The following is a 47,730-nucleotide window of genomic DNA, read 5'->3' as shown; positions in this document are numbered from 1 at the left end:
CAGGGCCAGCCGCGGCTCGTCGCCCGTGCGCTGCACGTACAGGGTGGCGTCGAAGGGCGCGCCGTGGCAGTGGCCTTCGTGCGGGTAGAGGGTGATGTCGCCGCGTCGTACGCGGTGCGGTATCAGCTCGTCGTGGGCGGCGAGGACGAACTGGACGAGCGGGTTGCGCCGCCGGTCGTGCCGGACACCGACGGCCGGTACGAGGTCCTCCACCGGGATGTCGGAGGCGGCCACCGCCTCGCCGAGCGCGCGGGAGACGGCCACGACGTACTCGGTGACGGTGGCGGTGTCGTCCAGGACGCAGTGGACGGGCACGAGTTGGGAGCAGGGGGCGAGGACGTCGCGGACGGCGGGGTCCTGGCGGCCGGCGACGGGCACGCCGACGAGCAGTTCGGTGGCACCGCTGCGGCGGCCCAGGGCCAGCGCGTAGGCGGCGAGCAGGACGACGGTACCGGTGGTGCCGGTCGTGCGGCCGAGGTTGCGCCAGGCCCGGGTCGCGGCCGGGCCGAGCGCCGCGGTCAGCCGGCCGCCGGCCGCCTCCCACCGGGCCGGGCGCCGTGCGTCGGTCGGCAGTTCGAGCACGTGGGGGGCGCTCCGCAGCCGGTCGGCCCGGCTGCGGAGGGTCCCACGCCGGTCCGCGGCGGTGGTCCGCGCCCGGTGTGCCGCGAGTACGCTCTCCGGGCTGGGCGCGGGGGCCGGCAGGTCCTGGCCGGCGAGGAGGGTGGCCAGTTCGTCGAAGAGCACGCCGAACGACCAGGCGTCCAGCAGCACGTGGTGGGCCAGGACGGACACGAGGACGCGCTCGGAGGCGTCGGGCCGGGTGACGGTGGTGACCGTGAAGTGAACCGGAGGGCGCTCGTAGGGGCGCAGGAGTGTCTCGCTCGCGCCGGCCAGTTGGGTGTGCACGACGGTGACCGGGTCCGTGCCGTGGGCCGCCCGCAGGGTCTGGTGCCGGACGGTGGGCCGGGCGTGTGCGAGGACCCGGCGGCCGATCCTGCCGGTGTCGGCGTCGGCCGGGACGAAGGCGGTGCGCAGCCCCTCGTGCCGCTCGGTCAGGGCGGTGAGCGCCGGAGCCACCGCGGCGGCGGGGGCGCCGTCGATCTCGGCGGTGAACAGCAGGTGGTAGGCGGGGCCGTGGGCGATGGTCTCGACGCTCAGCATGCCGTTCTGTCCAGGCAGCACCGGGCGCACGGCCGCGGGTTCGGTCACCGGGGGCAGGGGCGCGGGGGGCGGCAGCGGGGTGGCGGCGCGCAGCACGGTGCCGACGGGTTCCCGGCCGAGTATTCGATGCAGGGGCAGGTCGGAGCCCGCCCTGGCGGCCTCGCCCGCCAGCCGTACGGCCTGCAGGGAGGAGCCGCCGAGCGCGGCGAAGGACATCCGCTCGCAGCGCTCTCGCAGCTCGGCGGCGGACAGCCCCAGGACGTCCGCGGCGAGTGGCAGCAGGACGTCGAGTCCGGCGGATGCGGGCCGGGCGGTCACCGGGGAGCACTTCCGCCGGCGGCCAGTTCGGGCAGGAGTGTGATCGCCCGGTCCAGCAACCGTCGTACCGTCTCCTCGGCGTAGTGGTCGGTGCTGAAGCGGATGGTCAGCAGCAGCCGGTCGTCGACGACGTCGCCCTCGACGTTCAGCACCCACGGCTCCCGCTGCCGTGCCGACCGGCGGCTGCCGCCCGCCACGTCGGCGGGGCGCAGCCAGCGGCCCACCCGGTCGTTCACCTGGTTCATACGGCTGCGGAAGTTCAGCCGGATCCCGCTGCCCGGCCCGGCGGTGGCCAGCAGCGGGTGCCCGGAGTACCGCAGGGCGTCGAAGCCGAACTTGGCCCGGGGCACGGCGGCCAGGTCGTCGAGGGCGTCCTGCGGCCAGGAACCGGGAGCACCGGTGTGGATCACCACGGGGTAGGTCGACTGGAGGTAGCCGAGCGCGCTGGTGGTGTCGTGTCCGCCGGGGACGGTGTCCCGGCCGTGGTGGTAGGTGTCCACGCTGACCGCCGGCAGGCCGAACCGCTCGGCCACGGATCGGGCGACGGCGGCCAGCACCAGGAGGCCGACGGGGTGGCCGAGCCGCCCGGCGGCGGTGTGCAGGGCAGTGGTGTGCTCCTCGTCGAGACCGGCCGTGGCGGCGGTGGCGGTGGACAGCGGGCCTGCGCCCGTGGAGTCGGTGGGCACCGGGGGGACGTCGGACAGGCCGAGGGCGCTCCAGCGCGCCGCGTCCTCCTCGGCCCGGGGGGAGGCCAGCCATGCGGCGAGGTCGGTGGCGAGGTCGCGGGGTTGGGCGGCGGGTGCACCGGGGGCCCGGCCGGTCAGCGCGTCCTCCAGTTCGTCGGCCAGCATGGTCAGGGAGTAGCCGTCGAGGGTGAGGTGGTGCACGGCGATCTGGAGGTAGTGCCGGCGCGGCAGCCAGAGGGCGTTGAACACCCGGCCCTCCGTGAGCCGGTGGCCGCGCACCGCCCGTTCGAACGCCTCGGCGAGCGCGGCGGCGTCGGTGTCGACGGTGAGCAGGCCGTCCGGCGCCTGGGGAAGGACCTCCGCGACCGGGCCGTCGGGCCCGTCCGGCAGGTAGCGGGTGCGCAGCGCCTCGTGCCGGTCGGTGAGCCGGCGGAGGGCCGCCTCGATCCAGGCGGCGTCGACCTTGTCGCCGTCCGGGGTCGTCTCGGGTATCTCGAACACCCAGACGAACCCGAAGTGGTCGGGGTCGGTGAAGGCCTGCGAGATCCAGCGCGTCTGGCAGGGCAGCAGCGGTATACGGCCGGCGGCCGGCCGGGGGGACGGCCGCCGCACCTCGGCGTTGTCGGTGTGCAGGCGGGCGAGGATGCCCGCGAAGGTGCGGCCGTGCAGGAAGTCGGCCGGTCCGGCGCTGACGCCTGCTGTACGCAGCTGGGTCACGCTGCGCACCATCAGCAGCGAGTCTCCCCCGGCGGCGAAGAAGTCGGCGTCCCGGCCCGAGGGCGGCTTGCCCAGGGCCGCTTCCCACACGTCGGCGAGCAGTGCGGCGAGGGCGCCCTGGCCGAGGTCGATGGATTCCGTCACGTTGACTGGGTCCTTTCATCACGGTCTCGGTTCCTGCCCGGAATCGGCGGTGTACTCAACTCGTGGACGGAGCTGCGCTCTTGGCGTCGGTGGGTGCTTCGGCGGGGTCGTCCGGTGCGTCCGGCCCGACAGCCGTGCGCACCAGCCATGCCGACAGCAGGCAGCCGAGCGCGAGCAGCGCGGCCAGGGCGAACCAGGCCAGGTCCGCGTCGGCGGCGATCAGGGCGGTGACCAGGGCCGGGCCGATCGCCTCCTGGGCGGACAGGCTCAGCCCGAACAGTGAGAGATAGCGGCCGCGCAGCCGCTCCGGCGCGAGCGTCATGGACACCGTCCATTCGCCGACCGCGCCGAGGAGTTCGGTCAGGGTGTGGGCGAGGACCGCCAGCACCAGCAGGCCGATCGCCACGGCGGTGGCGCCGCCGGAGCGGTGGGCCGCCCAGTAGCCCAGCGCGGCCAGGACGAACAGCGCGGCGGCGACGCGGTAGACGCGCGGTGCCTGGGCGAGGGAGGTGCAGCTCTTGGCCGCGCGTATCTGGAGGAGCACGACCAGCACGGTGTTGAAGGTGAACAGCAGGCCGACGAGGCCCGCCGGAGCACTGGTGTACTCGTACACCCACAGCGGCATGCCGATGGTGAAGGCGGTCGAGTACACCAGCACGAGGATGTTGAGCACGGCGAGGCTCACGTAACGCCGGTCGGCCAGCACCTGCCGGTAGCCGGCCCGGGGGCGGCCCTCCTCCGGGGGCCGGTCCGGCCGGAGCGGGCGGATGACGGGGACGGTGAGCACGAGGGCGATGGCCCCGGCGTAGGAGACGGCGTTGGCGACGAGCACCGCGTGGTAGCCGGTGTCCGAACCGATGGCCAGGACTGCCGCGGTGATCAGGCCGCCGAGCCCGAAGCCGACGTTGAGGACGGCCCGTTGGAAGGCCATCAGGGACACCCGATCCTCGGCGTCGGCGATGCTGGTGAGGAACACCTTGCGGGCCGGATTGACCATACGGTCGGCCACGTGCGCGACGCTCGCCACGGCGACGAGACCGCCCCAGTCGCGCACACCGAGATAGCCGACGTAGGCCACGGCACCGGCCGCCCAGCAGCAGACCACCACCTTGCGGGCGCCGAACCGGTCGATGAGTGTGCCGGACAGCGGGGTGGCGACGCTTCCGACGAGACCGGCGATGCCGAGGCCCGCGCCGACGGCGCCGGCGCTCAGGCCGACCACGACGGTGAAGTAGAGAACGGAGATCGGCAGGAACATGCCCGTACCGATGGCGTCGACGACCGCGACCAGGGCCCAGCGCCCTGCCGCGGGTGCCTCGGGCACGCCCAGGCGGCGCAGGGCGGTACGGCGCAGAGCCGGACTTCTGCTCATCGAGTCCTCCCCTGCGGCATGGGTTGGGGGGTGCGCAGGTCCAGCAGCGTCCGCCACAGCCGGTCGATGTGTGCGGGCAGCGGTTCGTCGTCCAGTGCGCCGGTGCGTTCGGCGAGCTGCCCGGCGTGCGGGAGCAGGTCCAGGCCGATCGCCTCGGACAGCCGGTGCAGGTCCTCGCCGGCGCACACCCGGGTGTACTCCAGGACGGTGCGCCGGGCGGGATCGCGCGTGGTGGGATGCGCGAGCCACGGCCGGTGCCAGGCGGCCCACTTCTCCAGGGCGTCCCGCCGGGTGCCGGGCCGCCAGGGGCGGTCGCCGGTCCAGCGCAGCATGGAGCGGGCGACGGCGGCCGGGTGGCGGATGAGCAGCACCCAGTGGGCTTCTGGCAGGGTGTCGGCGAGCTGGTCGAGTTCCAGCAGGTACTCGTTGTACTTGTCGCCGTAGCGGGTGGTCCCCGCGTACGCCTGTCGCACCAGCCGTCCGCGCAGCGCGGACGCGTCGGTGACGCGTCCCGCGGCCACCTCGGCGGCGGCGGCGCGCAGGACCTTCTCGACGGTCCCCAGCCACTGTTCGCTGTGCCGGCCGTAGGGCGGCCTGCGGTGCAGGGCGTGCAGGATCTCATCCGTGCGCAGATGCCGACCCTGCACGTCCGCCTGGGTGCACCAGCGGTGCAGGAGGTAGGGCAGCTTGCCGTTGACGGTGAAGACGCCGCCGGCGGCGGCGAAGGCCTGGTCGAGCACGTCGGCGAGCGCGGTGGTGCCCGAGCGCTGCGCGCCGAGCAGTACGACCGGTGCGGGCGAGGCAGTCACGAGGTCTCCCGCACGAGCGCGGGAAGCCTGTCGCACCAGTCGCGTAGCCGTTGCATGCACTCGACGCTGGCCGCGAAGCCGTCCCGGGAGAAGTCCTCGCCCCAGGGCCGGTCGCGGTTGGCGGGCGACAGGACCCGCCCGTGACGCCAGTGGGTCTCCAGGCTCAGGTAGCCGGTGTAGCCGTCCTCGGCCAGCCGGGTGAGCATCGTCGGCCAGTCCAGGTCCCCGTCGCCCAGCCTGACGTACCCGTTGGTACCGTCCGGGTCCTTGACGTGTACGTGTTGGATGAGATGGCGGCCCATCAGGTAGTCGGAGGGGTAGCGCACCTGTCCCCAGCCGCCGCGTACGGCGTTGGCGGGGTCCCAGAGCACGCCGACGTCGTCGCGGCCCAGTGCGTCGAGGAAATCGAGGACGTCCCGCATGTGAGGGGTGTTGCTGCGCGACTCGGTCTCCAGGATCAGCGGCACCCCGGGGACCACGCCCTCCAGCAGGGCGGCGACGACCCGTGCCGCGCGCAGCGGTTCGGGGGCGTGATCGGTTTCGGCGAAGAAGCTGAAGATTCGCGCGTGGGGCGTGCCGAGGCGCACCGCACGCCGGCAGGACTCCACGAGCACCTCGCGGGCCTCGGCGAGCTGCTCGTCGGTGGTGGACACCGGCCCCTTGAAGACGGGCGGTGCGAAGCCGGCGACGGCCAGTCCGCGCTCGTCCAGGAGGCCGCGCATGCGGGAGATCTGGTTGTCCGTCAGCTCGTGCGGGGGTGTTTCGTCGTACGACCGCACTTCGACCCCGGCGAATCCGAGCTGGGCTGCGGTGTCGGCGACCAGTTCGGGGTCCTGCGAGAGCTCGTCACCGATGACGGCGAGTTTCATGGATTGCTGCTCCTGGCTTGGCGGATGCGGCGGGATGGAGACGGAGGAGACGGCATCGTGGGTGTCCCGGCCCGGACGGCGCGCAGGTCCGTGCTGCCGGTCGGGGTGCCGGCCGCCCCTCAGGGGGCGGGTGAGGCCAGTGCCGTGGCGAGCACGGCCAGATCGGCGTCGGGTGTGCCGGCGCGTGATTCGACGGTCACCGCTCTCAGCCGGCCGAGCTCCAGGAGGTACGACAGGTCGGCTAGGTCGTGCGGGGAGAGCGGGCGGTGCCGGGTGCCCTGCGCGGTGCGGTGGACGCCCTTGACCTGCGCGGCGCGTACGAACGGGGCCAGTGCGCGCAGTTGGGCCCGGTCGGCGCCGCCGATCTCGGCCAGCCCGAGCAGGTCGACCAGGACGCCGACGCCGGCGCGTTCGGCGAGGTCGATCAGTCCGGCCGTGTCGGGGCCGCCGGCGTGGGTCTCGACCCAGGGTTCGACGCCGGCCTCGGCGGCGGCGGCGAGCTGGTCGGTCACCACGGCGGGGTCCGGGCGTTCCGCGCAGAACACCTTGACGGGGTACGGCTCCGGCACCGGTTCGGTGGCGACGGGCCAGTGCGCGGGGTCGCCCAGGCGCCAGCCGACGCCGACGAAGAAGACCTCGGCGCCGGTGCGCCGTATCCGGTCGATGCCGGCTCCCGCGCCGTCCCGTTCCCAGCCGTGCCCCTTGCCGATGCGCAGGTCGACGCCTGTGCCACCGGCGTGCAGCACGGCCCGGGCGAGCTCCTCGGGACCGGCCTGCGGCAGTGTGCCGGAGGAGTAGCCGAGCGGCGGGGCGGGTACGGAGCGGGGTGCGGTCATGCGGCTCTGCTCTCCTCCTGGTTCCCCCCGGGCTCGTTCGGGGTGACTCGGCCTCAGCACGGGGCGGCCACGGGGGCGGTGGTGCCCACGGGGGTGCCGAGCAGGCCGTCGAGGATCGCGACGACACCGGTGCTGCGGGCCAGAGCGGACAGGTCGGGAGCAGGACCGCCGCGAAGCGCCTCCGTGAGTTCGCGGTAGACGTCCTGGCGCAGCTCGCCCGCCGGGCGGGCGGCCGAGGCGAGTGGCCTGCCGTCGAGTTCGCCGACGGTGGCGCCGGCCCGCACCTCCACCCAGTCCCGGCGACCGAGCACGGTGAGCTGTTCGAAGCGGGCGGCGGCCCGGCAGGTCACGGTGACGGTGAGCCGGGCGCCCGAGCGGAACGTGACATGGCCGAGCAGTTCGGTGTCGATGCCCGCGACGGCTTCGGTCCTGGACAGCGCGGTCACCTCGACGGGTTCGCCGAGCAACTGGCAGGCCAGGTCGATGTAGTGGGCGCCGAGGTGGACGCTCACCCCGCCGACGGCCGCCTCCGGTTCGGCGCGCCAGCCCTCCCGGTAGTGGCTGTCGGAGCGGGGGCGGGAGATGAGCAGGTGGCCGATCCCGTCCGCGAACCGCTCCGGTGCCTTGACCCGCAGCTGCCCGGGCAGCGCGAAACGGTGCTGGAACATCACGGTGCTGAACAGCCCCGCGCCGGCGGCGGCGTCGAGGATCTCCCGTAGTTCCGCGGGCGACCGGGCCGGCAGCTTCTCCACCACCAGGTGCTTGCCCGCCGCGATGGCCGCCGCGAGGACCGGTGGGCGGTGCCCCGGCGGCAGGCACACGGCCAGCGCCGCGACGGCCGGGTCGGCCAGCACCTCCGGCAGCGGGCGCACGGTCAGGCCCGCCTCGACAGCCCGTCGGGCGGCCTCCGGGTCGGTCTCCACCACGGCGGCCGGCCGTAGGGCGACCAGGACACCGATGGCGGCGGCGTGCTGTCGGCCGGCGTTGCCGAAGCCGACGACGGCGATCTGGGCGCGGCGCGGCTGTACGGGGGGCCGCGCGCCCTGGTGCGGCGCGTCCGGTCCACCGGGCCTCGTGCCCATGTCAGCGGCCGGCCGGGATCACGTCGGAGGGACACCATAGCCGCGCGGCGGTCCGGCCGAGGTAGTCCGCCGCGCCGTCGTCCGGGAACACCCGGGCCACATCGCGGGCGTAGTCGACGAGTTGGGCGTAGCCGCGGTCGTGGGTGTGGGGGAAGTCGGAGCCCCAGACCAGGTGATCCGTACCGAAGCAGCGGCCCAGCTCGGAGAGGAGGGCGCCGGGGACGCCGGCCTCGCGAAGGGCGATGAGGAGATCGCCGACGGCCCGTGGCGCCGGGGACCGGCCATCGGTCAGGACGGCGGGCCGCGTCACTAGGAACTTCGCCAGGTTCCGTGACTTCGCACGGCCGCCCGCGACCGCCGTGACCACGGCCTGGATGGCCTCGGCGGCGAGGTCCTTCTCGACGTCGGCAACGTGGTCCGTGATCAGGCCGATCGGGTCCGCGACGGAGCGGTCGAGAGAGCCGGAAGTGATCACGACCGTTCAACACCCTTGATCCGGGCCCGCTTTGGCCGCAGGCCGGCGAGTCCTTCCGTGTCGGGGGCCGTGCCGCCGACGGCTGCCCTCTTCGGCTTCTTCACGGCCCCGGCCACCGCGATGGGCTCGATGAGGTCGCCCATGGTGCAGTCCAGGATGTCGAGCAGGGCCATGAGGATCTTCAGCGCGGGCAGCAGACCAGGGTCGCGGTAGGCCTCGGCGAGACCAGCCGACCCGGCCACCCCGGGCCCTCGGCGGGTGGTGCCCCCAGCCAAAGCCGGGTGGAGCGGGAGACGACGCCCGCGTTCCGCTGCCCAGCGGCATGTCCCGCGGCATCATGTGCCGCGGGCCTCATGCATGGGCACCGTTGGTGTGCTGGATGCCGACCGCGGGGGTCCAGCCGAGTCTTCGGGACCCCGCGAGTCCGGCGGCGATGACGGCGGGCCGCACCGTGTGCAGGCCGACGGAGCCCGTGCTGACGATCACGGACAGGGCCGCGACCACGTGACCGTCGGCGTCGATGACGCGGGTGGCCACGGAGTCCGTGCCGAGCGTCATTTCCTCACGGACCATCGCCACACCGGTGCGACGGCACTCGTCGAGAGCGTGCCGCAGCCGGACCGGATCGGTGATGGTGCGTGGGGTGTGTGCCGTGAGGCCCTGTGCGATCACCTGGTCCTGGAGGCCTGGGCCGGCATGTGCGAGCAGTACCTTGCCGACACCGGAACTGTGCAGCGGCAGCCGACCACCGACGCGGGAGATCAGATCGACCGCGCCTGCGGCTGAGATGCGTTCCACGAGGACGGCCTCCGTGCCTTCGAGCACGGCGAGCTGCACGTGCTGGCGCAGGGCGGTGTGCAGATCGTCCATGAAGGGCAGGACGGCGGTGCGCAAGGGCACGCTGAGCGGGGCGAGCGTGCCCAGCTGCCACATCCGGATGCCGATGCTGAAGTTGCCGTCCGGCGCCCGGTCGAGCGCTCCGGCCTCGACGAGTTCCAGGGCCAGCCTGCGCACGGTGGCGTGTGGGAGCCCGGTTGCACGGGTGAGGCCGGCAAGAGACAGCCGGGACCGGCCGGGGCGGAAGGCGAAGAGTACTTCGAGCAGGCGGGAACTCACGCTGCGACCAGGTTGGCTCGTCCGGGCCATGCAGTCCTCCTCGGTCCCCGCGTCACCTGCGACCGGGCGGCGTCACTCTCGGATCCAGTCGATGGCGCTCCACGTCGATGTTCGTCCAATGAACATAGCCGTTTCCCTGGCTCAGGGACATGACGAGCATCGGAGCCATCACAGAACCTCACGACGCGTCCGCGAACGCGTTGCTCAGAAGGACGGAGTCCGCAGATGCACACAGAGGCACCGCGTCAATCCCCAGGCCGGCCCCGGATCGCCGTCGTCGGTGGCGGTATCGGTGGGCTCGCCGCCGCCGCTTTCCTGCGCCGTGCCGGGGTCATGGCGACGGTCTACGAGCAGGCCCCCGCGCTCAAGGAGATCGGCGCGGGAATCCTGGTGTCACCCAATGCCGTCCGGTTGCTGCGGCAGCTGGGTGTGATGGACCGGTTCCTGCGCGACGCCGTACCGGTGGAGCTGGCGTGGGAGTTCCGCCGCTGGGAGAACGGGAGGGTGCTCTCGGTGGAGCGCCTCGACGGAGTCTGCGAGCGGCTCTACGGTGAGCGCACCTACACCGTCCATCGCGCGGATCTCCTTGACACGGTGAAGGCCGCGGTGCCCGAGGAATGGGTACGTCTCGGCGCGCGCTGTACGGCGGTGGAGGAACAGCCGGATGGTGTGCTGCTGCACTTCGCCGACGGCAGCAAGGCCGAGGCCGACGTCGTGATCGGTGCCGACGGGGTGCATTCGGTGGTGCGCGCGACGGTCGCCGAGCCGTCCACGCCGGAGTACTCCGGCATCTGCGCCTTCCGCACCCTCGTGCCCGCCGAGCGGGCGCCTGCCTTCGCCCTCCGCCGGGCGCACACGCTGTGGCTCGGCCCCGGCCGGCACCTGGTGCACTACCCCGTCAACGGGGGGAGGGCCGTCAACGTCGTGGCCTTCGCCCCGGCAGGGGACTTCACCGAGGAGTCCTGGAGCACGACCGCCTCGGTGGAGGAGTTCCTGGCCGAGTTCACGGGCTGGGATCCGCGTGTGACCGACCTGATCAGGTCAGGGGGAACCCCCGGCAGGTGGGCGCTGCTGGACCGGGCGCCACTGCGGCGGTGGAGTACGCCGAGGACCACTCTCCTCGGTGATGCGGCCCACCCGATGTTCCCCTTCTTCGGCCAGGGAGCCGCTCAGGCCATGGAGGACGGCGCCGTCCTCGCCGCGGCCCTCGCCGACGGTGCGGACGACATCGCAGGCGCCCTCCAACGCTACGAGGAGGCGCGGATCGAACGCGCCACCCGGCTGCAGGCGGTCAGTCATGGCCGCGCTCATGCCAACCACCTGCCGGACGGCCCCGAACAGCAGGCCCGCGACATCGCGCTGGCCGACTCCGACCCCCTGATGGCCAACGGCTGGATCTACGCCTACGAGGCCGCACTCTGAGCAGAGGACCCAATCATGCGTCCGCGGTGCGCTGGGCGGTGGCCTGGCCTGGCCTGCGGGCATGTGCGCCCCAGGCGTCCATCACGACTACGAGCCCCGGCGGCAGCCGATGAGCATGCGACGAGCCGGGGGTGCGCCGAGGGCAGCCCCCGGCGAGGTTGTCGGTGGGCATGGGCCGGAAACGGAGGACGGGCGACGAGGCGGGAGCGGACGTCAGGCAGTGGGCCAGGAATGCTGCAGCTCGGAAGTCGCCTCGACCAGGCGTTGAGCAGTCGCGAGCAGGGTGTGTTCCCGGCCCCATGACGCGGTGAGTTGCACTCCCACGGGAAGACCCTCGGAGTCGAATCCGGCGCGTACCACGCAGGTCGGCACCCCTGTCAGACTCTGCAGTGCGGTGAAGGCCATCACCCGTTCCCGGAAGCTCAGTGCCTGTGGCGCGCCGGGGACCTCGTCGTGGCCGATGCGCGCGGGTGAGACCCCGGACACAGGGGAGAGCACGATGTCCACATCGTGCAGTACCCGAGCGGTCATCGCCGTGATCAGCGCTCGGTCCTGCTGCGTCCGGGCGTACTGCTCCACGGTGACCCGGGATGCCTTCTCCAGCCTGGCGCGGACCTGGCCGCCGTACTCGGACCGCCGTGCGGGCCACAGTCCCGCACCGCGGTGCCCGGCGGCCCCCTCGACAGCGACCGTCGTACCCAGAGCCGGGTACAGAGGAGGCAGTCCGGGTGCTGACAGGCGTACGACCCGCACTCCGGCATCCTCCAGCGCACGGACCGTCTCGTGGAACACACGGGCGATGTCGGGGGCCAACTCGGCTTGTTCGAGCTCGGACCAGATCCCGACGACGACCTCTGCGTCGGCTGCCGGGTCCGGAGCCTGCGCGCCGTCCGGTGCGAGGACCGAGAGCAACAGCCGCAGGTCCTCGACAGTTCGTGCCATCGGCCCGACGTGGTCCAGTGAGGGAGCCAAGGGGAAGACGCCCGTTGTGTCGATGAGACCGAATGTGGGCTTGAGGCCCATGACGCCGCAGAAGGCGGCCGGAATCCGTATGGACCCCGCGGTGTCCGTGCCGATGGCCAAAGGTGCCAGGCCGGCGGCGAGTGCCGCGGCGGAACCCCCGCTCGAGCCTCCTGGTACCACCGTCGGATCCCACGGATTGCGGGTGGGCCCCACCGCGCTGCCGTCGGTGGTGATACCCCATGCGAACTCGTGCGTCGCGCTCTTGGCCACAACGATGCCGCCGGCCGCACGGATACGCTCCACCACAGCCGCGTCGCGCGGCGGAACGTGCCCGGAGAACATCCTTGAGCCGTAGGAGGTGCGCAGTCCTTCGGTGTCGATGAGGTCCTTGACGATCACGGGGATGCCTTCGAGCGGCCTCGCCCGGCCCTCGCGGTAGCGTCGCACCGCCTCCTGCGCCTCAAGGTGGTTCCGCCTGGCGTCGGCAGCCACAAGGGCGTTGAGACCCTGATGTTCGTCGGCTCGTTCGGACAGGGCGCGCAGGACCTCGACGGGCGAAAGCTCGCCCCGGCCGAAACGCGCGGCCAGGCCGACGGCTGACATGTAGGCAAGTTCGCTGTCCGTAGCCACGCTGCTCAGTTTTTTCGCTTTCTATGGACAAAACGCCTGGCCATACGCCTATGCGTTGATCCGGTACTGGTACTGGTTGAGGAACATGTCCACACCCGATTCGATCAGCCGTTCCGTCAGTTCGCTGTCGAGGGGCTTTCCGAAGGCGCTGTACACCAGCGCTGGAGACACCACCAATCCGGCGAGTTGGAGCACGGCCAGGTCGATGTCCTTGATACTGAGCCGACCCAGCTCCACCAGGTGCCGCAGCGTCTTGGCGATCACCGGATGGAACCGCTCGGGACCGTGTTGCTTCCATGCCTCGCCGAGTTCGGGGAACCTCCTGAGTTCACCGGCGACCAGGTTCCTCAAGGCGATCGTGTCCGGTGCGGCAAGTCCCGTCCCCCACGCCTTGCAGGCGTCGACGAGGTCCTCCCGGACATTTGTGGAATGGGCAAGCCGGGAGGCGACCAGGCGGAGCGGTTCCTCGTGAGCACGGTCGAGTTCTTCAGTGATCACGGCAATGAACAGCGTTTGCTTGTTCCCGAAGTACTTGTAAACGGTGGCCTTGGTGGTGCCTGCGGCTGCTGCGACGACGTCCATGCTGACGTCGAACCCCTCGGCGAGGAACGCGGCCCGGGCCGCGTCCACGATCCGCAGCCTCAGTGCCTGTGCTTTGGGTCGAAGGGGCCTCTTCAGGGCATTGTCGACCGGGCTGGACATCAGATTCCTCGCTGATAGTGGTGGGCCTGCATAGGCCCCATCGGACTACTGGCGCGCTCACTATGGCATCCGCGAGTCGGGACCGGACTGCGGAGGATCGAGGGTGATCGAACCAGTGACGGGGACAAAAAATATACTTGCAAGTATAGCAAAGTGGGTGCGGAACCGGACGTCTCTCCTGGGTGGTCCTGGCTCGGGTGGCACAACATCGGAGTAAATCGGGACGAAGTAGGGGGCGGCGAAACTCTGTCGGCGGCTGCCGAGCCCGCTCCTGTAGGGCCTCCCAGCAGGTATCCAGTACCCGCAACCCGCACGGCCCTGCGTATCGGTGCAGGCTGGGGCATCGTGAACGCCGCGCGGGGCATGCCCCCGGGGGAGGGCCCCCCGCGAAACGATGGAGAGCGCCAAGGCCCCTTGCTATACTGGACCGTATAGTATATGAATACGGAAGTCCGGTCTGGCGGAGGCATCGGCAGGACCGTCAGGCTCTCGTTTCGGAGGGTTCACAGTGACATTCCACGGCTATCACCACATCACTTCCATCGTCACGAGTGCACGCGAGGACATGCGATTCCACGCGGGCGTGCTCGGTCTGCGGAACGTGAAGCGCACCGTGCTGCTGGACGGTGACCGCCCCTTCTACCACCTGTACTACGGCAACGAGTACGGCGAACCCGGCACGCTGCTGACCTCGTTCGCCTTCGGCCCGGACCGGCCCGAAGGTCGGCGGGGGTCGGGCCAGGTGAGTTCCATCTCCCTCTCGGTTCCCCGCGGGAGCCTGAATTTCTGGTTGGACCGTCTCAACTCGCACGGTCTGCCGGCAACCAGGTTCGAGCTGTTGGGAGACCAGCGGATCCGGTTCGCCCACCCGGACGGGATCGAGCACCAACTGGTGGAGGTGGACGTCGACGACCGGCTGCCTTGGACCGGCGCGGATGTACCGGCCGCAGCCGCGATCCGCGGAGTGCACAGTGTGACTGTCTGCACCCGCGAGGTGGATGAGCTCGACATGTTCCTGCACGAGGGCATGGGGCTGCGCTCACGTGACGCGGATGGTGCCGTCAAGGCTTACACGATGGCTCGCGGGAGCGCCGGGCAGGTGGTGGAAGTCGATCACCGGCCGGACATTCCTCAGGGCACATGGGGCTACATGCGGAACACCATCGATCACGTCGCCTTCGATGTGCGTGAGGCCGACGCCCAGCTCCAGTTCAAGGATCGTCTTGAGACCATGGGCTTCATCGACGTGACTGAGCCGCGGGATCGCAACTACTTCTACTCGGTGTACTTCCGCACCCCCGCAGGAGCCATGTTCGAGGCCACCCGCAGCCACCCGCAGGGTTTCCTCAAGGACGAGACCCTGGACAGTCTGGGCAGCTGCCTGCAGCTGCCGAACTGGCTCGAGGAGAAGCAGGACGAGATGCTTGCCGAACTCGCGCGCACCCAGCCGCTCGACTGACCCCCGCAGCGATCCGCCCGCCGGGGGCTGATCGAATGCCTGACAGGGAGCCATGGCATGACGCCCCACTGCATCGACATCCACCACCATGTCATCCCGACGCCTACCTCAGCGCCATGGCTCGGGCCGGCGTAGGTCATCCCATTCCCGGCGTGGCATACCCGCGCTGGGACGTGGAGGCCGATCTCGACCTGATGGATCGCCACGGCATTCGGACCGCGGTGGCGTCCATCACCGCCCCGGCGCGGTATAGCACGACGCGCTCATCGGCGTTACCCGGCGGCGCCCGTCCCCACCGGCCAGCCGGTCTTCGGGCTGCCGCCCTCCCTGTACGAGGCACGGACCGCATCCTGTTCGGCACCGACCACCCGTTCATGCCGGAGTCGACGACTGCTGAGACGATCGCGGGGATCGGCGACTTCTTCGACGGGTCCGATCTCGTCGACGTGGAGCAGAACAACGCGGTGGCGCTTCTGCCGAGACCGGCCGAGATCCATACCTGACCCAGGCGCGGGGAACGCTCCAGGCCGGACCGGCGAACAGTCCCAGATCGGGGTCGGCCTATTACTCGCGGCCACGAGATCGTCCGGCGGTGGCAGCCGAAGCACTTCCCGCCGAAAGCCCTTGGAGAGTGCCTCAGCGTGCCGGAGTGCCTGCGCAGTAGTTCATCTCGGTCTCGCCATGCCGGGCCACCGCCCGGCGACCGGGCGGACCGGGCGGACCGGGCGGACCGGGCGGACCGGCTCAGCCAGTCGCCCTACCCTCATACGTTCCAGGCCCGCGTCTGCGCCACCGTGCCAGGTGTGGCCCTGCTTCTCGACCGGAGCATCCTGTGGACAGCGCCTCATCTCTCCGCACACCGACGGCGGGCGCCTTGGACTTCCTGCCGACCCGCCGCGTTGAATGGGGTCTCGGTTCGATCGGCCGTCTGGGCGATCTACTGGACTCGTACTCCGTCTCCCGGGTCCTTCTCATGACCACGAGATCGCTGTCGGAGCAAGGCTCCCTGCTCCGAACAGTAGAGGACAACTGCGGCGGCCGCTGCGCAGGCCGGGTGGAACACCTGCCGGCACACGTTCCCAGCGACGCGGTCGAACGCGCTGCGGCCACCGCGCGTGAGCTGGGCGCCGACGCGCTCGTCAGCTTCGGCGGCGGCTCGGTCATCGACGCCACCAAGGCCGTCGCCGCCCGCCTGGCGGACGACGACGGCCGGCAACTGCCGCACTTCGCGGTGCCGACCACGCTGTCCGGTGCGGAATTCGCCGATCACTATGGCGTGACCGAATTCCACGACGGGGCGGCGACGAAGCGTACGCATACCCGTGAGGATGTCACGCCCGTGGCGGTCGTCCTCGACGGCGCGCTCACCGCGGCCACGCCCGGCCCCCTGTGGGCAGGATCGGGCGCCAAGGCACTGGACCACGCGGTCGAAGGACTGATCTGCAACCCTCCCCGGCCGGTGCTGGACGACCTGGCCCAGTTGGGAATCCGAGAGCTCGCCGGAGTCCTGCGACAGTCCATGGATCCGGGCGAGCCGACAATACGACAGGCGTGCCAGCTCGCGGCCTGGTACTGCTACTTCGCCCCGGCCAGCCTCACATTGGGGCTGAGCCACCGCATCGGCCACGTGCTGGGCGGCACCTACGGGGTCCCGCACTCACTGACGTCGGGGATCACGCTGCCGGCAGTCGTCCGGGCCATGACTCAAACGTCCCCCCAGCGTCTGAAGCTGGTGGCACGCGCACTCGACACCGGCGGTCCACTCGATCTGCCGGCGATGGCAACCGACGAACCCGCCGAGGCCGCGGTCCGGCTGTCCTCCCTCGTCACGAGCGTCGGCCTGCCGACCAGGATGCGGGAGATCGGCATCGACCGAAACGAGCTCCCCGCGATCGCTCTCCGTGTCCAGCAGCTCTACCCCGAAGCAATCGCCCGACTTGGTACCGACAGCACCGAAAGCCTGCGTCGCCTCCTGGAAGAGGCTTGGTGATGAAGGGCCTCGAAGATCCGGGACCAAGCCCCACGGCCCGGTGGAGGACCCGTCACATGACCCCTCGGACGGGCCCTGGAGCGAGGGCGGTCTGTCCATCGGTGTCATCGAGACCGTGGCGCCTGATCGCCATTATCGGTGGTTCCGCTGTCGCATTCCCTGCGAGTGGCCGCATCCTGCAGGCGCCCGCAGTCTGCTCTTCGCAAGATTACCAACGCTGTGCACGGCCGGGATGTCGGCCCGTGATGCCTGGATGGACGGGAGTTATCTGATGAACGGTGGGACAGCGGATCTGGTGGTGCGCGCGGGCAGCGTGCACACCCTCGACGCGGCGGCAGCCCCCACGACGGCACTGGCAGCGCGCGACGGACAGATCGTGGCCGTGGCCGGTCCCGGGCAGGAGAAGGGACTGCTGCGGGAGTGGACGGGGCGTGACACCGTGGTGGTCGATGACCCCGGGCTCGTGGTGTTGCCGGCCTTCGTCGACACCCACAATCATCTGATGCTGGCAGGGCGTAACGTGCTGGGTGCGCCCGTGTCCCGGGCGAGGGACATTCACGGCTTCGTGGACCTGGTCCGTGAGCGAGCCGCGCAGACTCCCGCCGGGCAGTGGATCGTCACCGGCGCCGACTGGCACGAACTGCAGCTGGCCGAGCGCCGGATGCCGACCGCCCGTGAACTGGACCTGGCCACTACCGATCACCCGGTCCTGGCCCTGCGCGGCGGGCACAACGGGGTACTCAACTCCGCCGGGCTGCGCCTGGCCGGCATCAGTCCCGACACGCCGAATATTCTGGGCGGCTTCATCTCCCGCGACGCGGCCGGCCGCCCGACCGGCTGGCTGCAGGACGCCGCCCTGGACATGGCCCTGAAGGTCCTGCCGCCGATGCCTGCCGAGATCCTCGCCCATGGCCTGGCCCAGGCGTCCTCCGACTTCGCGGCCTGCGGGGTCGGAACCGTGCGCGACCCCGCCGTCACACCGCAGGAGTGGCACACCTACCTCCAGGCCGAGGCGGCCGGGCAGCTGTCCGTGCGTAGCCACGCCATGATCCTCTCGACCCGGTCCGTCATCGCCGCCGCCGGATCGATCACCGCCCACCTCGACGCCCTCGAGGCCCAGGGCATCAAGCCAGGGGCCGGACAGGGACGGCTGCGGCTGTGGGGGCTGAAGTTCATCCTCGACGGTGGTGTCGAAGCCGCCGCGCTGTCCGAGCCGTACGCCGACCGGCCCGGCTTCGACGGCGAACTGCTCTGGGAACGAGCCGAGCTGGCCGAGGCCCTGACCGTCTGTGTGCAACGCGGCTGGCCCGTGGGCACCCACGCCTTCGGCGACCGCGCGGTCGGCGTGCTCCTGGACGCAGTCCGCGAGGTGATGGACCGGGTAGGGCCCGTACCACCGGGCATGCTGGTCGTGGAACACGGCGGCCTGATCACCCCCGACCGGATCGCCGATGCCACCGCGCTGGGCGTCCACATCACCGTCCAGCAGGCCCTGCTCAGCTCACTCGCCCACCCCCTGATCGCCGCCTGGGGCACACAGCGGACCGCCGAGCTGTTTCCCCTGCGGGAACTGGTCGATGCCGGGGCCTGGATCAGCGCGGGCACCGACCACCCCATCGGACCGCTCAACCCCCTCCGGGGCCTGCACGACATGACCACCCGCTCTACCCCCGCGGGAGTACTCGGCCCCGAGCACGCCGTCACCCGCGCCGAAGCGCTCCGCCTGTACACCACCGCCGGCGCCCGGTTCCTGGACTGTCCGTTCAACGGCAACCTCGTGCCGGGGGCACCGGCCGACCTCGTGGCCTACCCGGCAGACCCCCTCACCTGCCCCGCGGACCAGCTGCTCACCCTCGCCCCCACACTCACGGCGGTCGGCGGCCGGATCGTCCACCGCACCGGCTGACCGACCGCGAACGGCGAACGGCGAGAATGTACGTCGCCCTTGCTGCCGTGCTGGTCGAACGCCTCGGGAGCGATTCCGGATCCGCTGGCCCCGGCCGCGGCACCTGTCCTGGTTCTCTTCACTCTTCAGCTCCGCGCCAAGAGCCTCACGACGACTTGCCTACCGCAGGGACCTACGACACCACGACACGAGGAGTTCACCATGCCATACCTGGAGCGCCCCGATGCTCGCATCTTCTTCACCGACGAGGGATCCGGGCCCGTCACCCTCCTGCTGATACACGGCCTGGTCTCCGACTCGAACGACTGGAACTGGCTGACGCCGCTGCTCCGCGACAGATACCGCATCGTGAGCATGGACATGCGTGGCCACGGTCGGTCCAGCGCATCCGGGGGTTATGCGCTCGCCGACCTCGCCCAGGACGCCCTGGCGATCGCCGACAGCATCGGCTGCCGGCGTTTCGTGCCGATGGGCCACTCGCTGGGCGGCACGGTCGCCGCGTGTCTCGCCGTCGAGCATCCCGACCGGGTCGAGGCGGTCATCGAGGTCGACCCGGCATACGCCTTGCCGTCGCCGATGGTCGATGGGTGGGAGGCGGTACGCGCCCAGTGGAAGGGTAAGAAGGCCGTGTTCCCGGATGCTCTTCTCGTCTCGGACGTCATGGCGCCCTTCCTGGCGACCTGGCTCGCCCGGCGTCTGGAAGCGATCGACCCCGCAGCGTTTTGGGGTGCCTACGATGGTCAGGCACGCGGACCGGAAGGGTTGTCCGTCTCGTCGCCCGAGGCGGACGAGTACCTGCGCCGCCGCGCCTGCCCCGTACTGTCGTTCCATGCGATACCGGGCCGCGCACAGTGGGAGAGCGCCCTGTTCACGCATCCCGCTTCGCGCACGATCGAGTGGGAAGGCTCGTCGCACTACCTGCACATCGAGCGCCCCCGCGAAATGGCTGTGGTGGTGTCCGGCTGGCTCGGCGCCCTGGCCTCGCCGGCCGTGGCCGCGACCGGCGAAGCCTAGACGGCCGGCGCACGCCGCCGTGCCGACCCACGGCGTCTGACGCGTCTTCGGATCTGGTCGGGGGGAATGGCTCTCCTGGCAGGCTTGCCCCGAAACGCCCACCGAGGCAGCGCTGGGACTGGGCAAAGCCACCAGCGAACGCCGCCTGAAGGCTCCTCCAGCAGACCTGCACCTGCGGCGAGAGCGTAGCCGTCCATCGCAGCCTTCCCGCCTAAGCAGGCGGCACCCAAGGCTGGGTCCTCCGAGACGAACGCCTTCATGCCCCGATCCGCACCCCGAGCCGGGTTTGCCGACCCCGGACGACACAGATCCTCCGGAGTGACGATGAGCCCTTCATCTTCGGCGCACCTTTGTCCACTCTCCGACAGGGTCCTCGGACCTAGGTTTCGTGGCCCGCGGGCACCCGGGCCATTCCTCCCTGTCGGGTTCACACGCTCCCCCATCGCTTTAACGGGATCCGCACCCTCGACGGCGGATCTTCGAACCGGAAACAGCACCTGACGGCCACGGCAATCCATGCCGTGGAGAACCTGACCGCAGTCGGCGCGCCACATGTTCTGCGCAACCAGGTGGTCAGCCGCCCTTGGGCCAAGAAGGCCCGTCCCAGAGGACGCATCGCAGCCAGGCCCACTCGGCGTGCTGTCCCAGAGCCAACATCTGCACGACGATCCCCTTCCCCGCACACCGCTCGCTTCCCCGAAAGGCAGGGCAACTGTGTCCGCTAGCGTGTTCCCCGCTCCCCCCCCGCCTCGACGCCGAGCCCTGGTGCTCCTCGTTCTGTTCCTCGCGTTGGTCGCCGACGGCCATGACTCCATCGCACTGAGCCTGGTCGTACCGACCATCGCCAAGGAATGGTCCGTCGCCCCGACCGATCTCGCCCTAGCCCTGACCGCGGCCAACGCCGGAGCGGTCATCGGCTACGTCGCCGCCGGACGCCTGGTGCGCCGGTGGGGCTCGCGCCTGGTGGTGGCCGGGTCCGTGGCTCTGTTCTCCGTCGGCTCCATCGCGACCGTGGCCGCCGATTCCACCCCCGGTCTCACCGCGCTGCGCTTCGTCACCGGGCTGGGATTCGGAATGGTCCTGCCTGCGGCCGTCTCGATTGCCGCTGGATGTGTCTCCGAGCGGCGACGCAGCTCCGCCGGTGTCGCACTGGCCCTCGCTGTGGGTGTGGGTTCATCTCTCGCCGGCGCCACAGGCGGAGGTCTGTTGAAGAACCTCGGATGGCACGGTCTGTTCTGGATTCCCGGTCTCGTCGCCCTGGCGCTGACCCCCGTCCTGCTCGCGGTTCTTCCAGCGGACCATCGTGCGAAGAACACGCCGGCCGCGAGCACTGACCCGGCCGGCGAGCGCGAAGAGCCGTCCGTACGAGCCCTGTTCGCTGCACCGTTGCGCGCCGGCACGATCTTGGTGTGGGGATTCGCGTTCCTCATCTTCCTGTCCACCTACGCTCTGACGGCCTGGTTCCCCACCGTGCTGGTCGAGCTGGGCTTCGCGCCGACCGAGGCGCCCGCGGGCAGCGCACTCATCGGGCTGGGCGGGATCGTCGGCGGCCTGGTCGTCGTGCTGCTGGCGCCTCGCTTCGATACCCCACCCGTGCTGTTCGTAACCTCGGTGGTGGCAGTGATCACCCTAGCCATCGCCGGACTCCTTCCCCTCGCCGGCGGACTTCTGCTAGGCCTGGCCGGCCTGGCCGGAGTCGGCCTCATCGCCGGGGTGACGGGTCAGACCGGGCTCGCACTCAGCAGATACCCCATGAAGCTGCGCACCACCGGCGTCGGCTGGGCGGCCGCCGTCGGGCGCATCGGCTCCATCCTGGGCCCGCTGCTCGGCGGTGCCGTGCTCGCCGGCGGAATTTCGCCCCGCGGTTTCATCGCCGCGGTCGCATTGCCCGCAATCATCGCAGCCATCCTGGCGCTCATCCTCTCCGGTCGTCGGACGAACGGGGCGCCGGCCACACCGTCGGAGGGCGACTCCGGGAGCAGCCGGCATGCCGATGAGACCTCTGCGGCCTCCGAGACGTCTTGAGACGTGGTGTCTGACGGCAGGTCACGCTCGTCGGTGAGTGCGTGGCTGTCCTGCCGCCGGTCCGCGAAGGGCGCTCCCTTCGCAGGTGCTGCTTGATCAGGCTGTGGCGGTGCGGCTCGTCCTGGTAGGGGTGCGATGCACGTGTGCGTACTCCTGCTTCTGGTGCCCTGCCCAGCAGGCGACTTCGACGCCTCCGAGCAGTGCTGCCGACTCACGGGCCAGGGATCCGAAGACCGGCGCCCGGCGCGCGAACGGCAACATCGGCCGACCGGCGCGCAGAGCGCCCGGAGCAGGCACGACGATCGTCTCGACGCGTACCGGTTCAGCCTTGGCACGGGCGACGACGCCGCGTACTTGCTGGGACATGCGAATCCTCTCTGTATAGCTGGGAAGCGGCAGGACTGAGCGGCGCAGTCACCGCGCCGTGCGCACGCGAACGGGTATCGAGGCCCAGGAGCGCAGGGTGTTGTTGAGATGGCGGCGCGGTTCGCCGGTGAGTTCGATGCGTTCGACGCGGCGGGCGAGGGCGGTCAGCAGCGCCTCGGCTTCCAGACGGGCGACGTGCTGGCCGACGCACTGGTGGATGCCCATGCCGAAGCCGACGTGGCCGGAGGGGTCGCGGGTGAGGTCGAAGCTGTCGGGGTCGGACCAGCGGGCCGGGTCACAGTTGGCGGAGCCGAGGAACATGAGGATCTTCGTGCCCTCTGGAATGCGGACGCCGGCGATCTCGACGTCGGTGGTGGCGGTGCGGAAGAAGGTCTGCACCGGCGACTGCCAGCGCACCGCCTCGTCGAACGCGACCCGGGCCAGCTCCGGTCGTTCGCGTAGCCGCTGCCACTCGCCGGGGTGGGTGGCGAAAGCGTAGAGGGCGGCGGCCAGGCCGTGGACGGTGGTGTCGACGCCGGCGGTGAGCAGGGAGCGCACCACCAGCGGTGCCTGCTGCTGGGTGAGTTCACCGCGGTCGGCGGCTGCCCAGATGCGTGCCCCGAAGCCGTCTTCACTTAGTGCCTCGCGGGCGCACTGGGCGTTCACCCAGGCCGACAAGTCGGCCACCCGGGGCGCGTCGGACTTGACGAGGTCGTTGACCGGTCCGAAGGCGTTGAAGGCCATGTTGCCGTAGGGCAGGAGGTTCGCCCGTCCATCAGGTCCCAGGCCGACCGCGTCGGGGAAGACCCGCAGCGGGAAGGCCTTGGCCAGGGCGTCGAAGGCGTCGAAATCCTCTCCTCGCTCGGCCAGTACGTTGTCCAGGAGGTCCTCGGCTGCCTCTTGCCATACATCCCGCAGGCGGCGCAGCGCGGGTGGGGCGAGGGCCTCGCGCAGCACTCGTCGTGGGGCGTCGTGATGCGGGGGGTCGGCCTCCAGCAGCAGGCTCGGCGCGCGCCATGGCTTTTCGTGGCGGAAGTTGGCCAGGCCCACCCCGGCGCCCGACTGGAAGGTCTGCCAGTCGACCAGGGAGGCGTGCACCTCCTGGTAGCGGGCCAAGGCATGCACGTCGTAACGGGAAAGACGGACGACAGGGCCGGCTTCGCGAAGCTGTTGGTGCAGTGGCTCGGGGTGCTCAAGATGTTCGGCCGCGAACGGGTCGGCGTCATGGACGGGCGGCAGGACAGTGGTGGCCTGTACTCGGGACATCACGGCTCCAGCGACATCGGCTCGGATGGATGAAGGATGAGGAGGGGCACAGCTCAGAGGTCCAGGACCAGGCGCGCTGAGCGGGAGCGGGAAACACACGGCAGCATGCAGTCGTTGGCCGCGCGTTCGTGATCGGCCAGAACCGAGTCCCGATGATCTGGCGTGCCCTCCAGCACCGGCGTGAGGCAGGTCCCGCAGGATCCCTGCTCGCAGGAGGACAGCACCTCGACTCCCGCCTGTCGCACCGTCTGGAGGACGGAGGTCTCCCGGGTCACGGTCACCGTTTGGCCGCTGCGCCGCAGTTCCACCTGGAACGGCGCACGGCGCGCGGGGTCCGCCGCGGCCGCGGTGAAGCGTTCGGTGCGCAGGCTGTACGGCGGCCAGCCGGCGCACGCCCGCTCGACGGCGGCGAGCAAAGGGGCCGGCCCACAGCAGTACACCTTGGTGCCCGGCGCAGGCTCGCTCAGCCAGGCGGCCAGGTCCAGCAGACCGCATTCGTCCTGAGGAGCGACCTGTACGCGCCGGCCGTGGCCGTCCGTGAGCTCCTCACGGAATGCCATCGAAGCACGGCTGCGGCCTCCGTAGAGCAACTGCCAATCGGCGCCCGTCATTTGTGCCTGACGGAGCATCGAAAGCAGCGGTGTGATCCCGATGCCGCCCGCGATGAAGAGATACCGCTCCGCCGGCACCAGCGGGAAGTGGTTCCGCGGCCCGCCCACGCCTACCCGGGCCCCCAGTGCCAGCTGATCATGCACGTACGCCGATCCCCCGCGCCCCTCAGGTACCCGCAACACGGCGATGCGGTAGCTGTAGGGATCCCAGCGGTCGCCGCACAGCGAGTACTGCCGGGCACCCCCGTCCGGCAGGACCACATCAATGTGAGCGCCTGGTGTCCAGTCCGGCAGCCGCACGCCGTCCGGGTGGGCCAGGGTGAGGGACACGACGCCGTCGGCGACGACGTGCTTGGAACGGACCTCCAGCGTCACGGTGGAGGGAGAGGGCTGTGAGGCTGTCGGAAGCAGGCTCTGCACGACCACTGGCATGCAGGAAGAATGAGGGTGGCCGCCATCGCACCGCGACGGAATTCTCACTCAGTGAGAGACATCTTTCTTGCGATTGTCATGTGGCTGACTCATTGCCGTCAGGACGGCTTTCCCCCGTGGGGGGCGCGCTCAGGGCACGGGAGATACCCCGAGCAGCCGTCCGGACCACGGGAACGACGGCATGGGCGCTCGACTCGTTGGGCACGATGACCGACAGCGCCGCGACCACCGCACCCTCGGCTCCGCGTACCGGAGCGGCGATTCCGAGAGCCTCTTGATGGACGTATCCGGGGCAATAGGCGTATCCCTGCTGCCGGACCTCGGCCAGGAGCGCACGCAACCGGGCGGGCACGGCCGGAGTGGCCGACGTGTAGGCGATCAACGGGCCCGAAAGGACAGCTTCCTTCAGGGATGTGGGGCCGTAGGCCAGCAGCACCAGTCCGCTGGAGGATGCGTGCAGGGACAGACGCCCAGCGATGCGGGTGTAGTTGATCACCGCGTTGGGGGCCGAGAGCCGTTCCAGGAACAGGACATCCTCCCCGTCGAGAACACCGAACTGTACATGATGGCCCACGACGTCGTGCACGCCTTCCATGAACGGCATCGCCGTGTCACGCAACGACAAAGTGGGCGAGGCCCGTGTCACCAACTCCCACAGCCGCACACCGATCCGCACCCGACGGTCGACGTCCCGGCTGAGAAAGCCGTGTCCTACCATCTCCGCCACCAATCGCGAGGCGGTCGCCACATGCAGTCCGGCGCGGCGCGCGATCTCGGAGACGGTCAGCGCCGGCTCCTCCTGGCTGAACGCCTCCAGGATGCGAGCGGACCGAGACAAGACCGACTCTCGGTGTGGTGTCTTCATGGTCGCTACTTGAGGAGCCGGCGGAGGATCTTCCCCGCGGCCGAACGCGGGACCTCCGACACGAACTCCACCGCCCGCACCTTCTTGTACGGCGCCACCCGTTCCGCGACCCACTTCATCAGGTCGTCCGGGTCCAGGGGTGCCGAGGAGACCACGAAGGCCTTCGGAGCTTCGCCGCCTTCCGCATGTGGCATGCCGACCACAGCAGCGTCTCGCACCTCGGGGTGCGTGAGCAACAACGACTCCAGCTCCGCGGGCGCGACCTGGTAGCCCTTGTACTTGATCAGTTCCTTCAAGCGGTCAACGACCCAGAAGTTGCCGGACTCGTCCACCTTGACGATGTCGCCCGTCCGCAGCCAACCGTCCGCGACGAGTGTCTCGGCGGTCGCCGCGGGATTGTCCAGATAACCGGCCATCACCTGTGGGCCGCGGATCCACAGCTCGCCGGGCTGCCCAGGATCGCAGTCGTCGCCGGTGACCGGGTCGACCAGACGGGCCTCAGTGGAAGGCATCAGGCGCCCAACCGACCCCGCCGGGGTCGTCGCGAACTCGGCATCAGGCACCGAGTTCGTGCCGGGACTGGCCTCGGTCATGCCGTACCCCTGACGGATCAGGCAGCCCAACCGTCGTTCAGCGCGTTCGGTCACGTCCACGTCCAAGGGCGCCGCCCCACAGATGGCCAACCGCAGTGAGGACAGGTCGTAGCCGCCGACCTCATCGTCCGTGGCCAGACCCAGCACCATCGGAGGTGCCAGGAACGCCCGGGTCACGCGGTGTTCCTGCACCATCCTCAGGTACGCCGGAAGGCTGTAGCGGGCCAGCGTCACGACCGTCGCACCGGCTTTGAGCGCGGAGTTGAGGATGATCGTAAACCCGTAGATGTGAAAGAACGGCAACGCAGCCGCGAGGACCTCGTCCTGGGTAACCGGCCACCCGGCGGCGATCTGCTCGAGGTTGGCGACCAGGTTGCGGTGGGTCAGCATCACCCCCTTCGACAGGCCGGTCGTGCCACTGGAGAACGGCAGGGCCGCGATCGCGGTGGCGGGATCGAGGGCCACCCGGGGACGGGAGGCGCCGGAGCCGGTCAGTTCGCTGAACGGCCGGAAGCCCTCCGCCTCGCCGAGGACGAACCGGAGCTCAATGCCCGCTGCGTCAGCGGCCTCGGCCGCTTTCCCCGCCGTTTCCTCCGACGTGATCAGGACGCTTGCCTGCGAGCCGACGAGCTGCTTGATCAGTTCGCCGGTGGTGAGCACCGGATTGATCGGAGTGACGGCGGCGCCGATCGCGAGCGCCGCGTATACCGCGAGCGGATAACGGGGTTGATTGTGACTCATCACGGCGACGACCTGCCCGGGTCGCACGCCGAGCCGAGCCAGCGCCCCGGACGCGGCGTCGACACCCTCCACGAGTTCGCGGTAGGTCAGCCGTTCACTCGAGGTCGCGTCGACCAGGGCGACCTTGTCGCCGAACTCCCGGGCTCGCGCCAGGACATGATCCGCGAGCGAGACGTCGGGAACTTCAATGGTTGGCTCGGGACTGCGGTAGATCATGAGGACTCCCTTGTCGTACGGTGCTCAGCGGTGGAACCGGAACACGGGCTGCGCTACGCACGCCGGCTTGGCGCCATCTCGGATGTCGACCCCGACGTCGGCGGTGATCTGCACACCGCCGACGGCCACTTCCTCGACCTTCGCGATCGAACCGGCCAGCCGGATCGGCGCTCCGGCTGGCACGGGCGCGGGAAAGCACCTTGTCGAGCCCGTAGTTGACCTTCGTTGTGTCGTCGCTTACACCAGGAGCTGGGTCCACAGCGGAATGAGCAGCGACAGGGTGAGGTAGCCGTGCGCCACAGTGGTTCGGAACGGCCCATCCTTGGCGCGTTCGGAATCAGCGCCGATCGCTCGGGGGACCGAGCGATCGGCGGCTACCTCATTTTTCAGTCAGGACCAGCCGTGCTCATAGTCCGCTGACGAGGGCACGCATGGCCTCGAGGATGTCGGCAGGCTTGGCGCGCTGCCGGGCTACCTTGGACAGGCCCGAGCGCGTCGCCCCCACCAACAGTTCGCTGATCGCCTCCGGTGTGGCCTTCGTCGTGACCGAACCGGCCTTGCGTGCGGCAGCGAGATCCGCGGCGATCAGTTCAGCGCAGACATGGGAGGCGTGGCCTCGCACGGGCGTCAGCGCAACGTCCAATGCCGGGTCGTCGATGGAGTAGAAGCGGCCGATCAGAGGCCGTTGACCAATCTCGAGCAGTGCGTCCGTCATGGCCACCACGCGGTCGGTGAGATCGCCTTCGCCGGCGAAGATCTCACTGACCTTCTCGATCAACTCGTTGTTGATCTCCTCATACAGCTCCCGGAACAACTGTTCGCGGCCCTGCGGAAAATAGCTGTACAACGTCACCTTGGACGCGCCGGCTCGGGCGGCGATATTCTCGACGGTGGCCGAACCGTACCCGGATTCGGCGAAGACCTCCAGCGCTGCGTCAAGCAGCTCCCGGCGCGTCCTCAGCCGGTTCCGCTCCCGTAGCGACGGCCGCGCCGAGCGCTCATCCGATTTGGCTTTGGCAGCCACGACGGGACTCCTTCGATGTCGACTTCATCGCCGGCCGGTGATGTCCGACGGTACCGGGGCGGAGCACGCGGAATCGGTCAGAGCACAACGGTGACGACCTTCTCCTCGGTATTGGCCAGGATGCCGCTCCAACCCGGCTCCCGGCCAATGCCACTGTCCTTCATACCGCCCCAGGGCAGGGCCGGGTCGATGGCCCCCCAACCGTTGACGCAGACGACCCCGGCGCGCACCCGCCGCGCCACCGTGTGCGCCAGACTCACATCGCGGGTCCAGATGGTGGCGGCGAGCCCGTACTCGGTCTCGTTGGCGATACGAACGGCCTCATCGACATTATCGAAAGGCATCACCGCGCCGACCGGGCCGAAAATCTCCTCGCGGGCGATGGCGGAGTCATTGCGGACATCCGCGAAGATCGTGGGCTCGACGAAATATCCCTTCGTCGAGGGGCGACCGCCACCCGCGACGAGCCGTGCACCCTCGGCCTTACCCCGCTCGACATAGCTGAGGACGCGATCCAGATGTCCGCGGCTGATCAGCGCACCCATCGTGGTGTCCGGGTCGAACGGGTCACCCACCACCTGAGCCTTCGCCACGTCCGCCAGCAGCGACACGACATGCTCGTAGCGCGACCGGTGAACCAGGATCCGCGTTCCCGCTGCGCACACTTCGCCCTGGTTGAAGAACAGGCCCATGGCGATCCCTTGAACCGCCGCCTCGACATCGGCGTCCTCCAGGACGATCTGTGGGCTCTTGCCGCCCAGTTCCAGGGTCACCCGTTTGAAGGTGTCGGCAGCGGCCTTCTGGATCTCCCGGCCGACCTCCGGCGAGCCGGTGAAACTGATCTTGTCAACGCCTGGGTGGCGCACCAAGGCAGCTCCCGCCACGTCGCCAAAGCCAGGGACGACATTAACGACACCGGGCGGGAATCCAGCCTCCTCGATGAGTCCCGCGAGGTGCAGGATCGACAGCGGAGCGTCTTCGGCGGGTTTGACTACCACGGTGTTTCCCGCCGCCAGCGCCGGTCCCAGCTTCCAGGCGGCGATCATCAGCGGGGTGTTCCAGGGAATGATCGCGCCGATCACGCCTATCGGTTCACGCACCGTGTAGGAGTGTGTCGGGCGACCCTGGTAACCGGCGGTCGGCACTGTCGTGCCTTGGATCTTGTCCGCCCAACCGGCGAAATGCCGGAACGTCGCGATGGTATTGGGCACGTCGAACGCGGCGGGCTGGCCCACCGGTTTGCCGATGTCCAGGGCTTCGAGACGGGCCAGCGTGTCGGCGTCCCGTTCGACCATGTCCGCGAGGCGGTTCAGCAGCGCAGCGTGCCTGGCGCCCGGAACTTCGGCCCACTCGCCGGCGAGCGCACGCCGGGCGGCCTGCACCGCATCGTCCACGTCGGACTCCCCACCGGCGGAGACGCGGGCGGCGAGCGACCCGTCCGCCGGGCTCAGAACGTCGAACTTCTTCGAATTCGAGCGCCATTTACCGTCGATGAACAGCCCTGTCCGAAGCGGAGAGTTCACTCTGGCTTTCCTTCCGTTCCTGGTGGCCGACGCCGGCGATGCAGCGTGCTCGTGCGCTTCAGTGGTTTCCAGATCGTCGAGGCTCGCGGTGAGACGATCGACGAGCAGATCGACATGTTCCGGTTCGAAGATCATCGGTGGGCGGATCTTGAGAACGTTGTCGTGCGGGCCGATCCTGCTGATCAGGACCCCACGGCGGCGCATGTTCTCGACGACCCACTTCGCCTGCGCGGCTCCCGGCTGACCGTTGTCATCGACGAATTCCAGGCCGAAGAAGAGTCCCTTCCCCCGCACCGCTTTGACGTGGGGCCGGTGCTCGACCAGCTTCTCCAGGAGCTCGCGCGCACGGGCACCGACGTCCAATGCGTTTCGCTGCAGCTCGCGGTCGGCCATCTCCCGCAGAACCGCCAGACCCGCCGCGGCCGAGACCGGATTGCCTGCGAAGGTGTTGAAGTAGAGGTTGTCCGTGCCGAACTCCTCCAGCAGTTCGGTCGTGGTGACCACGCCGCCCACTGGATGACCGTTGCCCAGCGGTTTCCCCAAGGTCACCAGGTCGGGCGCGATGTCGTACAGCTCGTGGCCCCAGAACCGCGTGCCGGACCTTCCTAGCCCGGACTGCACCTCGTCCGCGATGACCAGGCCGCCCGCCGCACGGATCATGGTCGCCACGGCTTCGACGTAGCCCGGCGGCGTACGAAGGAGTCCTTCTGTTGAGAACAGCGGGTCGAACAGGAAAGCCGAAACGCCATGTCCGGCTGCCTTCAGCGACGCCAACGCGGCAGCGACCTGATCCAAAGCTTCGTCAAGTACGTCCTTCGCGGGCCGCTCGTCCGCGTCGAGGTCCGGGGTGCGCAGCGCACGGACGTGAGGGCCGAGCCGCTCCTTGACGCGAAGGCCGGTGGTGAGTTCGGCCAGGCTCGTGGTGTTGCCGTGGTAGCTGAAGTCCGTGACCACGATGCCCGTGTTGCCCGTGTGCTGGCGCGCGATCCGGAGTGCCAGTTCGTTGGACTCCGATCCGCTGTTGGTGAACAGCACCTTGTCCAAGTGGGGGTCGAAGGTCGCCAGAAGCGCCTCGGCGTACTCCACTACGGGCTCGTGCAGGTAGCGCGTGTGCACGTTGAGCAGCGCGGCCTGGTCGGCGATCGCCCGGACGACGGCCGGGTTGCAGTGCCCGACATGGGGAACGTTGTTGTAGGCGTCGAGGTAGTCGATCCCATCCGTGCCGCGTAGCCAGACTCCCTGTCCGGACACCACGTGGAGCGGTTCGTCGTAGAACATGGGCGAGTGCCGCCCCACCACCGCCTTCCGACGGGCCATCAGCGCCCGCGCTGCCCACGTACTCCCGGTGGTCATGACGTCTCCTGTCAGCCGAGCTAGAGTCTGAACTAACCGTACACATATCTAACTACTAGTACAGCCAGCGTCGACACATCTCCAGTCCTCGGTCACGTCGAGCAGGGCGCCGACGCACCGAAGGCCCGACGGCTCCGGACGTATTTCTGAACGGACCGGAAAGTTCGCGTACGCTATGCCTTGACGTTGAACGGTACGCCTGTAAACATCGTTTGCGCCACACTTCCGCGGACAGACCCGCTCACGACCGTCAAAGAGGCCGAGAGGTCGCAGGACTTCGGTTCCATCACCACGACGTTGTCTGACCGGTATGGCCGGCTCCGCAGTGTGGGCGCGGCTGACAGGCAAGGAACGAACCAACGAGTCGTACTCATTTGCCAGCTGACATCGAATCCGCGAGGAAGGGCAGCCCATGGGCAACGGATCGAACAATGGACAGGCCGACATCGTCTACACCCACGGCGAGGTACTGCTGGACGCGGGTGAGACCGCCGAGGCGATCCTGGTCCGGGACGGCCGCGTGGCTGCCGTGGGCTCCAGCGAGGAGGTGCTGCGCGCCGCGGATCCACAAACCGAGCGCCTGAGCCTGGACGGCGCCACGGTCATTCCCGGCCTCGTCGACACCCACCCGCACCTGTTGCACTTCACTACTTTCAAGGCACCCCTGGTCGACCTCTCCCAGGCGCGCAACCACGACGAGATCGTCGAAGCGATCCGCCGGAAGGCGGCGCAGACCCCGAAGGGCGAGTGGATCAGGACCACCCCTGTCGGGGAACCGCACTACTTCAACCGCAGGTCCTACCGTGACCTCGCTGAAGGCGCCCTGCCCGACCGCCACGTCCTCGACCGCGCCACGAGCGACCATCCCGTCATGATCCAAGCCTGGGCGCCGGTGCTGCCGAACATCTGCGCCTTGAACTCCGCGGCACTCGCCGCCGTCGGGATCGACCCGTCCACACCGGACCAGGTGTCCCACGTATGGATCGAGAAGGACGACCAGGGCGCCCCCACCGGCATCCTGCGTGGCGCCGTCACCAACTACTACAACTTCGACCCGTTTTTCTTGCAACTGCAGGAGCGGATGCCGCCGCTGTTCCAGCCCGACCTGGTGCCCCCGGCCTTCACGCGGGCGATGGCCGGCTACAACGCGTTCGGCATCACCACGATCTACGAGGGCCACGGGATGGACCTCTCCCATGTCGAGGCCTACCGCGGCATGCGCGCTATGGACGTGCTCAACCTTCGGGTCCAGGTGGCGCCGGAACTCGAGCCGGGCACGTTGCCCTCGGACCGGAAGAAATCGCCCGACGAGCTGCGGGCGACCCTCGAGACCGTGCTCGCCATGCGCACCCTCGACGACGACTGGTTCCGCATCGACGGGATCACGGCCTGTGTCCACGGGCCGTGCAACTCGGGCATGATGCCGTGGAAGGCGGGATACCGCGATGCCTGGGGCGAGCGGACCACCGGGAACCGCTGGATGAGCGAAGAGAATCTTCGCGCCGCGTATGAGTTCTGCGCCGAGCGCGGGCTGCGGCTGAACGTGTGCGCCGGGAGCCCGGACGAGCACGACGAGCACATCGCCTTGACGGCCGAGGTCATGCGCAAGCACAACCTCGACCGCACGGGCTGGCTTCTCCAGCACGGCATCCTGATCCGCGAAGATCAGGCCCAGCGCTACGCCGAGCTCGGCTTCGACATGACCGCCAGCATGAGCTTCACCTTCGGCAAGGGCGACATGTATGCCGAGCGGATCGGCCCCGAAGTGCTCCCCCTGCTGAATCCGCTCCGCCACCTCATCGACGGCGGCCTGACGGTCGCCGCGGGCATGGACTGGGGCCCCACCAACCCCTTCGAACAGATGAAGCTCGCCGTCACCCACGAGATGTTCCCCAGCGGTCGATCCAACGCCGGGCCGGGGCAAGTCGTCTCCCGCGCCGAGGCCTTCCAGATGTGGACAGCCAACGGCGCCAAGGTCCTCGGCTGGGACGGCATCGGATCCCTGGCTCCGGGAAACCACGCCGACCTGGCGATCCTCGACCGCAACCCCATCACCTGCGACCTCGACGCGCTGCCGTCGACGCAGGTCATGCGCACCCATGTCGGCGGGCGCATCGTCCACGACGACGGCTCGCTCAAGGCGCCCAGCGCGACGGCGGGCCCGGACGCGTAGGCGCGGGCTTGCCACGGGCTCACGCCTCCTTGATCCATGATGAAGAAAGGACCAAACCGGACACATGATCGCCGATCTCGACGCCGCGAAGCGGGTCGCGGCCCGCGCGCTGCCCCACTACGACGCCGACAAGGGCGCGGTGCTGACCTTCGTGAAGTACCGCGAGAACTACGTGTTCCGGGTCGACCAGCCGGGCCGCGCCTACGCCTTGCGGCTGCACCGCAGCGGGTACCGCACGGATGCCGAGATCGTGGAGGAGCTCGAGCTTCTGGCCGAGCTGGGTAAGGCCGGCGTAGCTGTTCCGCAGGTTTGCCTCACGGCCGCGGGCGCGACCTTCTGTCGGGTCGCCGACGACGACGGGCACGTTCACCAGGTGGACATGCTGGAATGGGTGTCTGGCGCGGTACCCCTCGGCGACGTCGGGGAAGCCTTCAGCGGTGAGGTTCCGATCGACCCAGCCACCTTCCATGCGCTCGGCGCTCTCGTTGCCGATCTGCACACCAAGGTGGCCTCGCTCAAGCGCGGAAAGCCGTCAGTACGAGCTGCGTGGGACGCGGGTGGCCTGGTCGGTGACGCGCCCGTGTGGGGCGATCCCCGCCGCGCGTTCCACGACGGCGCACGGGGTCACGACGCCGTCGACCAAGCGATGTCACTACTCGAAGCCGAGCTGACCACGTATGGCAAAGCGCCTGACCGGTACGGGCCGATCCACGCCGACTTCACCCCGGAGAACGTGCTCGTCCACAACGGGCACATGACCGTCATCGACTTCGACGACAGCGGGGACGGCTACTACCTGTTCGACCTGGCGACCGCGGCGTTCTTCTACCGCCCACACCCCCGGTTCGACGACATCGTCTCGGCCCTGCTGGCCGGATACCAAAGCGTCCGCCCACTCACCCAGGAAGACCTCGGGCTCTGGCGCCCCCTGCTGCTCGCGCGGGGCCTGACCTACCTGGCCTGGGCCGCCGACCGGCTCGGCGACGAGACCTCCGATTTCGTACTCCAGCACGTGCGGCCATTGGTCGTAGACCTCGCGGCGGAGTTCGTCGCTCTCACCGTGCCACCCCGCTCCTGTTCGGCCCTTTCCCCTCCGGAGGCACCACCATGCGCCAGCACGCGGATCTGATCGTCACCAATGCCGTCGTCTACACCTGCGACCTGAACCGGGAATGGGCCGAGGCGTTCGCTGTGGCCGACGGTGAAATCATCGCCGTCGGGAATGCCGCCGACATCGGCGCCCTGTCCACCTCCGAAACCGAAGTTGTCGACGTCGATGGGCGCATGGTCATGCCCGGACTGTGCGACGTCCACACCCACCTCGGCTCCGGCGGCATGCAGGCCGCCTGGGAACTGAGCTTGCTGCCCACGGACACGCTCGACGAAATCCTGGCCAAGGTTCGCGAGCGAGCTGTCTCCTCGGCGCCCGGAGAATGGGTCGTCGGAGGCGCGATCGGCAGCCCCATCCTGGAGACCGCCGCCAAGGGTGGCTTCCTCCAGGCTCTTGACGAGGCGGGTGCGGGCCACCCGGTGCTCCTGCGGGACGAGTCCTGGCACAATCGCTGGATCAATTCCCGCGCGCTCGAGATCATCGGCGTTGAGAAAGACACCCCGGACCCGGAGGGCGGCAAATACGTCCTCGACGCAAATGGCGAGCTCACCGGCGTCCTGCAGGAGCTGGCGTCCAAAGTGGCCGAAGACGCCATGGCAGCCTCCATCGAGAATCCGGAGGAACGGCTACGGGTCGCATTCCAGACCGCCCTGCGGATGGTGAACTCCTACGGCATCACCGCCGCTCAGGACGCCGGGATCCTCGAACCCAACCTGCGCGCGCTGGCCGACCTCGACGACAGGCGTGAGCTGACCGCCTGGGTCGTCGGATCCCTTCCATCCCGCCCGTTCTTCGAAGAAGGCGCCATCGGTGAAGAGCTCTATGCCGTCGCCGGGAACCACCGCCGCACCCACGTCCGGCCCGACTTCATCAAGCTGTTCCTCGACGGCGTGCCCATGACCCGCACGTCGGCGATGCTGTCTCCCTACATCTGTCACGGAGGCCACGAGGACCCCGACTTCAAGGGCGAGCCCTATTGGTCGCTCGACGACGTCGTGAAGGAGCTTGAGCGGTGCTGTGAGCTCGGCCTCGGCGCGAAGCTCCATTGCGGCGGAGACGGCTCGGTGCGGCTCGCACTCGACGCGATCGAAACGGTCCGCAAGACCCGCGGCGACGGCCCGATCTTCCACATCGCACACGTCGTGTACGTCGACCCGGAGGACATCCCACGGTTCGCCCCGCTCGGAGCCGTCGCGGACGCCTCCCCCTACATCTGGTTCCCGAGCGTGATCCAGGACAGCTGCGCCAACCAGGTTCCTGGTGCGACGTTCGAGCGCAGTTTTCCCTGCCGGGACCTCCTGGACAGCGGCGCGCTGCTTGCCGCCGGCTCGGACTGGCCCATCGTGCCGCTGCCGAATCCGTGGCTCGGCATCGAAACACTCGTCACACGCGCGAACCCGGACCCGGCCGTGCCCGGAGAGCTCAACCCCACCCAGCGACTCTCCTTGCCCGAAGCCATCGCCGTCTTCACCCGCAACCCGGCCAAGGCGATGGGGCTCGGCGACAAGATCGGCACCATCCAGCCGGGGCGGTCAGCGGACTTCATCGTGCTCAACCACAACCTGTTCGACATCGAACCGAACACCATCCACCAGACGCAGGTACTGGCGACCTACTTCGAAGGACGACAGGTCCACGGCAGCGCGGCCTGAGTTCAGGTTGCCGCCCAATCCGCATCATCATTCCCGAACAGATCGGAACTCACGAATGGACCTGGGATTCAAGGGTCGAAACGTCCTCATCACCGGCGGCACCTCGGGCATCGGCCTGGCCGCCGCGGACCTCTTCGCCGGCGAGCAAGCCCGCGTCGGCATCATCGGGCGCTCGGCGGAACGGCTGGACTCCGCCCTCAAAACCCTCCGCACGGCCCACCCCGAAGCGAAGATCGTCGGATCCGTCGGCGATGTCGCGGACGAGGATTCGCTGCAGCAGGCCGTTGACACGATCGTGGCCGAACTCGGCGGGATCGACCATGCTGTCAACAGCGCCGGCATCGCGGGAACGCTCGGCGATCCTGTTGACCAGGTACCAGCGGACGAATTCCTCGAAGTCCAGCGCGTCAACGTCCTGGGCGCCTTCCTGTCCGTCAAGCTCACGCTGCCGCTCCTCAAGAAGGGCGTGAATCCGACCTACACCCTCATTGGCAGCGATTCCGGTTTCGTCACCGCCCCCGGGATGCTCGCCTACAACGCGTCCAAGGGTGCGGTGGCCCAGCTGACCCGTGCGCTTTCGGCCGAACTGCACGAGCCGCACGGCATCCGGGTCAACAGCGTCTGCCCGTCTATCGTGGACACACCGATGGCACGCGACGGCATGGGCGTCGAGTCCTTCTCCGGGGTGGACTACCCGGTGAGCACCCCGCAGGACATCGGCTGGCTCGTACTGACCTTGGCATCGCCGAAGTCCCGGACAGTCAACGGTGTTTCGTTGCTCGCTGACTACGGCTACCACGCCCGCTCCTCCTTCCCCGCCTGAGCCGCATTACCAACGCCGTCGGTACCGGCGAGAGGTCGCCCACGTGCGAACGTTCGCGCATGTGCCCCAAGTGAGAATTCGCTGCACCATGGTTCAACCTGCCCGCTGAGCTGGAGCGACGTCCGGTATGCCGTATGGGGCGGGCTTTCAAGGAGCGTCAGGGGCAATGGAGGGGCCACAAGGACAGGAACAGATCGACCTCCTGAATATCGGCCCCTACCAATAGTCGGATAGATCCCGTCGCAGCCTCTGAAAGCGCCGCTCGGCGAACATGTAGCGCAGTAGCATCACCACGGCTTCTGCCGCGTAGCCTTTGCGCCGATGATCAGCGCCCATCGTGACGCCGTACTCGAACCAGCCTGCACGTGGATCAGCATGATGCGAGCCGACAGCACCGACTATTTTCCCCGTGCCGACGGCTTCGATTGCCAACCCGAAGCAGTCGCCATCGGACTTGGCAGCGGCCTGCTCCTTCGCCCAGGCACGAAAGCCCTCGGCGGAACGGGGTGGGTGCAGCAGGTCTCCCAACCGCTCTTCGTCCTCGGCGAAGCGCATGAACGCGCTCCAGTCGTCGGGCTCGCGTGCGGTCCAGGCTTTCGTGAGCCCCTTAGACAGCCTTTGACCTGGTACTTTGAGGCTCCAAACACTCACTACGTACCGTCACGCGGAACTCCTGGATTTGTGGAACTTCGCGGGTAACCGATTGCATGGTTTCCGCTCGACTCCGTCCGGTTTCGGTCGGTCAGTGCTCCAGCCCGGGCATCGGGATGACGTTGTCGGGTAGGGCCGCAGGTGGCCCTTGCGTGCCGTGTCGGCGGGTGAGGACGGCGGCGGCCAGGACGAGTTGCCCGGCCCGGAGGCGAACTGGTTGGGGGCGGTCGCCCCCGGTTCCGGGTCACACAGGGCCGTATCTCGCTTGAAAGCGCAGATCAGGAACGAGTCGGGGTTGTCGAACAGGACGATCCCGTCACGCGCGAGGAACTTCGCGGCCTTCGTGGCGGCCTGTCGGGTGGTCAAGGTTCCTTCGAAGCGCGGGGCTTTGAGGGCTCCAGTGAGAGCGCGTCGGGCCGCCTGGCCGGAGATCTTCTCCCCGGCTGCGGTCCGGCCCAACAGGCTCGCGGCGGTGTCGGCGGCCGCACGCACCGTCTCGATATCGAGGACGCCGTGGACGCCGGGACGGCCGCGGTCGCCGTAGCCGGTGGAGGTCCGGGCGTCGAGGACCGCGCGCATGTGACCGTGCTCGAGCAGAGCGGGCCGTCCGGCGTGCGGGTTTTCACGACCTTTCGTCGGCCGCAGTTGATGCAGGTCTCCAGGTTCGCCGGGTCGCTGACCAGGCAGTTCGGACACACTGGCCGGCCTTGGGCCTCGCGGGTGGCGGGCTCTCGGCGGGCTCCGCATCCCGAGCACTCCTCGATGCGGGAGTGGGAGATGCACATGCGGCAGACCCGCTGTCCATCGAGGGGTTTGTCGATGCGTACGACTCTGTTGCAGCCGGGGCAGGACGGCCGGACGATCCCGGTGACGCCGGCCTCGTGCAGCAGGTCGATCAGTTTGAGGATCGCGCGGTGGGGTGCGAGGTGACCGTCCCCGGTCAGCAGGGCTGCGTGGGATTCCAGGGCCCAGGCAAGTTTCTGCTGGTAGGAGGGACGAGGCGCCGATCGACGGACCGCGTCGGCGACCGTCTCCCGTCGGGCCTGCGGGTCCAGTTCAGCGATCAGGGCGCCGATCACTGCGACGGGGTCGCGTCCGTCGGTGTCCGGGCACTTGCCGCATCGTGGCCGCCCGGCCCGGTCGCGTGAAGCGACCCGGCGGGCGTTTCCGCAGGCAGCACACGGCTCCGGCTGCGGCCCGCAATTCCAGCAGTACCAGTCCTGGCCGCGGCGCTGGAGAGTTCGCATCTGCCTGCCGCATTCGGCGCAACACGGCGGCGAGATGGCCTGGGCTCCGGCCTCACGCAGGGCGATGAGCAGGTCGCCGACGGCCCTGGGCGCCGGCGAGCGACCGTCGTTCAGCACGCGGGGATGCTCAGCGAGATGTGCCGTGAGGCGGCGTGACTTCGAGCGGCCGCCCGCGACGCTGGCGACCGCGGCACGGATCCGGTCAGGCTCCAGGTGATGTTCGACGGCCGCGACCAGGTCCGCGATGAGCCCGATCGGGTCGGTGACGGCCCGATCGGGGTGCCCGGGTGTGGTCACGGCCGCTCGAGACCGCGGATGCGGGCTCGCTTGGGTCGCAGGCCACCGACGCCTGCTTCGGCACCAACGGCCGTCTTTGTCCGGGCAGTTGTTGCGGCACCTGCTGCGGCGGTGGGCTCGATGAGGTCGTCCATGGTGCAGTTGAGGATGTCGAGCAGGGCCATGAGGATCTTCAGGCTGAGTCGTTCGGGGCGCTCGACGACGAGCCGGTAGACCTGGCTGGACGACAGGGTGATGCCGCGTTCGTCCAGTAGCGGGATGAGGTCGGTGGTGGAGAAGAGTCCGCGGTCGGCCATGACCTTGCGCAGGCGCCAGTGGTAGTCGAGCTTCGCGGCCATCAGCGGTCCTTGTCTGCGGGGATCAGGGCGAGCGCGGGAGCAAGTGCCTTGTGGAGCATCGTGTTCATGAAGTCGTCGCTGACGTGGGTGTAGATGGCGGTGGAGCTGTCATTCTCGTGACCGACTTGCTGCTGCAGAAACCGCCGGTCAACCCCGCCCTCCGTGAGGTGGGTGACGTAGGCGTGGCGAGCGGAGTGGACGACGAGTTGCTTCGGGAGCTTCAACGCGTCGCGATAGGCGACGAACCGGGCGTTGATCTCCGCTGGCTTAATCCGGCCACCCCGTTCGGTCACCCAGAGCGCGGGATGGTCCTCGTAGCCGAACCTTGGCCGCACGTTCTCCACGTAGTCGGCGACCGCCTCCACCGCCCAGTCCATCACCGACAGTACGTTCCGGCGCCGGGGAGGCTGGCCCTTCTTGGCCTTGCCGTAGCGGACGTTGAGCGTGCCATACCGGCCGAAGTGTGGGGCCGAGGCGTTGCGGCCGAAGTCCACCAGGTCGAGTTTGGCCGCCTCGGTGCGGCGCAGTCCCCACCCGTAGATGACCTTGAAAAGCGTGGCGTCCCGGTAGGCGGCGAGGGCCCCCTTGCGCTTGGCCCGTACCGCCCGGTCGACCTGGCCATCGGCGTAGTCGAGGAAGCGCTGAATCTCCTCGCGGGTGAACGGCCTCGCCTCCGGACTGCCCTCGTAGTCGTTGAGGTGGGCGATGGTGTTCCACTCGTGGCAGATGGCCACCGGGTGTGTGCCGAAGGCGTCCTCGCAGGCCACCGCCCAGCCGTAGCGGCCATCGATCAGGAACTCGCTGAACAGGCGCAGACTGCCCTGGTAGCTGCGGATCGTGGACGGCGCGAGGTGATTCTCGCTGGTCAGCCAGAGCGACCACTCGTCCACATGCCCCGGCGTCCAGGCCCACGGGTATTCGTTGGTGTACTCCAGGAACCGGCGTACGAGCCGTTCCCGGGCGATGACCGTGTCCTCGCGGAGCCCGCGAGCAGCCTGCTGGGCCCGCCAGCCCCGCACCATCGCCTCGACCATCGCGTCCTGCGGACGCAGCTGGACCACCCCGGAAACCAGCTCCAGATGAGCCGCCCCAGCCAGGTCGGCGCGTCGCTGTAGACCCACTTTCACCCTCCCCTTCAGAGGGCAAATCCTGCATCAGATGGGATCTGATCGCCAAACTCCCAGATCAGACCGCTAAGTTGTAGAAGGATGGAGTCCTCGTCAGGCCCCTCCCTGACTTCGCGACCTGCGATTCCTCGCCCATCTGATGCAATTCCCGAGGGTTCGTGTAGATGGCCGTGGAGCTATCGCACTCGTGACCGACTTGCTGTTGAATAAATCGCCTATCTACTCCGTCTTCGGTCAAATGTGTGACATATGAATGGCGGATTGAGTGTGGAACTAGGTCTTTCGGGAGCTTTAGGGCGTCGCGGTATGCCTCGAACCGGTCGTTGATGGAACTGGGTTGCAGGCGTCCCCCGCGTTCGGTGATCCACAGTGCCGGATGATCGGGGAACCCGAACCGCGGCCGGACGTTCTCGACGTAGTCGGCGACCGCTTCGACAGCCCAGCCCATCACCGACAGCACGTTCCGCCGCCGCGGCGGCTGCCCCTTCTTCGCCTTGCCATAGCGGACGTTGAGTGTGCCGTACCGGCCGAACTGGCGGGCCTTCGGGTTCCGCCCGAAGTCGACCAGATCCAGCTTGGACGTCTCGGTCCGGCGAAGTCCCCACCCGTAGATGACCTTGAAGAGGGTGGCGTCCCGGTAGGCGGCGAGGGCTCCCTTGCGCTTGGACTTCACCGCGCGTGCGACCTGGTCGTCGGCGTAGTCGAGGAACCGCTGCAGTTCTTCTCGGGTGAACGGCCTCGCTTCCGGGTCGCCCTCGTAGTCCTGCAGGTGAGGGAGGGTGTTCCACTCGTGAGCGATGGCCACCGGATAAGCGCCAAAGGCTTCTTCGCATGCCGGGCCCCAGCCGTAGCGGGCGTCGATGAGGAGTTCGGTGAACAGTCGAACCGTGCCCTGGTAGCTGCGGACCGTGGATGGCGCCAGGTGCTTCTCGCTCGTCAGGGAGGCCGACCACTCGTCCATGTGGGCCGGCGTCCACTGCCACGGGTACTCGTTCGCGAAATCAAGGAACCGGCGGATCAGCCGTTCCCTCGGGTCGATCGTCTCGTCTTTCAGCCCCCGCGACTTCTGCTGGGCCCGCCAGCCCCGCAACATCGCGTCGAACATCGCGTCCTCGGGACGCAGTTGAACCACCCCGGAGACGAGTTCCAGGTATGCCGACCCCGCCAGGGCCACCTTCTGCTGATGCACCACTCCAGACCATCCCTTCTGGAGGGCAGATCATGCATCAGACGGGAAAACGTTGGCAACATGCCTGGTCAAGCTGTTAGGTCGTAGTAGTGTCGGAGTCCGCCAGACTCCCTCCACGAGCAGGCGGCCTGCGACTTCTCGCCCGTCTGATGCAATTCCCGAGGGTTGAGGTAGTGCTCCTTCGTCGTCTCAACGTCCTTGTGCCCCAACAGGGTCTTCACCAGCCACCACGGGTCGCCGTAGAGCTGGGCGAAGTCGCGCCGGTCCGCGGCGGTCAGCCCGTACTTCTTGTCCATCAACTCGTTGAGCAGGATCAACATGTAGAGCGCCATCGAGTGACGCATGGAATGGGGCGTCGCGTACGGGACCTTCCCCCGGATCTCCGCGACCCGCAGCAGCCGGGATGTCTCCCGCTCCTGCGGAGTCAGCAGAGCCTGCTCGCACCGTTGGTTGGCCTGCCGGAACACAGTGTTCCAGCGGTCCGGCAGCATGGGCAGGCCCTGCTCGGTCAGCCACAACCACGCCGGCTCCGGGCCCTGTGGCCCCTCGACGAACAGCCACTGCTGCTCGCGCCAGTCGAGCAGGTTCAGGTCATATCGGCCTTGGACGCCGTCGCGGTCGACCCAGTGGACCGTCGGGGTGCGGCCCGTCGTGACCTTCGTGATCAGCCGCATCAGCGGCAACTTCTCGTAGCGTCCCTGGACCTGGGCCCGTTCGACTGCCCAGGCCCGCTCCGACTCAGCGTAGGCGCTGACCTGGCGCAATGAATCGACCGACGCGTAGAAGGTCCGGTCTCGCTTCGACCGGGACAGCGCTCGGGCCACCTCCCCGTGGCAGTAGCGGCCCGAGCGCAGCGGTCGGGACGGCACTTCGAACGTCAACATGGCGCTGGATTCCTGCCGCCGCAGTCCCGAGCTTAGGGTGAACCCGACGAACGAGGTGTTCCGAAGTTCGGTCCGCGCGTCCCAGCCCGGCACCGGTGTCCCGTCGGGACCGAGGCCGCGAAGGCCCACGTCCTGCCAGAGACCCCAAGTTCGTGGTGTCAGCCACGACACTCGCGAGCTGCGGGCGTCCGCTGCGCGGTCTGTCCGGCGCTTGCTGTCTACCGGCAGCGGCGTGACCTTCGCCCACCGGTAGAGCCGTGTGAAAGCCGGCGCTTCCCGATCCCACTTCGCCCCGCTGATTCGGCTTGGGTTGAGTGGCGAGTCACACCGAAATTCCCTGTACGCGCGCAAGTCGGCCTCGGTCGCTTGCCGCCACGGTATCCCGCGTCGCCACAACCAAGTCAGCAACAGCCGGATATCCAGTGCGTAATTCCGCCGAGTTTCCCGCTCCAGCGGGTGGAATTCCGGGGAGCGTACGAATTCCAGCAGCTCGGGATCGACCACGAAATCAGGCCGTACAAAAACCGGATCGCCCGGCTGAAGCCCCACCGCGGCCACCGCGGCCGGCAAGTCACGGACCCCCACCCCAGCACCCCCTCCTCCGGCAGCGGCTCCCACCGCTCCGGATCCGGCACGAACACCAGCCACCACTCGTCCATCTTCCACCCCTGTGAGTCCCTTGAACTCACTCAATCATCAGGGAAGCACCGGCCGTGATCCGGTTCCGGATGTGGGGGTTCACGGGACCGAGCCTGACCGGCCTCTGCGAGCGGCCGGCGGGCGACCGCCGCCTGGGGGCCTGCTCGCCGGCCACCCCGGACGTCGGCAGGTTGCCGCGCACCAGCACGAGGTCGGCCACGGCCGGGGTACGGCTGGCGAACTCGCCGAGGGCCGCGACATTCCGGGGCTGAACGCGCCTTCGGTCCCGGGGACGGCCGCGGCCGCTCGGCTCGTCCCCAGGGCGTCGGGCGACTACGCCGTGGCGAGTACCTGGACGGTGTCGCCCAGGGTGTCCGCCACGTCCTTCCAATCGGTGAGGGGAATCGTCAGGGGTGGCAGGAGCTTCAGTACATGCCCCGACCCCGAGGTCTCGGCGACGATGCCGGCGCGGAACAACGCCTCCCGTATCCGCTCGGCCGTTCCGGGGGCGGGGAATCGCAGTCCGCTCATCGCTCCCTTGCCGACGACTTGGGCGGCACCCACCGGGAGGGCGTCGGTGATGCTCGCCAGGCTGGTGCGGATCGCTGCGGTCAGTTCGGCGACGTGGTCGGTGAAGTGCGGCTCGGTCCAGTGGTCCAGTGCCGCGGCGCCCGCCACGAAGGCGAGGTTGTGGCCACGGAACGTGCCGTTGTGCTCGCCGGGGGCCCAACGGTCGATCTCGCGCCGGATCAACAGCGCCGCCATCGGTAGCCCCATTCCGCTGAGGGACTTCGACAGGCAGACCAGGTCGGGGCGGAGTTCGGGGGTGTCCTCGAAGCTGAAGAAGGTACCGGTGCGTCCGCAGCCCGCCTGGATGTCGTCGACGATCACCAACGCACCGGTGGTGTCGGCGAGTTCGCGGATACGGGCCAGCCAGGGGCGGGGCGCCGTGTGGAGTCCGCCCTCGCCCTGGACCGCCTCCAGCAGGATCGCTGCGGGCGTGTCGGCGGCCCCGGCGCGTTCCAGGGCGGCGACCGCGTCGTGGGCATCGCCGTACGGGAGGATGGTGACGTCGGTCAGCGGGACACCGGCCGCGCCGCGCAGCAGCGGTGAGGTCGTGGCGGCGAGGGCTCCCAGGGACGCGCCGTGGAAGCCTCCGGTGAAGGCGATCACCTCGGTGCGTCCGGTGACCTTGCGGGCCAGCTTCAGGGCGGCTTCGACCGCCAGGGTTCCGGCCGGTCCGGGGAACTGCGTCACGTGGTCGCCGAGCCCGCGGGGTTCCAGGACGAGGCTCGTGAACCGCTCCAGGAAGTCGGCCTTGGCGGCGGTGTGCAGGTCCAGGGACTGCACCGGGCCCCCGGCCGTGAGGTAGGCCATCACCCTCTCGACGATCGCGGGTGGGTTGTGGCCGTAGTTGAGCGATCCGGCCCCGCACAGCAGGTCGATGTAGCGGCGCCCGGAGGTGTCCCACAGATGGTGTCCGGCGGCTCGTTCGAAGACCACCGGGAAGTCGCGGCAGTAGCTGCGTACGTTCGACTCGTGACGTTCGAACACCGCGAGGGGCGTCCGGGCGGTCTCGGTCATGTCAGTGCGTACCTTTCATCGGTTCTCGTAGCGCGTAAGGGGCCGATGTCGCTTGAGGTGTCACTTGACCAGCACCGTTCCGTCACCGGGGCGGTGGTCGCGGGAGCGGCGCAGGTCGCTGAACGCGAACGTCCGCTGCAGCCAGCGGTCACGGCCGTCGTAGCGCGGGCTGAACGCCGAGCGGCCGTGCAGGGTGACGCGGTTGTCGGCGACGGCGAGGTCGCCGGGGTGCAGCAGCACCCCGGTGTACGTCCGGTGCGCCACCTCGGCCAGTTCGGCGAGGGCGGCCCGGCCCTCGGGGGTCACCGCCTTGGTGGCCGCCTCGTCGAAGCACCAGTCGGGGTCGTCCGGGTCCCCGGTGAGCACCGCGTGCGCGGCGCCCTCGCCGGTCCGGCGGAAGGACGGCGGCGCCTCGGTCACGTATTCGGGCCTGCCGAGCGCCTCGCGGGTGCGGGGCGTGAGCAGCGGCAGGACGCGCCGTGCGCAGCTGGTGCGCAGTTCCGCCACGCCCTCGTGGTCGGACCGCAGGCACAGCAGCATGACGTAGTCGGGCCGGTGGCGGTGGAAGGCGTTCTCCGTGTGGAAGGTGAGTTCGACCGAGCCCACGTTGCCCTGGACCTCCTCCTCGCCGGGCACCGGCACCACGTCCTGGACCAGGGCACCGGACTTCTCCGCGGCGAACGCGGCCGGGTCGCCGAGTCCGGCCGCGAACAGCAGCAGCGTGGCCGCCGGGAGGGACGGGGTGTGCTGGACCGATCCCCTCACCATGGGGGTCGGCGGCAGGTGCGCGGCGGCGACGGGGAGACTCCGGAGGACGAGGGCGCCGTCGGGGCCGGAATGCCTGCGGAACTCCCGCACCGTGCGCCGCAGTTCTGCGGGTACCTCCTCCCAGGCGTGCCGGGCGAGGGCCACCCATGCCGGGTCGTCGACCCGGTCGCCCGCCTGGTCCAGCAGTTCCGCCGCCACATGGCCCAGCCGGGCCAGGGTGCGGGCGTCGCACCGCACCGTGCCGTCGGCGCTCGCCGGGGAGTACGGTGCCTGCGTCATGTCGAGGCTGCTCACGTGCGTGTTCCTTTTCGTCCGTGTCACTCGCCCATGGCCTGCACGAGGCTCTTGGGACGCAGGTCGGTCCACTCGCGCTCGATGTACTCCAGGCAGGCGGCCCGTCCCTCGGGGCCGAAGAGGGTGGCCCAGCCGGCGGGCACGTCGGCGAAGTCGGGCCACAGAGAGTGCTGGCCCTCGTCGTTGACCAGGACCCGGTAGGTGCCGTCGGGGTTCTCGAAGGGGTTGGTCATGGTTGCTTCCTTTCCGGGGCGGCAGGCCCGTTCGGCGGGCCTGCCGGGGTGGGTGTGTGTCCGGTCGGCTCGGTCAGCCGGCCGCGCGGAGCAGTTCCGCCAGCAGGCGGCCGATGTCCGTGGCGGGACGTTCGGCGAGCATGCCGTTGTGGGTGGCGTCGACCGGGTGGACGTCGATACGGCCGGTGATGTAGGGCCGCCACAGGTTCGGCTCGCGTCGCCTCTCGCCTTCTTCCAGGCGCAGAGCGCGGCAGAAGACGAGCTCACCCGCGAAGACGCGCGGTGCGTGGCGGGCGGCGATGCGGTCGTTGTTCACCAGCACCGCCTTCACCGCGTCGAGCTGGGCCGGAGCGAGAGACGCCAGCTCCTGCGGCGGGGTCACGCCGTCGAGCAGTTCCCCCTCGGTGCGCTCGGACCCGTCCGGGTCCCTCGGGTAGGTGTCGAGCAGCATGAGCAGCTCGACCTCCTCGCCCGCCTCTTGGAGCTGGACCGCCATCTCCTGGGTGACGAGTCCGCCGAACGACCATCCCACCAGGTGGTACGGGCCGTGCGGCCGTACCTGACGGATCCGGGCCACATACTGCGCGGCCATGTCGTGGATGCTCTCGGCCACCTCGCCGCGGCCGTCGAGTCCGGCGGCCTGGAGGCCGTAGACCGGGTGGCGGCTGTCGAGGTGGCGGGCGAGATTCGCGTAGACCCAGCTGAGTCCGCCCAGGGGGTGCATGCAGAACACGGGGGTGCCGGTGCCGCCCGTGCGCAGCGGCAGCAGCATCGCCAGCGGATCCTGCTCCGCCTCGTCCCCGGACCGCAGGCGTTCGGCCAGGGCTGCGACGGTGGGCGCCTCGAACAGAGCGCGTACGGTCAGCCGGACGTCCAGCCTGCGCTGGATGCGGGTGATGAGCCGGGTGGCCAGCAGGGAGTGCCCGCCGAGGGCGAAGAAGTCGTCGTCGACCCCGACCTCCGGCAGGCCGAGCGCTTCGGCGAACAGTTCGCCCAGGAGGCGCTCGTCTTCCGTGACCGGTGCACGGCCGGTCCCCGTGGGCTTGCGGTCCGGGGCGGGCAGGGCTGCGCGGTCCACCTTTCCGTTGGAGTTGTACGGCAGCTCCGGCAGCGGTACGACGAACGCCGGTACGAGGTGGGCGGGCAGACGGGACGCGAGCCGGCGTCGCAGGTCGTCCGCATCAGGCTCACCGGTGACATAGGCGATGAGCGTCTCGTCACGCAGCACGACCACGGCCCGGCCCACGCCCGGCTGATCTGTGAGCGCTGCCTCGATCTCGCCCGGCTCGACGCGGATGCCGCGGACCTTCAGCTGCTGGTCGGCGCGGCTGACGAAGTGCAGCCGTCCCTCGCGGTCCCACTTGACCAGGTCGCCGGTTCGGTACATCCGGGCGCCGGTCTCGTACGGGTTCGGCACGAACCGCTCGGCGGTCAGCACCGGTTGGCCCGCGTAACCGCGGGTGACCTGGTGGCCGGCGATGTACAGCTCGCCGGGTACGCCGGGCGGTACGGGCCTGAGGGCCGCGTCGAGCACGTAGGCGCGGGTGTTGTCGATCGGCCGGCCGATGGTCACCAGAGGCCGGTCGCCGGGCTCGGTCTGCGGGTCCCACACGGTCGCGTCGCAGGTCACCTCGGTGGAGCCGTACTTGTAGTGCAGCGGGACGCCCCAGGCCGCCGTGCACCGCTCGTACAGCTCCCGGGACAGGGCCTCGCCGCCGACGAAAATCCGGCGCAGGCTCGCGAACTCGTCCCGGCGACCCTGTGCGTGCAGGATTTCCAGCATCGAGGGCACGAAGTGCACGGTCGTGACGGAGTGCCGGGCGATCGTGCGGGCCAGGTAGTCGGGGTCGCGGTGCCCGTCGGGGTCGGCCACGACGGTCGTCGCCCCGGCGTGGAAGGGCCAGAACAGTTCCCAGACGGACACCGTGAAGGCGATGGGTGTCTTCTGCAGCACCCGGTCCTCGGGCGTCAGCCCGTACGCGTGCTGCAGCCACCGCAGGTGATTGACCACCGACGCCTGGGAGACGACCACGC

The 47,730-nt window shown here is 69.4% G+C and carries 42 protein-coding genes (1 of these 42 cut by a window edge); 12 read left to right on the top strand and 30 right to left on the bottom strand.

Annotation, left to right across the window (positions count from 1 at the left end):
• From OOK07_RS42640 to OOK07_RS42595, 10 genes are all read right to left on the bottom strand, one after another.
• The coding region (locus OOK07_RS42640) for a condensation domain-containing protein (RefSeq protein ID WP_266802605.1) at positions 1-1,479 on the bottom strand (1,479 nt) is incomplete at its 3' end.
• Positions 1,476-3,026, bottom strand: coding sequence for a condensation domain-containing protein (locus OOK07_RS42635; RefSeq protein WP_266794551.1), 1,551 nt, complete (start codon positions 3,024-3,026; stop codon positions 1,476-1,478). The genes OOK07_RS42635 and OOK07_RS42640, both read right to left, overlap by 4 nt.
• Before the next feature lie 55 nt (positions 3,027-3,081).
• On the bottom strand, positions 3,082-4,398 hold the full coding sequence (locus tag OOK07_RS42630) for an MFS transporter (protein ID WP_266794552.1): 1,317 nt from the start codon (positions 4,396-4,398) through the stop codon (positions 3,082-3,084).
• A complete protein-coding gene (locus OOK07_RS42625; protein WP_266794553.1) occupies positions 4,395-5,207 on the bottom strand; it encodes a sulfotransferase in 813 nt (270 codons plus the stop codon). Before OOK07_RS42625 ends, OOK07_RS42630 begins: the two co-directional genes overlap by 4 nt.
• Positions 5,204-6,076 carry a sugar phosphate isomerase/epimerase family protein gene (locus OOK07_RS42620; protein WP_266794554.1) on the bottom strand — a complete coding sequence of 291 codons (873 nt, stop codon included), beginning with the start codon at positions 6,074-6,076 and terminating at the stop codon, positions 5,204-5,206. Before OOK07_RS42620 ends, OOK07_RS42625 begins: the two co-directional genes overlap by 4 nt.
• A 119-nt stretch (positions 6,077-6,195) precedes the next feature.
• Positions 6,196-6,912, bottom strand: a complete 717-nt coding sequence (locus tag OOK07_RS42615) for an IolE/MocC family protein (RefSeq protein WP_266794555.1) — start codon at positions 6,910-6,912, stop codon at positions 6,196-6,198.
• A gap of 53 nt (positions 6,913-6,965) precedes the next feature.
• Positions 6,966-7,994 (bottom strand): Gfo/Idh/MocA family protein, encoded by a 1,029-nt coding sequence (locus OOK07_RS42610; RefSeq protein WP_266794556.1) that lies wholly within the window; start codon positions 7,992-7,994, stop codon positions 6,966-6,968.
• 1 nt (position 7,995) lies between these two features.
• Positions 7,996-8,469 (bottom strand): amidohydrolase family protein, encoded by a 474-nt coding sequence (locus tag OOK07_RS42605; protein ID WP_266802603.1) that lies wholly within the window; start codon positions 8,467-8,469, stop codon positions 7,996-7,998.
• A complete protein-coding gene (locus OOK07_RS42600; protein ID WP_266802601.1) occupies positions 8,466-8,711 on the bottom strand; it encodes a helix-turn-helix domain-containing protein in 246 nt (81 codons plus the stop codon). Before OOK07_RS42600 ends, OOK07_RS42605 begins: the two co-directional genes overlap by 4 nt.
• A 109-nt stretch (positions 8,712-8,820) precedes the next feature.
• Positions 8,821-9,615, bottom strand: a complete 795-nt coding sequence (locus OOK07_RS42595; RefSeq protein ID WP_266802599.1) for an IclR family transcriptional regulator — start codon at positions 9,613-9,615, stop codon at positions 8,821-8,823.
• A 195-nt stretch (positions 9,616-9,810) separates the two neighbouring features.
• On the opposite strand from OOK07_RS42595, the gene OOK07_RS42590 reads away from it, so the two are divergent.
• A complete protein-coding gene (locus OOK07_RS42590; protein WP_266802597.1) occupies positions 9,811-11,007 on the top strand; it encodes an FAD-dependent monooxygenase in 1,197 nt (398 codons plus the stop codon).
• 213 nt (positions 11,008-11,220) lie between these two features.
• On the opposite strand, the gene OOK07_RS42585 is transcribed toward OOK07_RS42590, so the two are convergent.
• Complete coding sequence (locus tag OOK07_RS42585) at positions 11,221-12,600, bottom strand: amidase (RefSeq protein ID WP_266802595.1); 1,380 nt, start codon at positions 12,598-12,600, stop codon at positions 11,221-11,223.
• A 48-nt stretch (positions 12,601-12,648) separates the two neighbouring features.
• On the bottom strand, positions 12,649-13,302 hold the full coding sequence (locus tag OOK07_RS42580; RefSeq protein ID WP_266802593.1) for a TetR/AcrR family transcriptional regulator: 654 nt from the start codon (positions 13,300-13,302) through the stop codon (positions 12,649-12,651).
• A 565-nt stretch (positions 13,303-13,867) separates the two neighbouring features.
• Here OOK07_RS42580 and OOK07_RS42575 point away from each other — a divergent pair.
• The 6 genes from OOK07_RS42575 to OOK07_RS42550 all read left to right on the top strand — a co-directional run bounded on the left by OOK07_RS42575 (position 13,868) and on the right by OOK07_RS42550 (position 21,696).
• A complete protein-coding gene (locus tag OOK07_RS42575) occupies positions 13,868-14,761 on the top strand; it encodes a VOC family protein (RefSeq protein WP_323183056.1) in 894 nt (297 codons plus the stop codon).
• A 152-nt stretch (positions 14,762-14,913) separates the two neighbouring features.
• Positions 14,914-15,264 carry an amidohydrolase family protein gene (locus tag OOK07_RS42570; RefSeq protein WP_266802589.1) on the top strand — a complete coding sequence of 117 codons (351 nt, stop codon included), beginning with the start codon at positions 14,914-14,916 and terminating at the stop codon, positions 15,262-15,264.
• Between the two features lie 329 nt (positions 15,265-15,593).
• Positions 15,594-16,751, top strand: a complete 1,158-nt coding sequence (locus tag OOK07_RS42565) for an iron-containing alcohol dehydrogenase (RefSeq protein WP_266802587.1) — start codon at positions 15,594-15,596, stop codon at positions 16,749-16,751.
• A gap of 271 nt (positions 16,752-17,022) precedes the next feature.
• On the top strand, positions 17,023-18,657 hold the full coding sequence (locus OOK07_RS42560; protein ID WP_266802585.1) for an amidohydrolase: 1,635 nt from the start codon (positions 17,023-17,025) through the stop codon (positions 18,655-18,657).
• Positions 18,658-18,858: 201 nt separating this feature from the next.
• Complete coding sequence (locus OOK07_RS42555; RefSeq protein ID WP_266802583.1) at positions 18,859-19,671, top strand: alpha/beta fold hydrolase; 813 nt, start codon at positions 18,859-18,861, stop codon at positions 19,669-19,671.
• 765 nt (positions 19,672-20,436) lie between these two features.
• A complete protein-coding gene (locus tag OOK07_RS42550; protein WP_266802581.1) occupies positions 20,437-21,696 on the top strand; it encodes an MFS transporter in 1,260 nt (419 codons plus the stop codon).
• Between the two features lie 96 nt (positions 21,697-21,792).
• Here the strand turns inward: OOK07_RS42550 and OOK07_RS42545 are convergent, their stop codons facing one another.
• A complete protein-coding gene (locus OOK07_RS42545) occupies positions 21,793-22,062 on the bottom strand; it encodes a hypothetical protein (protein ID WP_266802609.1) in 270 nt (89 codons plus the stop codon).
• 48 nt (positions 22,063-22,110) lie between these two features.
• Positions 22,111-23,187, bottom strand: coding sequence for a cytochrome P450 (locus OOK07_RS42540; protein WP_266802579.1), 1,077 nt, complete (start codon positions 23,185-23,187; stop codon positions 22,111-22,113).
• On the opposite strand from OOK07_RS42540, the gene OOK07_RS42535 reads away from it, so the two are divergent.
• Positions 23,182-23,361 carry a hypothetical protein gene (locus OOK07_RS42535; protein ID WP_266802577.1) on the top strand — a complete coding sequence of 60 codons (180 nt, stop codon included), beginning with the start codon at positions 23,182-23,184 and terminating at the stop codon, positions 23,359-23,361. The two genes, OOK07_RS42540 and OOK07_RS42535, sit on opposite strands and share 6 nt — an antisense overlap.
• Positions 23,362-23,381: 20 nt before the next feature.
• On the opposite strand, the gene OOK07_RS42530 is transcribed toward OOK07_RS42535, so the two are convergent.
• The 6 genes from OOK07_RS42530 to styD all read right to left on the bottom strand — a co-directional run bounded on the left by OOK07_RS42530 (position 23,382) and on the right by styD (position 30,686).
• The gene (locus tag OOK07_RS42530; RefSeq protein WP_266802575.1) at positions 23,382-24,371 is read right to left on the bottom strand and encodes a PDR/VanB family oxidoreductase; all 990 of its coding nucleotides are present in this window, start codon (positions 24,369-24,371) and stop codon (positions 23,382-23,384) included.
• 76 nt (positions 24,372-24,447) lie between these two features.
• Positions 24,448-25,209 (bottom strand): IclR family transcriptional regulator, encoded by a 762-nt coding sequence (locus tag OOK07_RS42525; protein ID WP_266802573.1) that lies wholly within the window; start codon positions 25,207-25,209, stop codon positions 24,448-24,450.
• 32 nt (positions 25,210-25,241) lie between these two features.
• Complete coding sequence (locus OOK07_RS42520) at positions 25,242-26,786, bottom strand: AMP-binding protein (RefSeq protein WP_266802571.1); 1,545 nt, start codon at positions 26,784-26,786, stop codon at positions 25,242-25,244.
• Positions 26,787-26,810: 24 nt separating this feature from the next.
• On the bottom strand, positions 26,811-26,969 hold the full coding sequence (locus tag OOK07_RS43950; RefSeq protein ID WP_406313249.1) for a hotdog family protein: 159 nt from the start codon (positions 26,967-26,969) through the stop codon (positions 26,811-26,813).
• A 223-nt stretch (positions 26,970-27,192) separates the two neighbouring features.
• Complete coding sequence (locus OOK07_RS42510) at positions 27,193-27,810, bottom strand: TetR/AcrR family transcriptional regulator (RefSeq protein ID WP_266802569.1); 618 nt, start codon at positions 27,808-27,810, stop codon at positions 27,193-27,195.
• Between the two features lie 77 nt (positions 27,811-27,887).
• Positions 27,888-30,686 carry a phenylacetaldehyde dehydrogenase StyD gene (gene styD / locus OOK07_RS42505; RefSeq protein WP_266802567.1) on the bottom strand — a complete coding sequence of 933 codons (2,799 nt, stop codon included), beginning with the start codon at positions 30,684-30,686 and terminating at the stop codon, positions 27,888-27,890.
• 412 nt (positions 30,687-31,098) lie between these two features.
• Here styD and OOK07_RS42500 point away from each other — a divergent pair, with 412 nt between their 5' ends.
• The 4 genes from OOK07_RS42500 to OOK07_RS42485 all read left to right on the top strand — a co-directional run bounded on the left by OOK07_RS42500 (position 31,099) and on the right by OOK07_RS42485 (position 36,445).
• Positions 31,099-32,859 (top strand): amidohydrolase, encoded by a 1,761-nt coding sequence (locus tag OOK07_RS42500; protein WP_266802565.1) that lies wholly within the window; start codon positions 31,099-31,101, stop codon positions 32,857-32,859.
• Positions 32,860-32,923: 64 nt separating this feature from the next.
• A complete protein-coding gene (locus tag OOK07_RS42495; protein WP_266802564.1) occupies positions 32,924-33,988 on the top strand; it encodes a phosphotransferase enzyme family protein in 1,065 nt (354 codons plus the stop codon).
• Positions 33,967-35,622 carry an amidohydrolase gene (locus tag OOK07_RS42490; RefSeq protein WP_266802562.1) on the top strand — a complete coding sequence of 552 codons (1,656 nt, stop codon included), beginning with the start codon at positions 33,967-33,969 and terminating at the stop codon, positions 35,620-35,622. Before OOK07_RS42495 ends, OOK07_RS42490 begins: the two co-directional genes overlap by 22 nt.
• 7 nt (positions 35,623-35,629) lie before the next feature.
• Positions 35,630-36,445 (top strand): SDR family NAD(P)-dependent oxidoreductase, encoded by an 816-nt coding sequence (locus OOK07_RS42485; protein ID WP_266802561.1) that lies wholly within the window; start codon positions 35,630-35,632, stop codon positions 36,443-36,445.
• 216 nt (positions 36,446-36,661) lie between these two features.
• Here the strand turns inward: OOK07_RS42485 and OOK07_RS42480 are convergent, their stop codons facing one another.
• From OOK07_RS42480 to OOK07_RS42435, 10 genes are all read right to left on the bottom strand, one after another.
• The gene (locus tag OOK07_RS42480) at positions 36,662-37,096 is read right to left on the bottom strand and encodes a GNAT family N-acetyltransferase (RefSeq protein WP_266802558.1); all 435 of its coding nucleotides are present in this window, start codon (positions 37,094-37,096) and stop codon (positions 36,662-36,664) included.
• 9 nt (positions 37,097-37,105) lie between these two features.
• A complete protein-coding gene (locus OOK07_RS42475; protein ID WP_266802556.1) occupies positions 37,106-37,675 on the bottom strand; it encodes a hypothetical protein in 570 nt (189 codons plus the stop codon).
• A gap of 961 nt (positions 37,676-38,636) precedes the next feature.
• Positions 38,637-38,978 carry a helix-turn-helix domain-containing protein gene (locus OOK07_RS42470; RefSeq protein WP_266802554.1) on the bottom strand — a complete coding sequence of 114 codons (342 nt, stop codon included), beginning with the start codon at positions 38,976-38,978 and terminating at the stop codon, positions 38,637-38,639.
• The gene (locus tag OOK07_RS42465; RefSeq protein WP_266802552.1) at positions 38,978-40,099 is read right to left on the bottom strand and encodes a tyrosine-type recombinase/integrase; all 1,122 of its coding nucleotides are present in this window, start codon (positions 40,097-40,099) and stop codon (positions 38,978-38,980) included. The genes OOK07_RS42470 and OOK07_RS42465 overlap by 1 nt, the downstream gene beginning before the upstream one ends.
• 64 nt (positions 40,100-40,163) lie before the next feature.
• Entirely contained in the window at positions 40,164-41,297 is a 1,134-nt protein-coding gene (locus OOK07_RS42460) for a tyrosine-type recombinase/integrase (RefSeq protein ID WP_266802550.1), read from the bottom strand.
• Between the two features lie 65 nt (positions 41,298-41,362).
• Positions 41,363-42,763, bottom strand: a complete 1,401-nt coding sequence (locus tag OOK07_RS42455; protein ID WP_323183055.1) for a site-specific integrase — start codon at positions 42,761-42,763, stop codon at positions 41,363-41,365.
• Between the two features lie 387 nt (positions 42,764-43,150).
• The gene (locus tag OOK07_RS42450) at positions 43,151-44,401 is read right to left on the bottom strand and encodes a diaminobutyrate--2-oxoglutarate transaminase (RefSeq protein ID WP_266802548.1); all 1,251 of its coding nucleotides are present in this window, start codon (positions 44,399-44,401) and stop codon (positions 43,151-43,153) included.
• A 60-nt stretch (positions 44,402-44,461) separates the two neighbouring features.
• Positions 44,462-45,463: a TauD/TfdA family dioxygenase gene (locus OOK07_RS42445; RefSeq protein WP_266802546.1), complete on the bottom strand. Its 1,002-nt coding sequence runs from the start codon at positions 45,461-45,463 to the stop codon at positions 44,462-44,464.
• Between the two features lie 23 nt (positions 45,464-45,486).
• Positions 45,487-45,696: an MbtH family protein gene (locus OOK07_RS42440; protein WP_266802544.1), complete on the bottom strand. Its 210-nt coding sequence runs from the start codon at positions 45,694-45,696 to the stop codon at positions 45,487-45,489.
• A 73-nt stretch (positions 45,697-45,769) separates the two neighbouring features.
• Positions 45,770-47,730 carry the end of a non-ribosomal peptide synthase/polyketide synthase gene (locus OOK07_RS42435; RefSeq protein ID WP_266802542.1) on the bottom strand. Its footprint extends 20,140 nt past the window's final position, so only the last 1,961 of its 22,101 coding nucleotides appear in the window; its start codon lies beyond the right edge, outside the window; its stop codon occupies positions 45,770-45,772.

The organism is Streptomyces sp. NBC_00078 (assembly GCF_026343335.1).
Lineage (GTDB): Bacteria > Actinomycetota > Actinomycetes > Streptomycetales > Streptomycetaceae > Streptomyces.
The sequence above is the reverse complement of the archived record's forward strand: the minus strand, read 5'-3'. Positions and strand labels throughout refer to the sequence as shown.

What these genes read in the sequence shown, in the direction of transcription:
- OOK07_RS42590 (WP_266802597.1), top strand. Translation starts at nt 9,811, where the DNA reads ATGCACACAGAGGCACCGCGTCAATCCCCAGGCCGGCCCCGGATCGCC.
- OOK07_RS42440 (WP_266802544.1), bottom strand. Translation starts at nt 45,696, where the DNA reads ATGACCAACCCCTTCGAGAACCCCGACGGCACCTACCGGGTCCTGGTC.
- OOK07_RS42630 (WP_266794552.1), bottom strand. Translation starts at nt 4,398, where the DNA reads ATGAGCAGAAGTCCGGCTCTGCGCCGTACCGCCCTGCGCCGCCTGGGC.
- OOK07_RS42580 (WP_266802593.1), bottom strand. Translation starts at nt 13,302, where the DNA reads ATGTCCAGCCCGGTCGACAATGCCCTGAAGAGGCCCCTTCGACCCAAA.
- OOK07_RS42545 (WP_266802609.1), bottom strand. Translation starts at nt 22,062, where the DNA reads ATGTCCCAGCAAGTACGCGGCGTCGTCGCCCGTGCCAAGGCTGAACCG.
- OOK07_RS42555 (WP_266802583.1), top strand. Translation starts at nt 18,859, where the DNA reads ATGCCATACCTGGAGCGCCCCGATGCTCGCATCTTCTTCACCGACGAG.
- OOK07_RS42520 (WP_266802571.1), bottom strand. Translation starts at nt 26,786, where the DNA reads ATGATCTACCGCAGTCCCGAGCCAACCATTGAAGTTCCCGACGTCTCG.
- OOK07_RS42500 (WP_266802565.1), top strand. Translation starts at nt 31,099, where the DNA reads ATGGGCAACGGATCGAACAATGGACAGGCCGACATCGTCTACACCCAC.
- OOK07_RS42620 (WP_266794554.1), bottom strand. Translation starts at nt 6,076, where the DNA reads ATGAAACTCGCCGTCATCGGTGACGAGCTCTCGCAGGACCCCGAACTG.
- OOK07_RS42610 (WP_266794556.1), bottom strand. Translation starts at nt 7,994, where the DNA reads ATGGGCACGAGGCCCGGTGGACCGGACGCGCCGCACCAGGGCGCGCGG.
- OOK07_RS42560 (WP_266802585.1), top strand. Translation starts at nt 17,023, where the DNA reads ATGAACGGTGGGACAGCGGATCTGGTGGTGCGCGCGGGCAGCGTGCAC.
- OOK07_RS42475 (WP_266802556.1), bottom strand. Translation starts at nt 37,675, where the DNA reads ATGCGCGCGGTCCTCGACGCCCGGACCTCCACCGGCTACGGCGACCGC.
- OOK07_RS42595 (WP_266802599.1), bottom strand. Translation starts at nt 9,615, where the DNA reads ATGGCCCGGACGAGCCAACCTGGTCGCAGCGTGAGTTCCCGCCTGCTC.
- OOK07_RS42615 (WP_266794555.1), bottom strand. Translation starts at nt 6,912, where the DNA reads ATGACCGCACCCCGCTCCGTACCCGCCCCGCCGCTCGGCTACTCCTCC.
- OOK07_RS42470 (WP_266802554.1), bottom strand. Translation starts at nt 38,978, where the DNA reads ATGGCCGCGAAGCTCGACTACCACTGGCGCCTGCGCAAGGTCATGGCC.
- OOK07_RS42495 (WP_266802564.1), top strand. Translation starts at nt 32,924, where the DNA reads ATGATCGCCGATCTCGACGCCGCGAAGCGGGTCGCGGCCCGCGCGCTG.
- OOK07_RS42530 (WP_266802575.1), bottom strand. Translation starts at nt 24,371, where the DNA reads ATGCCAGTGGTCGTGCAGAGCCTGCTTCCGACAGCCTCACAGCCCTCT.
- OOK07_RS42490 (WP_266802562.1), top strand. Translation starts at nt 33,967, where the DNA reads ATGCGCCAGCACGCGGATCTGATCGTCACCAATGCCGTCGTCTACACC.
- OOK07_RS42535 (WP_266802577.1), top strand. Translation starts at nt 23,182, where the DNA reads ATGCACGTCGTAACGGGAAAGACGGACGACAGGGCCGGCTTCGCGAAG.
- styD (WP_266802567.1), bottom strand. Translation starts at nt 30,686, where the DNA reads ATGACCACCGGGAGTACGTGGGCAGCGCGGGCGCTGATGGCCCGTCGG.
- OOK07_RS42575 (WP_323183056.1), top strand. Translation starts at nt 13,868, where the DNA reads ATGCGATTCCACGCGGGCGTGCTCGGTCTGCGGAACGTGAAGCGCACC.
- OOK07_RS42450 (WP_266802548.1), bottom strand. Translation starts at nt 44,401, where the DNA reads ATGACCGAGACCGCCCGGACGCCCCTCGCGGTGTTCGAACGTCACGAG.